The sequence below is a fragment of the Inhella sp. genome (assembly GCF_027532025.1).
Taxonomy (GTDB): domain Bacteria; phylum Pseudomonadota; class Gammaproteobacteria; order Burkholderiales; family Burkholderiaceae_C; genus Inhella.
Genome location: NZ_JAPZSY010000061.1, coordinates 1 through 57,517, shown reverse-complemented (window position 1 = coordinate 57,517; position 57,517 = coordinate 1). Strand labels below are relative to the sequence as shown.

Genomic DNA, 57,517 nt, shown 5'->3' with positions numbered 1-57,517 from the left:
CCGGGCCAGCTCCCGTCAAGCGTGGGCCAGGTCGCCCCAGAAAGGCCCCCATCGCCTCCTGAGCGGGATGAGGTCCCACCGAAACCAGGGTGGGGAAAATTCGTTGGCCCGAAATGGGGAAAAGTTCGGTGCCATTGACACACGTGCACCTCGTCGTGCAGGCGCCGCAGCCAGCGGCGCAGCTCCTTGCGCACCTTGGCGTCCAGCGCGCCAAAGGGCTCGTCGAGCAGCAGCACCTTCGGCTCCACCGCCAAGGCACGGGCCAAGGCGATGCGCTGGCGTTGCCCGCCCGACAACTGGTGCGGGTAGCGGTCGGCCAGCCAATCCAACTGCACCAGTTTGAGCAATTGCATGACCTTGCTCTGGATCTCGGCCTCGCTCGGGCGCTGGGCCTTGGGCTTGACGCGCAGGCCGAAGGCGACGTTCTCGAAGATGCTCATGTGCGCGAACAGCGCGTAGTGCTGGAACACGAAGCCCACGTTGCGCTCGCGCACGTCGGTGCTGGTGGTGTCTTCGCCGTGGAACAGCACGCTGCCGGCATCGGGCACCTCCAGGCCGGCCAGGATGCGCAGCAGCGTGGTCTTGCCCGAGCCCGAGGGGCCCAGCAGGGCGACGAGTTCTCCGGCCGGGATGTCGAGGTTCAGGTGGTCGCACACCACCGTCTTGCCAAAGGCTTTTTGCAGGTTGCGAACTTCGATGCTCATGCCTGCACCCCGTTCGACGACACGGTTGACCGATCCCCCGAGGGGAGGGCGTGGCGGGCGGCGTGGAGCCGTCCATCCACCGCCTGAGCGGACCTGCTCGGGAGCGGCCCGGCGCTCGGCCCGCGTTGCTGCTGATCAGGCATGTTGGGACTCCTTCATTTGGTGCTTCACGCGCTGCTCCACCAGGTACTTCAGCACCAGGGTGACCAGGGCCAGGCCGGCGAGCAGCGAGGCCACGGCAAAGGCGGCGGCGAACTGGTATTCGTTGTAAACAATCTCGATGTGCAGGGGCATGGTGTTGGTTTGCCCGCGGATGTGGCCGCTGACGACGCTCACGGCCCCGAACTCGCCCATGGCGCGGGCGTTGCACAGGATGACGCCGTACAGCAGCGCCCACTTCACGTTGGGCAGGGTCACGCGGCGGAAGATCTGCCAGCCGCCGGCGCCCAGCACGCGGGCGGCTTCTTCTTGCTCGATGCCCTGCGCCTGCATCAGCGGGATCAGCTCCCGCGCCACGAAGGGGAAGGTCACGAACACCGTCGCCAGCACGATGCCGGGCAGCGCGAAGATGACCTTCAGGTCGTGGTCGCGCAGCCACTCGCCGAACCAGCCTTGCAGGCCGAACACCAGCACGTAGATCAAGCCGGCGATGACCGGGCTGACCGAGAACGGCAGGTCGATGAGGGTGAGCAGCACGTTCTTGCCGCGGAACTCGAACTTCGCGATGGACCACGCAGCAGCGACGCCGAACACCAGGTTCAGCGGCACGCTGATGGCGGCGGCCAGCAGCGTGAGCTGGATGGCCGACAGGGCGTCGGGGTCCACCAAGGCGGCCAGGTACACGTCCCAACCCTTTTTCAGCGCCTCGTAGAAAACGGTGCCCAAGGGCACGAACAGGAACAGGGTCATGAACGCCAGCGCCAAGCCGATCAGGCTGCGGCGCACCCAGGGCGGCTCGCTGGTGGCGCCGCGCAGCGAGATGGGCGCTTGCCCGGTGCGCGCCGGGTTGGGCGTTGGCGGGGGAGAACCCACGGCGGGGTCGGGCAAGGGGCGGGCGATCTCGGTCATGCCACGCCTCCCTGGCGACGCCGTGCCCAGGCTTGCAGCAGGTTGATCAGCAGCAGCAGGGCGAAGCTGGTGAGCAACATCACCACCGCGATGGCGGTGGCGCCGGCGTAGTCGTACTGCTCCAGCTTGGTGATGATGAGCAGCGGCGTGATCTCGCTGACCATGGGCATGTTGCCGGCGATGAAGATGACCGAGCCGTATTCGCCCAAGGCGCGAGCGAAGGCCAGCGCGAAGCCCGTCAGCAGGGCCGGGGCCACGATGGGGAAGATCACCTTGGAGAAGGTCTGCAGGCGGCTCGCGCCCAGGGTGGCGGCAGCTTCTTCCAGTTCGCGGTTCACGTCCTCCAACACGGGCTGCACCGTGCGCACCACGAAGGGCAAGCCGATGAACACCAGCGCAACCCACACACCCAGCGGCGTGTAGCTGACCTTGAAGGGCAGGTACTGACCCAGGCTGCCGTTCTGGGCCCAGATGGCCGTGAGCGCGATGCCGGCGACGGCGGTGGGCAAGGCGAAGGGCAGGTCCACCATGGCGTCGACCACGCGCTTGAACGGGAAGCGGTAGCGCACCAGCACCCAGGCCACGATCAACCCGAACACCACGTTCAGCAGCGCGGCCAGGAACGATGCGCCAAAGCTCAGGCGGTACGAGGCCAGCACCCGCGGGGTGGTGGTGGCCTCCAGAAACTGCGCCCAGGTCAAGGTGAAGGTCTTGAGAAAGGCCGCCGACAGCGGAATGAGGACGATCAGGCTCAGGTACAGGAGCGTGAGGCCGAGCGCCAGGTCAAAGCCGGGCAGCACGGTGTGGCGCTTGAGCAGGGCGCGGGACAGCAGCATGGTGGGGTCGGGGGGTCAGCGTTTGGTGGCCAGTACGATCTGGTCGTAAATGCCGCCGTCGTTGAAATGCAGCTTCTGCGCCTGCGTCCAACTGCCGAAGACCTCGTCCACCGTGAAGGTTTCCACCTTGGGGAAGCGCTTGGCGTGCTGCGCCAGCACCTTGGGGTCGCGCGGCCGCAGGTGGTGCTGGGCGGCGATGGTTTGCCCGGCGGGGGAGTAAAGGAACTGGAGGTAGGCCTCGGCCTGCTTGCGCGTGCCCTTTTTGTCGACCACCTTGTCCACCACGCTGACTGGGTTCTCGGCCAGGATGGTGCGGCTGGGATAGATCAGTTCGAACTGGTCGCCGAACTCCCTGACGATCAGCGGCGCTTCGCTTTCGAAGGTCACCAGCGCGTCGCCCAGGTTGCGCTGTGCGAAGGTGGTGGTGGCGCCACGGCCGCCACCATCCAGCACCGGCACGTTGGCAAAGATGCGCGTGACCAGGGCGCGCGCAGCGTCGTGGCTGACGCCGTTTTTCACCGCTGCGCCCCAGGCGGCCAGGTAGGTGTAGCGGCCGTTGCCGCTGGTCTTGGGGTTCGGGATGATGACGCTGACGCCGGGACGGCCCAGGTCGCTCCAGTCGCGGATGTTCTTGGGGTTGCCCTTGCGCACCAGGATGACCGACACCGAGGTGGTGGGGGCGCTGTTGAAGGGCAGGCGCTTGGCCCAGTCCTGCGGCACCAGCCGGCCCCGCTCGAACAGGATGTCGATGTCGTTGGCCTGGTTCATCGTGATCACGTCGGCCTCCAGGCCGTCGGCCACGCTGCGGGCCTGGCGGCTCGAACCGCCGTGGCTCTGGTTCAGGGTCAAGGTTTCCCCCGTCGCCTTCTTCCAGTGCGCCGCGAAGGCCACGTTGAAGTCTTTGTAGAACTCACGGCTGACGTCGTAGCTGACGTTCAACAGCGTCGGTCCCGAAGCCCCAGCGGCGCCAGCCACCATCCCCAAGCCCACGGCGATCCATGCACGCCAAGCCACACGACGATTCATCAACACAAGAACTCCTGGACTGCCCACGATGGGCGGGTGTGAGCAACGGACTCTAGAAAGGCGCCGCCGGGTGCGCCACGAAGCGATTGGCGGCTGCTGATGCGAAAAACAAATGAAAGGGCCGGTCGTGCGACGCAGCGACCGGCCCTGGGCGGCGGCGGGGCTGTTTACTTCTTGGTGAAGATGCGATCGAACACGCCGCCGTCGTTGAAGTGCGTGGTCTGCGCCTTCGTCCAGCCGCCGAACACGTCGTCGATGGTGAACAGGTTCACCTTCAGGTTGAAGGTCTTGGCATGCCTGGCGGCCACCTGCGGGTCGCGCGGGCGGTAGTAGTTCTGCGCGGCCAGCTCCTGGCCTTCGGGCGTGTACAGGTATTCCAGGTAAGCCTGCGCCACGGCGCGGGTTCCCTTGCGGTCCACGTTTTTGTCCACCACGGCCACCGGCGGCTCGGCCAGGATGCTGAGCGACGGCACCACGATCTCGAACTTCTCGGGCCCCAGTTCCTTCACCGCCAGGAAGGCTTCGTTTTCCCAGCTGAGGAAGACGTCGCCCACGCCGCGTTCGGCGAAGGTGGTCAGCGAGCCGCGGGCACCGCTGTCCAACACCGGCACGTTCTTGAACAGGTCGGCGACGAACTTCTCGGCCTTGGCCGCGTCGTTGCCGTTCTTCTTCAGGGCGTAGCCCCAGGCGGCCAGGTAATTCCAGCGCGCGCCGCCGCTGGTTTTGGGGTTGGGGGTCACGACCGCGACGCCGGGCTTGACGAGGTCGTCCCAGTCCTTGATGCCCTTGGGGTTGCCTTTGCGCACCAGGAACACGATGGTGCTGGTGTAAGGGCTCGCGTTGTGCGGCAGGCGCTTTTGCCAATCGGCCGGAATGAGCTTGGCCTTGGCGTGCAGCTCGTCCACGTCGTAGGCCAGGGCCAGGGTGACCACGTCGGCGTCCAGGCCGTCGATGACCGAGCGGGCTTGCTTGCCCGAGCCGCCGTGACTTTGCTTGACGCTGACCTCGGTCCCAGTCTTCTTCTTCCAGTGGGCCGCAAAGGCCTTGTTGAAGTCCACGTAGAACTCGCGCGTTGGGTCGTAGCTGACGTTGAGCAGGGTCACGTCCTTGGCCCACAAGGCGGGGCTGGCCACCAAAGCGGCGGCGGCGCTTAGGGCCACGAGGGTGCGGCGGGTGAGGGTGGTGAGGCGGGGCGTCGGCATGTCGGTCAAGGTCGGGCAGTGAATCGAGCCCTCATGCTGCCCGGGCCCGCCTCGGCCGACTACGAATCAATCCGCAACTGCAGATGCCGAACGTGCGGGCGCCGCACGCCGGGTCATCGGCGCCCAGCGGAGCTCGCCCAGCCGCTGCCATACGCCCGTGAGCACCCCGCAGGCGAGCGCGGCCCACAGGCTGTGGCTGACGAAATGCGCCCCACGCGCCCACTGCCCGAACGACCCAAGCAGGCCGGCCAGCAACACGCCCGCCAGCATCCAACGCTGCACCCCGGGCGTGCGCCACCAAAGCCAGACCAGGGCGAAAAACGCGAAGCTGCCGGCCGAGTGGCCGGAGGGGAAGCAGCGCCCCGGTCCTCCGTCGCCGACGCCCCACTCCCAGTGCGACACCCACTGCGCCACGCTGCCGAATTCGGCCAGGCTCCACGGGCAGCTGGTGCGACTGACGCTCTTGAGCGCCGGCACGACGAGCACCGCCAGCAGCACGCCGGCCAGGGCCCAGGCGCGCTCGCGGCGGCTGGGGCCGTCGGCGGGGCGCCATGGGCGCCAAAGGTCGTACAGCATCCAGGCCAGCACCATCGCGCTGACCCAGCGCAGGCCGTTGTGCAGCACCTGCTCGGCCCAAAACGCGTTGCGGGCCGCGAAGCCTTGCGCGTCCCCGAACCAGCGCGCCACGGCCAGGTCGCCCGAGGTGGCGTCCCAGGCCAAGATGGCCGTCAGCGCCCAGCCCAGCAGCGTCGCCGTCGGCTGCCAAGCCGTTGGCGTTGGGCTCATCCCGGCGCGGCTCATGGGTTTTGGCACGGGCGCATCAGGTCCCACTGCGGGTCGTACAGCTGGGTGCGCACGTCCACCAAGGTGAGCACGGTGTGGAACAGGTGGTCGTGCTGCGGGGCCGTGGTCTTGCTGGGCAGCGAGCGCAGGCAGTCCTGCGTCCAGCCTCGCGCTTGCGCGAAGCCCGGGCTCAGGCCCAGCAGCATCGGTACCTCGGTTTGCTCTCGCGGCGCCACGGCGTAAGGCAGGCCGTGCAAATAGATGCCGCGTTCGCCCAGACTTTCGCCGTGGTCGGGGATGAAGATCAGGGCGGTGTCGACGTTGGAGGCCGATTTCATCGTCTGCCACAGTTGCGCCAGCAGGGCGTCGGTGTGGCGCAGCGCGTTGTCGTAGGCGTTGACGATGTCGACCCGGCTGCAGCGTCCCAGGTCGTCGTGGGCGCAGTACGGCTGGTAAGGCGTGGCGCCGGGCGGCACGCGGCGGTGATAGGCCGGGCCGTGGTTGCCCAGCATGTGCAGCACCCACACCTGGGTGCCCTGGGCTTGGGCCAGGTCTTGCGCCAGGCCGTGCAGCAAGGCCTCGTCCCGGCACTGGCCCTTGGGGCACAGGGCCGGGTCCAACGGCAGCTCCGAGGTGTGCTCGATGGGCAAGCCTTCGCAAACGCCCTTGCAGCCGCTTTGGTTGTTGCGCCACCGAACGCCCACTCCGGCCTGGTGCAGCACGTGCATCAGGGACAGCTGGCGACGGATGCGGTCTTCGTCATAGTCGCGGCGCCCGATCGGGGCGAACATGCAGGGCAGCGAGCTTTCGGTGTGCGTGCCGCAGCTTTGCACCACCGGGAACAGCGCCAGGTCGGGCAGGGCACCGGTCAGCGGGGCCGTGTTGCGGGCGCTGCCATCCAGGCTGGTGTGGGACCCCCAGTTGGCCGAGCGCACGGTTTCGCCCACCACCAGCACCAACACGCGCGGGCGGGTTTGCGCTTGCCAACTGGGCCCGGGTTGGGCGTCTTGGCCGATGGGCTCGCGCACGCGGCGCGCTTCCTTGGCCTCGTTGAACAGGCTGCGCGGGGTGGACCACAGTGGCGCAGCGGGCAAGATCTGGTAACGCAGGGCCTTGTGGTTGCGCATCAGGCTCGACACCGGCTGGTACACGCTGAACAGCAGCACCAAGAACGCCAGCACCGCCAGCAGCCATGTGCCCGAGCGCCGCAGCGGGCTGCGCCACCACGGCCCGCTGGGCGGGGTCATCCGCACCTGGCTCAGGAACCACCACGCCGGCACCGCTTGCACCAGCACGTGCGTCAGCATCGAGAGGTTGAGCAACTCGCGAGACTCCGTCCAATGCGTGCGCAGCACGTTGCGCAGCATGTCGGGGTCGATCACCGCCCCCACCGATTGCACGAAGTGGCTGCTGACCGCCGCCACCAGCACCATCACCGCCAACACCAGGCGGCCACCGTACCGGGTGACCAGGGGCGCGACCAACACGAAGTGCAGCAGCGCCAGCATCAGCCCCAGCACCAACATCAGGCTCAGCGAGGCGCCCTCCATCGCGTTGCGAGCCCCCACCAAGAAGCTGCGGTTGGCGGTGAGCGACCAGTACAGGCACAACAGGCCGATGACCGCCTCAGGGGGCAAAGAGATCGGCGGCGCCCAGCGCGATGCGCGGGCGGTGGTGGTGGGCAGAGCAGACATGCGGCATTCTGAAAACCCAGCCTGAAGCGATCCTGAAGCGATCCTGAAGCCGGCCTGAGGCGCTCCCTGCCCGCCACGTCGGCTCCAGCTCGGCTTCAGCCGACCGGGGCATGATGGCGGGATGCGTGTCTTGTTGATCGAAGACGACCGGATCTTGGGCGAAGGCCTGCGCGACTTCCTGCGCGCCGATGACCAGGTCGTCGACTGGTGCACCCGCCTGGACGAAGCCCAGGCGGCGGTGCAGGGCGAGCCCTTCGACGCCTGGCTGGTGGATTGGCAACTGCCCGACGGCTCGGGCTTGCAGTGGCTGGGGCGCCAGCGCGCGGCGGGTGCCACCACCCCGGCCCTCATGCTCACCGCCCGCGATGCGGTGGCCGACCGCATCCAGGGGCTCGAGGGCGGGGCCGACGACTACATCGTCAAGCCCTTCGCCCCCGAAGAATTGGCTGCGCGCTTGCGCGCCTGCGTGCGCCGCCACCAGCCGCGCCGGTTGGCGCTGGCCGGCGGTGTGGCCTTGGATTGGGATGCGCGCCAGCCTCGCGTGCATGGGCAGCCCGTGGCCTTGACCGCCCGCGAGTGGGCGGTGTTGGAGGCCCTGGCGCGGCGGGCTGGACGCTGGGTGGCCAAAACCGACCTGGAGGGCTTGGTACTCGGCTTCGATGGGGCGCAGGCCACCAGCAACGCCCTGGAGGTGCACGTGTCCAACCTGCGCCGCAAACTGGGTCGAGACTGGATCGAGTCGCAGCGCGGTCTGGGCTACCGCGCGGTGCTGGCATGAAGCGCCTGCCGAGCATCGTCGGCGAGCTGGCTTGGATCGTCGGCGCTGGTGCCCTGGCCGGCGCCCTGGCCCTGGGCGTGGCAGCCCTCAGCACCGTGCACGACGAGGTGGATGAGTTGCTGGATGACGCCCTGCGCGCCAGCGCCGAGGGCCTGGCTCCGTTGGTGGCTCGCTTGCCCCGGCCATCGCAGGACGAGCCGCCCACCGTGCACCAAGCCGGTCATTTCGCCTGGGTGCTGTTGGACGCCCGCGGTGCCGTGCGCCAGCACTCGGCCGATGTGGACGCCAGCCCCCTGTTGCTGCAGGCGCCTCGAGCGGGCTTCAGCGACTTGGCGCATTGGCGTGTGTATGGTCAGGCCGTGGGCAGCCAGGGCGATTTGCTGCTGGTGGCCCAGGCCCGCGAGGAGCGTCACGAGGCCCGCAATGAGGTGTTCATCAACGTAGGCATGACCTACTTGGCTGTGGCCTTGGTGGTGCTGCCCCTGCTGGTGCTGCGCACGCGGCGGGCTCTGCGGCCGCTGGAGCTCATGTCGGAGCGGCTCCACCGCGTCGCCCCCGAAGACCTGCAGCAAGACTGGGGGCTGGGCCCTCCTGAGCGCCGCGAGTTGGCGCCGGTGCACCAGGCGCTCGAGGGCCTGGGCCAGCGCCTAGCGCAACGATTGCAGTTCGAGCGCGCCTTCGCCGCGCAGGCGGCACACCTGCTGCGAACCCCGTTGGCAGGCATCGACGCCCAGTTGGCCGTGGCCCTCAAGGAGCACCCCGAACTGCACCGTTTGGCCCAAGTCCGCTCGGCCACCACGCGATTGCAGCGACTGGTCCTGGCGCTGCTGCGCCTGTTCCGCACCCAGCCCGAGGTGCAGGCAGCGCCACTGGACGCGCGAGCCCTGCTGTGCGAACTGCTGCCGCCGGGCCTGGAGTTGCTCGACGGCCCGCCGGTCTGCGTGCGCGCCGACGCCGAGCTCTTGGCTGCGGCCTTGCTCAACCTGGTGGACAACGCTCAACGCCACGGCGGTGCGCTGCTGCGCCTGCAACCCAGCGGCCCCAACGGCCTGCTCTTGCAGGACGACGGCCTGGGCGTGAGCGATGCCGAGCGTCAAGCCATCTTGCTCGCCCTGCAGAGCAACACCGACCAAGAGCACCGGCTGGGTTTGCGCCTGGCCGACTTGGTGGCTCGCGCCCACGGCGGGCGCCTGCTGCTGCCCCCCACCCTGCCTGGGCAGGGCTTCACCGTCCAACTGGAACTGTCGGAACCATCCGCATGAGCTTGCACGCCCCCCAAAAGAGTCGTGGCGGTATCGCCCGCGTCTTCAAAGCTTTTCGTTACTCCCGTCAAGGCCTTCAACAGGCGGTGACGCACGAGGCCGCCTTCCGTCAGGAGTTGGCCCTGTGCGCCGTCTTGTTGCTGGCCGTGCCTTTCGTGGCCACCACGGCTTGGCACGCGTTGGCCTTGGTGGCCGTGATGCTGTTGGTGCTGGTGGTGGAGCTCATCAACTCCGCCGTCGAGGCCCTGGCCGACGCGCTGAGCACCGAGCTGCACCCGTTGCTGGGCCGCGCCAAGGACTTGGGCAGCGCGGCCGTGCTCCTCAGTCTGTTGCTGGCGGCCGCGACTTGGGGCGTGGCCCTTTGGGAGCGGTTCGGGCGCTGATCAAAAGTGGATGCCGCGCATCATCTGCTGCAGCGCGACGGCCTCGGCGCTGAGTTGCGGTTTGCCGCCCTTGCCCCCGCCTGAACCCTGCGCCGCGTCGCTGTCCGGGAACATGCGGAAGCTGGTGTTCATCACCACCTGCGCCAGCCGTGGTGCCAGCGCGTGCAGCATCTGGCCCGTGATGCCCAGCCGGGTGGCGATGCGCACCGGCTTGGCGATGCAGGCCTGGGCCACCAAGTCGGCGGCGTCTTCGGGGCTCAGCGTGGGCACGTTGTTGTAGAGCTGGGTGGGCGCGATCATCGGCGTGCGCACCAGCGGCATGTTGATGGTGGTGAAGCTCACACCGGTGTCGGCGTACTCGCTGGCTGCGCAACGCGTCCAGGCGTCCAGTGCTGCCTTGCTGGCCACGTAGGCACTGAAGCGCGGTGCGTTGGTCAGCACGCCGATGGAGCTGATGTTCACCACATGCCCCTGGCGCTTGGCCGCCATGCCGGGCAGCAGGCCCAGGGTGACCCGCAGGCAGCCGAAGTAGTTCAGCTGCATCGTGCGCTCGAAGTCGTGGAATCGCTCGTAGCTGTTCTCGATGGCGCGGCGGATGGATCGACCGGCGTTGTTGATGAGGAAGTCCACCCCGCCCAGGCTCTCGTTCAGCCAGGCCACCAGAGCGGCGCACGACTCCGGGTCGGCGATGTCGGCGCTGCGGGCATGCACCTGCGCGTCGGCTGCGGCCACGGCTCGGATCTCCTCGGCGGCTTCAGCCAGCTTGGCCTCGTCGCGGGCGCAAATCACCGTGATGGCTCCAGCCTCGGCGAACTTCTTGGCCGCGGCCAGGCCAATCCCGGAACTGCCGCCCGTGATCAGCACCACCTTGCCGCCCACGGCGCCGCGCAGCGAGCGGTCGATGTGCAGGTCGGGGTCGAGATGGCGCTCCCAGTAGTCCCAAATGCGCCAGGCGTAGTCGTGCAGGTCTGGGCAAGCGATGCCGCTGCCCTTGAGGGCCGCCGTGGCTTCGCGGCAGTCGAAGCGCGTCGGGTAATTGATGAACTGCAGCACGTCCTCGGGCAGGCCGATGTCTTTCATCAGCGCGTTCTTCACCCGGCGCACCGGCGCCAGGGCCATCAGGCTCTTGGTCACGCTCTTGGGGATGAAGCCCAGCAGCGCCGCGTTGATGAACACATTCATCTTGGGCGCGTGCGCGGCGCGGCCAAAGATGTCGAGCACATCGCCCACGCGGTAGCCCTTGGGGTCCACGAGGTGGTAACAGGCGCCCTTGCGCGCCGCGTGGTGGCTCAGGTGGTCCAGCGCGTCCACCACGAAGTCCACCGGCACGATGTTGATCCGCCCACCCTCCAGGCCCACGGCCGGGAACCAGGGGGGCAGGATCTGCCGCAGGCGTTGCAGTGGCTTGAAGAAGTAGTACGGGCCGTCTGCCTTGTCGGTTTCGCCGGTTTGCGAATCGCCCACGACCATCGCCGGGCGGTACACCGTCCAGGGCCGCTTGCACTGCGTGCGCACCACCTTCTCGGCGGCGTGCTTGGTGGAAAAGTAGGGGTGATCGAGGTTCTCGGCTTCGTCGAACATGTCCTCGCGGAACACGCCCTCGTACAGGCCGGCGGCGGCGATCGACGACACATGATGCACATGCCCCACCGACAGCGCTTGGCACAGTGCGACGAAGTGCTGCGTGCCGTCGATGTTGGCGCGCACCTGCGAGTCTTCATCGGCCTCCAGGTCGTACACCGCGGCCAGGTGGTAAGCGTGGTCGATCAGGCCCTTCAGGGCCTTTTGATCGGCGGCCGACACGCCGAGCTTGGGCGCGGTCAGGTCGCCCCACACGGGGATGGCGCGTTGGGTGCTCACGCCCCAAAAATCCAGCAGACCCGGCAGCTTGTCCTGGCTGCTCTCGCGCATCAGGAAGAACACCTTGCTCCCGCGCCGGGCCAAAAGCTTCTTGACCAAGCGTTTGCCGATGAAACCCGTGGCCCCGGTGACGAAGTAGTGCATGAGCGGCTCCTGTGCGTGCTGTCGAGGGCCATTCTTCTGCACCCCCACGTCACCCCAAGCCCGTGGGAACCCGCAGGCCCAACCCAGCATCCGACCCGGCGGAAACCCCCGTTTTTCATAGAGGTGAACCACTAGGAATCGATGCGCGCAGTGCGGGGTGACTTCCTATAGTGCCAACACCGTCGCAGGGGTCTGCGGCGTTTCAACCCCTGTGAGGAGAGATTCCATGGTCAAGAAGCTGCAGAAGATGGCCGCGAAGAAGGCCGCTCCGGCCGCTGCGTTCAACCCCGCCGCCCTGTTGGACGGCAACGTGGCCGCCAACGTGCGCGACCAAGCCCAACAAATCTGGGCCGCCGGTCTGGGCGCGTTCAGCAAGGCCCAGGGCGAAGGCGCCAAGGTCTTCGACACCCTGGTGAAGGAAGGCATGACCTTGCAAAAGAAGACCCAATCCATCGCCGAGCAAAAGTTCGGTTCCGTGGCCAACAAGATGACCGGCATGGCTGGTGAAGTCGGCGCCAAGGCCGGCCAACAGTGGGATAAGCTCGAGTCCATCTTCGAAGAGCGCGTTGCCCGCGCCCTCAAGAGCCTGGGCGTGCCCAGCGGCACCGACATCAGCGCCTTGATTTCGCGCATCGACGGCCTGGCCGCCAGCATCGGCTTTGCCCCCAAGAAGAAGGCTTCGCCGGCCACCAAGGCCAAGGCCACCGTGAAGAAGGCCGTTGCCCCTGTGGCCAAGGCAGTGGCGCCCGCCAAGAAGGCGGCGGTCAAGAAGGTCGCCGCGGTGAAGAAGGCCGCTGCCCCGGTCGCCAAGAAGGCGACGGCTCCCGCCAAGAAGGCCGCCACGGAAGCCAAGGCGGTTGTCAAGCGCGCTGCCAAGAAGGTCTCGCCCCCGGCCGAGAAGGCCGTCGAGGCCGCCAAGGAAGCCGCGCAGGCTTGAGGCATTCGGGCCGCATCCGCGGCCTGGTCCCAAGCGCCAACGCCGTGATCGCCCTCGCACCCGCTGCGAACGGCCTCACGGCGTTGTTTCGTTTCACGGGGTAAGTCCGCGCCAGACGGACCGTCCCGACTGCCTACAGTCCAGCCCCCATGCCTCAGCGCTCGCCCCGTCGTTCTACCGCGTCCTCATCTGCTGCACGCCCCCCTCGCATCGGCCTGGCCTTGGCCGGCGGCGGTCCCTTGGGGGCCATTTACGAAGTGGGTGCGCTGTGCGCGCTGGAAGAGAGCATCGAGGGTCTGGACATCACCCAGTGCGAGGGCTTCATCGGCGTCAGCGCCGGCGGCATCATCGCGGCCTGTTTGGCCAATGGCCTCACCCCGCGTGAGCTGGTGGCGGGTTTCATCGAGAACAGCTCGGCCCCGCCCGACCACTTCGATCCCCGCGTGCTGTTGCACCCGCATTGGCGCGAGATTCGCAGCCGCTTGCGTCGCTTGCCCAAGCTCTTGGGCGAGGCTGCGTGGCGGGTGCTGGTGGAGCGTCGCTCCTTGCTGGGCGCCATCGAATTGCTGGGTCAGGCCTTGCCCTCGGGCTTCCTGACCAGCGACCCTCTGGCCGCGCAGCTCAAGGCCATGTTCAGCCTGCCCGGCCGCAGCGACGATTTCCGCCAATTGCAGCGCCGCTTGCTGCTGGTGGCCTCCGACCTCGACAGCGGCGAGGCGGTGGCCTTTGGCACGCCCGGTTGGGACCATGTGCCCATCAGCCGCGCGGTGCAGGCCAGCGCCGCTTTGCCCGGGCTCTACCCGCCGGTGTTGATCGACGGCCGCTACCTCGTGGATGGCGCGCTCAAGAAGACGATGCACGGCAGCTTGTTGCTCGACCAGGGCATCGACTTGCTCTTCATGCTGAACCCGCTGGTGCCCTACCAAGTCAGCCCCAAGGAGCGCCAACTGAGGGCCAAGCCCGGCATCCCCAAGCTGGTGGAGGGTGGGCTGCCTGTGGTGTTGAGCCAAATGCTGCGCAGCCTGATCCATTCGCGGCTGGAGCTGGGCATGCGCAACTACGCGCACAGCCACCCCGACACCGACATCGTCTTCTTCGAACCCGACCACCGGGACGGAGAGCTGTTCTTGGCCAACACCTTCAGCTACCGGCACCGCCGTGAGCTGGCCGAGCACGCCTACCAGAGCACCCGTGCCGACCTGCTGCGTCGCGCGCCCACCTTGGCGTCGCAGTTGGCCAAGCACGGCCTGCGTCTGGACATGGAACACCTGCTCGACCCCACCCGTCGCCTGCTCGATGCTTGGGACACGCCCAGCCGCAGCCCGGCCGAGCGGGCCTTGTTGAAGCTCGACGAAATCCTCACGCTGCTGGAGGCGCGGGCCGAGCAGGCCGCAGCGGCGATGGAGGCCGAGGACAGCTGGGCCGCTGAGGCCGCCTGACCGAAGGGCGCTGCGCCGTCAGCGCTTTTCCAGCTCGATGGCAGCGGCCAGCGGGCAGTGGTCCGACAGGCCCAATTGGGCCTCGCGGCCGTCCTGCGCGGCGAGCGTGTGCGCCAGACGACCCAGCGCATGCTTGGCGGCGCCTGCTGGCGCACGCAGCGGGCCGGCGATCACGATGTGGTCCAAGCCCAAGGGATTGCGGCAGCCCAAGGATTGCGCGCTGCGCAGGGGGTTCAAGGCGTCGCGGCCCAGGTTTTGCGCCTTGTTGAGCCGGCACAGGCCGCCGGCATCCACGTCGCTGCCGCATTGGGCTTCCAGCAGCGTCAGGGCACGGGGCTGTCCGTCGTTGAGTTCGCGCCACAGGCTGCGCACCTTCACGCCCGGGCTGTGTGGGTCCGTGGCGCTGCCGCCGGCGCTGCGCACCGCGGCATCGGCGGGCTCGTGGGCCTCGTGCGAGAGGTTGCGGTTGAAGTCGCCCAGCACCACCATCGCGCTGCCGTCGGCGGCTTCGCGGTCAACCCAGGCCTCCAGCGGCGCCACCTGCTGCTGCAGCGATACGCAGTTGCTCTCCTGGCCGTCCAACCGCCCCCGGCCCTCGCTGGCGCGCTCGTCCAGCGGCGACACGCAGGACGACTTCAGGTGCACGGTCAGCAGCTTGAGGCGCTGGCCGTCCACCTTCAGGGTGAGCGACAACCCTGGCCGCACCTGTTCGCGCAGGGCGCGCTGCGGCAGGCTCAATGGCCATTCGACGGCACAGGTGCCACTGCCCAGGCTCTTCTTCCAGGCGAAGGCCAAACGCTGCACCTTGTGGCCCTCGTAGCTGCAAACCTCGTAGCCCTGGCCCAGGATCTCTCGCGCCGCGGCGGCGCCGCTGATTTCTTGGAAGGCGATCACATCCGCCTGCAATTGATCGCGCAGCACGCTGCCGATGCGGGCCACGCGCGTGGCGTGAGCCGCTTCCGTCACGGGCACGACCGCGCGGTTGGCTTGGTACACATCACAGGGCGGAAGAACGCCGATGTCCCATTGCACCGGGGCGTTGCGCCCCCAGGGCAGCTCCCAGCCGGGCTTGGTGTCGGCCGTGGCGTTGGTCGCTGGCTTCCAAGTGCCGTTGTCCAGCGCGAAGGGGGAGCTGCAGGCGGCGATCCAATCGCGAGTCTCGGCTTGGCTCAGGTGCCAGCCCAGGTTCCAGGTGACGACCTTGAGTGGGGCGGCGTGAGCGCACACCGCCAGCGCGGCGATGGATCCGAAGGTGGCAAGGGCTTTCATCGTCAAACGCTCAGGGGTTCGGGTTGGGGACTGCTGGCGCGGTAGCGGCCGAGCATGTCGTTCCATTGTTGGCGCACGGTCTGCACGTTGGCGTGCTTGACGTGTCCGTAGCCTCGGATGCGCTCGGGCAGGCGCGCCAGTTGCAGCGCGAGCTCCAGCTTTTCGGGCGTCAAGTCGGCGATGAGCTCGCGCACCAGGGCTTCGTAGTCGGCCAGCAGTTGCCGTTCCATGCGGCGCTCTTCGGTGTGGCCGAAGACGTCCAGCGCGGTGCCGCGCAGGCCCTTGAACCGCGCCAGCACGCCAAAGGCCTTCCACATCCAACCGCCGTAGGTGAGCTTCTTGACGCGGCCGTCGCTGCCCGGCTTGGCCAGGAGGGGCGGCGCCAGGTGGAAGCGCAGGCCGTCCCAGCGCTCGAACTGGGCCTTGAGCGAGGCCTCGAACTGGCCGTCGGTGTACAGGCGCGCGACCTCGTACTCGTCCTTGATGGCCATGAGCTTGGCCAGGTAGCGGGCCACGGCCTTGCTCAGGCGCTCGGCCTTGCCGGCCTCGCCCAGTTGGCTTTCAGCCGCGCGCACCTGAGCGACAAGCGCTTGGTAGCGCTCGGCGTAGGCGGTGTTTTGGTACTGGGTCAGGAAGCGCACGCGGCGGGCGATCAAGCCCTCGTCGCCATCCAGCTTGTCGCTGCTCAGGTTCAGCAGCACCTGTTGCTCGCCGCTGGATGTGCCCCCTAAGCGCCCAATCGCCGCCGGCGCCGCGTAGGCCAGGCGGCCCAGCGCAAACGCCGTTTTGTTGGCCTCCACCGCCACGTTGTTCAGCTCGATGGCGCGCATCAGGGCGGCGTGGCTCACCGGCACCAGGCCGGCCTGCCAGCAAGCCCCCAGCATGACGATGTTGCTCGGCATGGTGTCGCCCAGCAGGCGCTGCGCGATGCCTTGGGCGTCCAGCGTTTTTAGCGTGCCCTGGGGCCCCACGGCGAACTTCATCTTCTCCAACAGCTCGCTCGCGTGCAGGCTGGCGTCGGGGTTGCGCACGAAGGCGGCGGTGGGCAGCTCGTGCGTGTTGGCCAGGATGACGGTGCGGCCGGGCTTCACCGTTTGCAGCGCGTCCTGGCTGGCGCCCACCACCAGGTCGCAGGCCAGCAGCACGTCGGCCTGCTGGGTGTCGATGCGCACCTGGTTCAGCAGGTCGGCCGTGGGGGCCACGCGCACGAAGCTCAGCACGCTGCCGCCCTTTTGCGCAAAGCCCATGAAGTCCAGCACCGAGGCCTGCTTGCGCTCCAGGTGCGCGGCCATGGTGATCAGCGCGCCCACGGTCACCACGCCGGTGCCGCCCACGCCGGTGACCAGCAGGTCGAAGGGGCCGGTCCACTGCCAGGCGGGTGGCTCGCCGATGGCGGCCAGCTCGCGCTGCACGTCGGCCGGCGTGAAGCTGGCGCCGACCTTCTTCTTCAGCACGGCGCCGTCCACGCTGACGAAGCTGGGGCAGAAGCCGTTGACGCAGCTGAAGTCCTTGTTGCAGCTGGTTTGCTCGATGGCGCGCTTGCGGCCGAAGTCGGTCTCCACCGGCACCACGCTCAGGCAGTTGCTGGCTTGGCCGCAGTCGCCGCAGCCCTCGCACACCTGCTCGTTGATGAAGATGCGGCGCGGCGGGTCAACGAACTCCTTCTTCTTGCGGCGGCGACGCTTTTCGGCGGCGCAGGTCTGGTCGTAGATCAGCACGCTCACGCCTTTGACCTCGCGCAGCTCGCGCTGCACGGCGTCCAGGTCGCCACGGTCGTGGAACGTGGTGCCCGGCGGGAACAGCGCGCGGTGCGCGTCGTACTTCTCGATCTCGTCGGACACGATGGCCAGGCGCTTCACGCCCTCGGCCTCCACCTGGCGGGCGATCTGCGGCACGCTGGTCTGGCCGTCCACCGGCTGGCCGCCGGTCATGGCCACGGCGTCGTTGTAGAGGATCTTGTAGGTGATGTTGGTGCGCGCGGCGATGGCCTGGCGGATGGCCAGGTAGCCCGAGTGGTAGTAGGTGCCGTCGCCCAGGTTCTGGAAGACGTGCGGCGCGTCGGTGAAGCGGCTCATCGCCGCCCAGTCCACGCCCTCGGCGCCCATTTGCACCAGGCCCGAGGTGCTGCGCTCCATCCAGTTGGCCATGAAGTGGCAACCGATGCCGGCCAGCGCGCGCGAGCCTTCGGGCAGCTTGGTGCTGGTGTTGTGCGGGCAGCCCGAGCAGAAGTAGGGCAGGCGGCGCGTGGCGTCGGCGGCGTTGCTCAGCACGCAGGGCGCGGTGAAGTCCACCACGAGGTGGCGGCGGTCCAGCGCGGGGTTCAAGCGGGCCAGCCATTCGGCCACCACGGCCATGATGCGGCTCGGGCGCAGCTCGCCCAACTCGCTGAGCAGCGGGGCGCCGTGCTCGTCGGTCTTGCCCACCACGCGCGGGCGCTGGAAGGCCGGGCGATGGAACAGCATCTCTTTGATCTGCCGCTCGACGACCGGGGCCTTCTCCTCGATCACCAGCACGTCGGTCAGGCCCTGCGTGAAGGCATCGATGCGCGTGGGCTCCAGCGGGTACACCAAGCCCACCTTGTAGACGCGCACGCCGGCAGCGGCCAGGGCGTTGGGGTCCAGGTCCAGGCGGCGCAGCACCTCCATGAAGTCGAAGTGCGCCTTGCCCACGGTGACGATGCCTAGGGTGGCGGCCGGGCTGGACACGATGTGCTTGTCGACCGAGTTCAGCTTGCTGAACGCCTTCACCGCGGCCAGCTTGTGCGCCAGGCGGCTTTCCAGGTCGAGGCTGGGCAGGTCGGTCTGGCGGATGTGCAGGTTGGTGGCCGGCGTGAAGTCCGAATTTGGCAAACCCGGGTGCTCGAAGTCCAGCGGCACCGCGTCCAGGTCCACCGTCATGCCCGACTCGACCACCTCGCTGATGGCCTTGAAGCCCACCCAGTTGCCGCTGAATCGGCTCAGGGCCCAGCCGTACAGGCCGAACTCCAGGTACTCGGCCACGTTGCCCGGGTGCAGCACGGGCATGAACCAGGCCTGCATGGCCAGGTCGCTCTGGTGCGGCATCGACGAGGACACGCAGCCATGGTCGTCCCCCGCCACCACCAGAACGCCGCCCTGCGACGACGAGCCGTAGACGTTGCCGTGCTTCAGCGCGTCGCCGCTGCGGTCCACGCCCGGGCCCTTGCCGTACCACATGGCGTACACGCCCTCGACGCGACGCTGCGGGTCCAGCGCCACGCGCTGGGTGCCCAGCACGGCGGTGGCGGCCAGGTCCTCGTTGATGGCGGGCAGGAACTCGACCTGCGCCTTGCCCAAGAACTTCTTCGCCTTCCACAACTGCTGGTCGACCATGCCCAGGGGCGAGCCGCGGTAGCCGGAGACAAAGCCTGCGGTCTTCAGGCCGGCGCGCTCGTCCACGCGCTTTTGCATGATCAGCAGGCGCACCAGCGCTTGGGTGCCGGTCAGGAAGACGGAGCCGCTGTCGGCGGCCAGGTTGTCGCTCAGCTGGTAGCTGCGCAAGGGCAAAGCGTCGCTCATGGCGAGGTCTCGCAAATGAAGTGGAGGCGGGGGGAGCCGGCGCCCCCCTCGTGAGCGGGGCCGGGTCGTGAGATTGTGCCGGGTCGCCCCTGGCGCTCTGCGGGCTCAGGCCAGCACGGCTCCTAGCATCGGCCTCCGAACAGGAGGCGGCACATGGCTGACGGCCAAACAAGCGGGTTGACGCAGGAGGCGCTGGGTGTCATTCAGGTGGCCGCGCACGAACTGCCCGATGCCTGCGAGCGACTGCTCTACGTCAAGCAAATGACCGAGCAAGCCTCCCACAAGGTGTTCGCTTTGGTCGACCAACTGCAGGCCGACATCCAAGCCCTGCGCGGCTTGGCGGGTGCGCCCGACCCGGCCGCCCTCGTCGCTTTGGCCGATCGGCAGCAGGCGCTGAGCACCGAACTCATGCTGACGCAAGAGTTTCAAGACCTGTCGGGCCAAGTCATCAACAAGGTCGTCAAACTGCTGGAAAGCGTCGAGCGGCCGCTGCAGCAGGTGCTCGACCACGCGGGCGACGCTGTGTCCCCCAATCTGCCGCGGCAGGGCAACGAATTGGCTGGCGTCCAAACCCCCGACAAAGCGCTCAAGCAAGACGACGTTGACGATTTGTTGGCGTCGATGGGGTTCTGAGCCTCCTCGGGGTGCTGTCCAGGGCTTCGCCCGGCCCAGCCCCAGGCGCGTTTCGCGGCGAAATCGCCACAGTGTTGCGAAAAAGTGCCAGAGCCCCTGAAGAAGCCCCCCTGAAGCCATCGCCTGTCACCCAAGCGTCAAAGAGCCCACCCAGAATCGACGCCTTTCGTTTCTCGTGCCGGCTTGTTCACCTCAGTCGATACGTCGCTCCCGCGATGCCCCTGAGGTCCGCAAGCCGGCTTCTCCTTTGATTTCCCAGGAGTTTTCCCCATGAACCCGCTTGGTTCCTTGTTCACCCGCCACGCCTTGGCCGCCGCTGTGGCCATCGTGGCTGCCGCGCCCGCTCTGGCGCAAAACACCTCCGCCGCTATCGGTGGCCGCGTCCTGACGCCCGATGGCAAGCCGGTGGCGGGTGCCACGGTGGTGGTGGTTCACCAAGAGTCAGGCGCGTCCAACACCCTGACGACCGACGCCGACGGCCGCTACAGCGCCCGTGGTCTGCGCGTGGGCGGCCCGTACACCGTCACCGTGAGCAAGGGCGCCGACAAGTCGGTGACCAACGATGTCTACCTGGTGCTGGCTGAGACCACCCAAGTGGACCTGAGCCTGGGCACCGCCGCTCAAACGCTGGAGCGCGTGGTGGTCACCGCCGCGGCAGCGACCAAGTTCGGTTCCAGCAACATGGGCTCGGGCACGCAAATCGGTCGCGCTGAACTGGATGCTTACGCGTCCATCGGTCGCAACCTGCAGGACTACGCCCGCAACGACCCGCGCCTGTCGCAAACCGACAAAGAGCGTGGCGAAATCTCGGCCGGCGGCCAGAACACCCGTTTCAACTCCATCACCATCGACGGCGTTCGCATCAACGACACCTTCGGCTTGGAGTCGAACAACCTGCCCATGCTCAAGCAGCCGATCTCGATCGACGCGATCCAGGCCGTGCAGGTCAACCTGAGCAACTACGACGTCACCCAGACGGGTTACACCGGCGCCAACATCAACGCCGTGACCCGCTCGGGCACCAACGACTTGAAGGGCAGCGTGTACTACGTGTACCGCGACGCCAACATGGCCGGCGACCGCTACAACCGCAACAACGACACGTACTTTGCGCCGCCCGCTTTCAAGGAAGACACCAAAGGCTTCACCTTGGGCGGCCCGATCATCAAGGACAAGCTGTTCTTCTTTGCCAGCTACGAAGACCTGCGCAGCACGCGCAACGGCCCGCAATGGGGCCCCATCGGGGGCAGCCTGCCGGCCGTGGGCATCACCCAGGCGCAAGTGGACGCGGCCGTGGCTGCCGGCAAAACCTATGGCATGGACATTGGCAACCTCAACGCGGTCAGCGGCGTGGAGTTGGTCGCCAAAGACACCTTGCTGAAGCTGGACTGGAACATCAGCGAGAAGCACAAGGCCAACCTGCGCTACACCAAGTCGGAAGAAGCCAACCCCATCTTCCCGAGCACGACCAGCAACACCACGCTGTCGATGAGCTCGCATTGGTACGTGCAGCAAAAGACCTTGGAAACCCTGGTGGGCCAGGTCTTCTCCAACTGGACCGACGACTTCTCCACCGAACTGAAGATCTCGCAGCGCGACTACGCCAGCGAGCCGCTGAACAACAGCAACTTGCCCATGGTCAGTCTGATCTGGACGACCGCGGCGCCGGCCGGCACCGCAACGGGCAACCGCACGCTGCGTTTCGGCACTGAAAACAGCCGTCACTTCAACCAGTTGTCGACCAAGACGCTCAACACCTTCTTCGCGGGCACTTACTTCCTGGGCGACCACGAAATCAAGGGCGGCTTTGACCTCGAGAAGAACGAGATCTTCAATGCGTTCTTGCAGAACACCAAGGGCGTTTACGTCTTCCAGGGCACTGACCCCGTCGCCCTGTGGCAGACCGGTCGCCCGACCAGCTACAACGTGCAGCTCCCTCTGGCTGGCAAGACCTTGCGGGACGGTGCCGCCAATTGGACGCTGAACAACCTGGGCCTGTTCCTGCAGGATACCTGGACCCTCAGCAACCAGCTCACCCTGACCGGCGGCTTGCGCGTGGACAGCATCAGCACCAGCGACCGTCCTATCGCCAACACCGTGGCCTCGGGCGCTGTCGTGGCCGGCAATGCCGCCACCAATGTGCGGCAGACCGGTGGCTTTGGTTTCGACAACGCCCGCACGCTGGATGGCACCAAGTTGTGGCAGCCGCGCATTGGCTTCAACTACGCCTTCGAGCCGGTCGACAAGCGCAAGTCCCAACTGCGCGGTGGTTTGGGTCTGTTCCAGGGCGCTGCGGCCAACGTCTGGATGACCAACCCCTTCCAGAACAACGGCAGCGCCACGGCCAACTTCAGCTGCTCGGGCACCGGCGGCTCGGCCTGCCCGGCCTCGCTGGTGTTCGTGACCAACCCCGATGCGCAACCGGTCATCACCGGAACCCCGCCGGCGGCCAACATCGACATCATTTCGCCCAACGTCAAGCAGCCTTCGGTGTTGAAGGCCAATCTGGCTTTCGACACCGAGTTGCCCTGGTACGGCCTGACTGTCGGCGCCGAATGGCTGCATACCGACGTCCAAGACGGCCTGTACTACCAATATCTCAACCTGGGCACGGTCACCGCCACGTCCCCAGATGGTCGTCAGTTGTTCTGGAACGCTGCCGGTCGCAACCCCAATTGCTGGACTGCGGGCGGCGCAACGCCGACCACCGGTTGCGGATCGCTCGTCAAAGCTTTGAACAACGTCAGTTTCAACAACGTGACCCTGGTGGAACGCACGAAGCTGGGCGGCGGTGATCAGGTCACGCTGTCGGTTTCGCAGCGCCCGATGCCCGGCCTGCAATGGACGGCGGCCTACACCTGGACCACGGCTAAGGAGGTCAGCCCGCTGACCTCGTCGACGGCCAACTCGAACTGGGTCAACCGCGCCAGCTACAACCCGAACGAAGAGGTGGTGGCGAATTCGGCTTACCTGATCCGTCAGCGTGTCAATGCCAATCTGAGCTACAGCAAGGCGTTTTTCGGCAAGTACCGCACCACCCTGGGCGTGACCTACGAAGGCCGCACCGGCAAGCCCTACAGCTGGACCTTCAACAACGACATGAACGGCGACGGCGTGTCGGGCAACGACCTGTTGTACGTGCCCAAGGGCCAAGGCTCTGGCGAGGTCCTGTTCAAGCTGCCGGGTTCGACGAACACGGTGGCCAACTCGGGTGCCGCGGCCGAGGCCAAGTTCTGGTCGGTGGTCGACGCCAACAAGGCCCTGCGGGATGCCAAGGGCGGCGTGGTGGGGCGCAATGCAGCCTTCTCGAAATTCACCAACAGCTTCGACTTGCGCGTGAGCCAGGAAATCCCTGGCCTGTTCGCCGGCCACAAGGGCACGGTGACGCTGGACCTGCAGAACTTCGGCAACATGCTGAATCGTCGCTGGGGCCGTATCGACGAAGTCGGCTTCGGCACTGGTGGCAACGTTCGCAACTTCGTGAACTTCGCGGGCATCGATCCGTCGACGGGCAAGATGGTGTACTCGGTCAACGACCCGAGCGACTTCACCACCCGCCAAAACCGCGGCGAATCGCAGTGGGCGCTTCAGGTCACGGTCCGCTACTCGTTCTGAGCCTTACCGGCTCCCCCCGCCAAGGCCCGCGCAAGCGGGCCTTTTTTCTGGCGGTTCAGACCTCGGGGGTTCGCGGCCCGAACACCGCCGTGCCCACGCGCACCCAGGTGGCGCCGGCCGCAATGGCCGCCTCCAGGTCTTCGCTCATGCCCATGCTGAGCGTGTCCATCCCAGGTTGCAGCAGCCGCGCCAGGCGTGCATGGGCGCCCGTGTCGCCCGGTGCGGGGATGCTCATGAGGCCGCGCAGCCTCAGCCGGGGCAGGGCGGCCACGGCCTGGGCCAAGGCGGGCACCTCGTCCGGGGTCAGGCCGTGTTTGCTGGACTCGGCGCTGATGTTGACCTGCAGGCACACCTGCAGTGGCGGCAGGTCGGCCGGGCGTTGGTCGGACAGGCGCCGGGCCAGCTTCAGGCTGTCGACGCTGTGCACCCAGTCGAACGCCTCGGCCACGAGGCGGCTCTTGTTGCTTTGCAGCGGGCCGATGAAATGCCAGGTCAGGTGGCGGCGGATGTCGGCCAAGGAGGCGATTTTGTCCAGGGCTTCTTGCACGTAGTTTTCGCCAAAGTCGCATTCGCCTTCGGCGTGGGCAGCGCGCAACGCCTCGGCAGGCTGCGTCTTGCTGACGCACAGCAAGCGCACGCTGCCGAGGGGGCGTTGGGCGGCGCGCGTGGCCGTGTCAATCCGGATGTGGACGGCGGTGATTCGGTCGTGGAGCGTGGCCATAATGGCTCGCAGACTACCCGCTTCGCGCCGCCACCATGGACATCACGCAACTGCTCGCGTTTTCGGTCAAGAACAAGGCCTCGGACTTGCACCTCTCGGCCGGCCTGCCGCCCATGATCCGCGTGCACGGCGACGTGCGACGGATCAACGTCGAGCCGCTGGACCACCGTGGGGTGCACGACATGGTGTACGACATCATGAACGACGCCCAGCGCAAGGTCTACGAGGACACGCTGGAGGTGGACTTCTCGTTCGAGATCCAGGGCCTGGCGCGCTTTCGCGTCAACGCCTTCAACCAGAACCGCGGCGCGGGCGCCGTGTTCCGGACGATTCCGAGCAAGATCCTGACGCTGGAGCAGCTCAACGCGCCCAAGGTGTTTGCCGAGCTGGCCCTGAAGCCGCGTGGCTTGGTTCTGGTGACCGGGCCCACGGGCTCGGGCAAGAGCACCACCTTGGCGGGGATGGTGAACCACCTGAACGAGACGGAGTACGGCCACATCCTGACCATCGAAGACCCGATCGAGTTCGTGCACGAAAGCAAGAAGTGCCTGATCAACCAGCGCGAGGTGGGGCCCCACACCCTGAGCTTTGCCAACGCCTTGCGCAGCGCCTTGCGCGAAGACCCGGACGCGGTGCTGGTGGGTGAACTGCGCGACTTGGAAACCATCCGTCTGGCGCTGACGGCGGCCGAAACCGGCCACTTGGTGTTCGGCACTTTGCACACCAGCAGCGCGGCCAAAACGGTGGACCGCGTGGTGGACGTGTTCCCTGCGGCCGAAAAAGAAATGGTGCGCGCGATGCTGTCGGAGTCGCTGGTGGCCGTCATTTCGCAGACCTTGTGCAAGCTCAAGGACGGCAGCGGCCGGGTGGCGGCGCACGAAATCATGATCGGCAATTCGGCGATCCGGAACCTCATTCGCGAGAACAAGATCGCACAGATGTATTCAGCCATCCAGACAGGGCAGGGCCAGGGCATGCAAACGCTGGACCAAAATCTGATGGACTTGGTCAAGCGCAACGTCATCAGCGCGGCCGAAGCCCGCAGCCGCGCCAAGACGCCAGAGAACTTCCCGGGCTGAGTCGGACCCCAGCCGGGCCCCGAGGGCCGGGCGATGCCGAGCGAGGGCGGCAAGCAAAGGAATCACCATGGAACGCGATCAAGCCTCAAAGTTCATCAACGACCTGCTTCGCCTCATGGTGTCGCGCAAGGGCTCGGACTTGTTTCTGACGGCCGAGTTCCCGCCGGCCATCAAGGTGGACGGCAAGATCACGAAGGTGTCGCCCCAGCCGCTGGCGGGCCAGCACACCATCCAGCTGGCGCGGGCCATCATGAACGACAAGCAGACGGCGGAGTTCGAGAAGACGAAGGAGTGCAACTTCGCCATCGCGCCGCAGGGCATCGGTCGTTTCCGGGTCAACGCCTTCATCCAGCAAGGCCATGTGGGCATGGTGCTGCGCACCATTCCGGCCCAGTTGCCCACGGTGGCCAGCATGGACCTGCCGACCATCCTGAAGCCGCTGGCCGAAACCAAGCGCGGTCTCATCATCTTGGTGGGAGGCACCGGCTCGGGCAAGAGCACCACGCTGGCGGCCATGGTCGACCACCGCAACGAGTCGACCTACGGCCACATCATCACCATCGAAGACCCGGTGGAGTTCGTGCACCCGCACAAAAACTGCATCGTCACCCAGCGTGAAGTGGGCATCGACACCGATGGCTGGGAGATGGCGCTGAAGAACACGCTGCGCCAGGCGCCGGACGTGATCTTGATGGGCGAAATCCGCGACCGCGAGGCCATGGATCACGCGGTGGCCTTTGCCGAAACCGGCCACTTGTGCATGGCCACCCTGCACGCCAACAGCGCCAACCAGGCGCTGGACCGGATCATCAACTTCTTCCCGGAAGAACGGCGTCAGCAACTGCTGATGGACCTGTCGCTCAACCTCAAGGCCTTGGTGTCGCAGCGGCTGTTGCCGCGGCGCGAGGGCAAGGGTCGGGTGGCGGCGGTGGAGATCATGATCAACACACCGCTGATCCAAGAATTGATCTTCAAGGGCGAAGTGGGCGAGATCAAGGACGTGATGAAGCGCTCGCGCGAGCTGGGGATGCAAACCTTCGACCAGGCCCTGTTCGACCTCTACGAAGCCGGCAAGGTGACTTACGAGGACGCGCTGCGCAACGCCGATTCGGTGAACGATTTGCGGCTGAACATCAAGCTCAACAGCGCCCGCGCCCGTGCCGGCGACATCGGCGCCGGCACCGAGCACCTTACCATCGTCTGACCAGCGCGAGCAGGCGAGGGCGGCCCCTCAGCGGGCCATGAGCATCGCCGCGATGCGGCGGTCTTTCTCGGTCCAGATCTCACCCAGCCAAGCCTGGAACTCGGCACGGAAGGCGGCATCGCCGCCGTAGTCGCCGTCGACGAGGTGCGTGGGAATGGGGCGCTCCATCACGTGCAGGGCCACGCGGCCCATGCGGCCGCAGGCCAGATCCCAGTAGCTAGGGGTGCCGTCCAGGTAGACGACGGTCACGTCCAGCAGCGCCTGAAACTGGTGCCCCATCGCGTTCAGGGCGAGCGCCAGCGCGCCCGCTTTGGGCTTGAGCAGGTGCTCGTAGGGCGACTGCTGCGCCGCGTGCTTGGCGTCGGTGAGGCGTGTGCCCTCGGCGAAGTTCATGACGCTGGTGGGCACCAAGGCAAAGCGCTCGCAGCTGCGCCGGGTGGTTTGCCGGTCTTGCTCGCGCAGCGCGGGGTTCTTCTTCAACTGCGCCTCCGAGTGCCGGCGCATGAAGGGGAAGTCCAGGGCCCACCAGGCCAGGCCGATGACGGGCACCCAGATCAGCTGTTGCTTCAGGAAGAACTTCAGCATGGGGATGCGGCGGTTGAACACCTTTTGCAGCACAAAGATGTCCACCCACGAGCGGTGGTTGCAGTTCACCAGGTACCAGCCCCCGGGGCGCAGCGTGCCCTCGATGTCGACCCGCCACGGGTGATGGCGTTGCAGCCAACCGATCCAGGCGCTGTTGCAGGCGATCCACTGGGCGGCGATGGTGTTGAGCACCGGGTCGATGCGCCGGCGCAGGGCGGCCACGGGCAGCAGCAGCTTGAGCACCGAGAGTGTCAACAGCGGCGTGCACCAGAACACGGTGTTCAGCGTGAGAAGCACCGAGCTGAGGGTGCCGAGCAGGAAGTCAAAGGGGCGTTGCGTCATGGCCGGGGTGCAGAAGTAGGGGTCATGAAGGTGGTGAATCGGTCCAGTTCCTGTTGCAGGGCATCGGCGTAGCCGGGCTCGCGGGGCGCGTGGCCGCTGGCATACCCCAGCTCGGCGCGCAGAGCGCCGTCGCGCCACTTCAAATTGCCCCAGCCGATGACGCGGTCGCGCCACAGCAAGGGCAGGGCGTAATGGCCGCGCACGCGTTTCGCGGCGGGGGTGTAGGCCTCGAAGCGGTAAGCCCAGCCCCACAGCCGTTCGAAGCGCCGTCGGTCCCACACCACGGGGTCGAAAGGGGCGAGCAGGCGGACTCGGCTGGGGATGCGCCAGCCCTCGGCCGGCGATTCATGGTCAGGCCAGAACCAGTCGGTGCCGTCCACGCGGGCCTGTGCCAGGCGCTGTTTGGCGCGGGTCAGCGTCGCCTTGCGCAGGTCCACCCACTGGTAGGCGGCGGCGTAAAGCATGAAGATCAACTGCGACAGCGTGGCGGCGGGCAAGGGCGCGTACTTTTGCACCAGGGCATCGGCCAGCGCGTCCATCGCCGCCTGCGGGTCCGCGGGCGGTGTCCAAGGCGCGGCCAGCGCGTAAACGCGGGTGCCCTGGTCGCGGCGCACCACGTCGAGCTGGCCGCGGTAATGCAGGTCATCCAGCAGTTCGGTGGACAAGCGGCTGTCGCCGCCGAACCAGTTCTTGACCTTGCCGTGCCCCAGCGCAGCGTCCACCGCAGCCGGATGGGCTTCGCCCAACGCGGCGACGACCGCCAGCACCTCCTCCGCCTGGCGCTGGCGGGTGCGGTCCCACGTGCGCCGGGCGCGGCGCGGGTGCATCAGCGCCCGCAGGCCCGGCGTGACGAAGCCGTAGTTGACGAAGAAGTCTTCTTGCAAGCCACTGCGCGGGTAGCGGCGCTCCAGGTCGCCCACGCGGTAGCTGCGCACGCGGTGACGCAGGGTGAGGTCTTGCGCCCGCGCGGGGGCGCGCAGGGGGTCGGCCTGCACGAAACCGCCCAGGCGCTGCACGGCCTCGTCCAGGGACGTGGGCGCGAACAGGCTGCGGGCCACCGCGTGGCGGCGCAGGTCGTTGAGGCTGAGGCTGGGCATGGGCGCGAACGGGTGCAGCGCGATTCTCGGGCGCCTGAAACGCCGAACCCCGGCCTGGGCCGGGGTTCGAGTGGGCGCCTGAAGGGCGGACTTGACGCGAACGTGGTGGATTACAGACCCGCCGCCGCCCGAAGGGCTCCGGCCTTGTCCACGCGCTCCCACGTGAACTCGGGTTCTTCGCGACCGAAATGGCCGTAGGCGGCGGTCTTCTCGTAGATCGGGCGGCGCAGGTTCAGCATCTCGATGATGCCGCGCGGGCGCAGGTCGAAGTGCTCGTTGACCAAGGCGGCGATTTGGTCGTCGCTGATGACGCCCGTGCCTTCGGTGTAGACCGTGACGTTCATCGGGCGGGCCACGCCGATGGCGTAGGCCACCTGGATCTGGCACTGGCGCGCCAGGCCGGCGGCCACGATGTTCTTGGCCACGTAACGCGCGGCGTAGGCGGCCGAGCGGTCGACCTTCGTCGGGTCCTTGCCCGAGAAGGCGCCCCCGCCGTGCGGGCAGGCGCCGCCGTAGGTGTCCACGATGATCTTGCGCCCCGTGAGACCGCAGTCGCCCTGCGGGCCGCCGATGACGAAGCGGCCGGTGGGGTTCACCAGGTACTTCGTGTCCTGCAGCCACTCCTTGGGCAGCACGGGCTTGATGATTTCTTCGATGACGGCCTCGATGAACTCGGGCTTCATCTTGTCGCCCAGGCTCATTTCGGGCGCGTGCTGGCTGCTCAGCACCACGGTGTCGATGCTGTGGGGCTTGCCGTCCACGTAGCGCATGGTCACCTGGCTCTTGGCGTCGGGGCGCAGGAAGGGCAGGCGGCCGTCTTTGCGCAACTGGGCTTGGCGCTCGACCAGGCGGTGCGCGTAGTAAATCGGCGCGGGCATCAGCTCGGGCGTCTCGTCGCAGGCGTAGCCGAACATCAGGCCTTGGTCGCCGGCGCCGATGTTCAGGTAGTCGTCGCTGGCGCGGTCCACGCCCTGGGCGATGTCGTTGCTCTGCTTGTCGTAGGCCACGAGCACGGCGCAGCCTTTGTAGTCGATGCCGTACTCGGTGTTGTCGTAGCCGATGCGCTTGATGGTGTCGCGGGCGACCTGGATGTAATCGACGTGCGCGTTGGTGGTGATCTCACCGGCCAGCACCACGAGGCCCGTGTTGCACAGGGTCTCGGCCGCGACGCGGCTCAGGGGGTCTTGGGTGTAGATCGCGTCCAGGATGGCGTCGGAAATCTGGTCGGCCACCTTGTCGGGGTGCCCTTCCGAGACCGATTCGGACGTGAAGAGGAAATCGCTGGATGCCACTGCATAAACTCCTGTGAACGTTGCAACCGGCGTTGCCGTACCAGGGAGGTGGCGGCGACGCTTTAGCGGCATTTGGTGGAGCCCGAAGCTCCGTCGCCCCGCAAGTTGTCTGGTTAACTCGGCGACCGCCGCATTATCTGCCCATGTTTTTCTTGCGTTGGATGTCTCGCTGGCCCCTGTGGCTTTTGCACGGCTTGGGCGCCGCAGCCGGCTGGTGGGCCTTTGCGCTATCGCCCAGCTACCGCCAGCGGCTGTGCGCGAACGCTCGGCGGGCCGGGGTGCCCTGGGTCGGGGCGGTGGCGTCGGCCGGGCGCATGCTGTTCGAGATCCCCTGGCTGTGGCTGCGGCCGCGCACGCGGCCCCTGGGCGATTGGGTGCGCTGGGACGGGGTCGAGAAGGTGCAAGCCGCCCTGGCGCAGGGGCGCGGCTTGATGATCCTGACGCCGCACATGGGCTGTTTCGAGGCCGCCGCGCAGGCCTATGCCGAGCGGTTTGGCGCCGCCCACCCCATCACCGTCATGTTCCGCCCGGCGCGCAAGCCTTGGCTGCGCGACCTGGTCGCGGCCTCGCGCGACCGCGATCACCTCACGGCGGCCCCGGCGGCGGTGGCCGGCATCCGGCAGATGCTGCGCGCCCTGAAAAAAGGCGAGGCCGTGGGCGTGTTGCCCGACCAAGTGCCTCCCGAGGGCATGGGCCAGTGGCAGCCGTTCTTTGGGCAGCCCGCGTACACGATGACCCTGGCGGCTCGGTTGATGCAGCAAACCGGCTGCGTGCCTGTCTTGTTCTGGTGCGAACGGTTGCGCTGGGGGCGGGGCTTCGTGCTGCACGTGCGCGACTTCCCCTTCCCACCTGGTGAGCCCAGCTTGGATGTCCTCACCGAGGCCACCAACCGCGCGATGGAGTTGTTGATTCGCGAAATGCCCAGCCAGTACCTGTGGGGCTACAACCGCTACAAGGCACCGCGGGGTGTGGAGGGGGTGGCATGAAGCGGCTGCTGTCTCGCGGCGGCGCGCACCTGGGCATCGGGCTGATGTGGTTGTTGCACTGGCTGCCGATGCCGGTGCTGGCCGCTTTGGGGCGCGGCTTGGGGGCTGTGCTGTGGCGGCTGGCTGGCTCTCGCCGGCGGATTGCGCGTCGCAACCTGGCGCTGTGCTTTCCTGAACGGAGCGAGGCCGAGCGCGAGGCCCTGGCGCGCGAGCATTTTGGGTGGGTGGGGCGCTCCATCCTGGAGCGCAGCTTGCTCATGTTTGCCTCGCGCCGGCGCTTGCTGCGCCTGATGCAGATCGAAGGCGACTTGACGCTGGCCGAGCGCAGCGACCGGCCGGTGATGTGGCTGGTGCCGCATTTCGTGGCCCTGGAGTGGGTGGGCCCGGCCTTGATGCTGCGGCAAAGCCGCCCAGCGCTGGACGTGTACCAGCGGCAAAGCAACCCCGTCATCGACGCGGCCCTGCTGCGCGCGCGCGGACGCTTCGGCACCAACGCGCTGGTGGACCGGCACGAGGGCGCCCGGCCCGTGATCAAGTGGATCCGCCAGGGCTATGGCTTCGTGAACGCGCCCGACATGGACTTTGGTCGTGATGGCTCAGCCTTTGTCCCCTTCTTTGGCGTGCCCGCCTGCACGCTGCTGGCGCCGGCCAAGATGGCCCAGAGCCTGGACATGCTGGTGTTGCCGCTCATCGTCCACATCCGGCCCGGTGGTCTGGGCTACAGCATCAAGGCGCTGCCGCCCTTGGAGGGCTTCCCCACGGGCGATGCCTTGGCCGACACCGCCTTGCTCAACCGCTGGGTGGAGGCCCAGGTGCGCGAGCAACCCGCCCAGTACCTGTGGGTGCACAAGCGTTTCAAGACGCGGCCTGAGGGCGAGCCCCCCCTCTACTGACCGGCGTCGCCCGCGACAATCGCTCCATGCACCTGCCCTTCACCAAGATGCAGGGCGCCGGCAACGACTTCGTCGTGATCGACGCCACCCGCCAGCCCTTCGCCTTGAGCCCCACGCAATTGCGTCGTTTGGGCGACCGCCGCTTCGGCGTGGGCTGCGACCAGATTCTGGTGGTGGAGGCGAGCACCGAGCCCGGCATCGACTTCCGTTACCGCATCTTCAATGGCGCCGATGGCGCCGAGGTGGAGCACTGCGGCAATGGCGCGCGCTGCTTCGTGCGTTTCGTGCGCGACAAGGGCCTGACCGAGCGCGACACGGTGCGCGTGCGCACCGTCAATGCCGTGTTGGAGTTGCGCCTGATGGCGGACGGGCGTGTGCGTGTGGACATGGGGCCGCCGGTGTTTGAGTCCGCGCGGGTCCCCTTCGTGCCCGGCGACGAGCCCTTGCTGCAGGGCGTGGCCGTGCTGTCCATGGGCAATCCGCACGCCGTGCTGCGCGTGGACGATGTGGATGCTGCGCCCGTCGGCACCTTGGGCCCGCGCATCCAGGCGCTGCCGGCGTTTCCGCAGGGCGTGAACGTGGGCTTCCTCCAGGTGCTGGACCGCGGCCACGCCCGCATCCGCGTCTACGAGCGCGGTGCTGGCGAAACCCTGGCCTGTGGCACCGGCACCTGCGCGGCGGTGGTCGCGGGCATCCGTGCCGGGTGGTTCGACCCCGCGGTGGAAGTGCAAGCGCGTGGCGGGCTGCTGCGCATCGAATGGGATGGCCAGGGCAGCGTCTTCATGACGGGCCCGGCTGAGACGGTTTTTGATGGAGAGATCGAGCTGTGAGCACCCCCGACATTCAAGGCATCACCGAGCAGGACTTGGCCAACTACCTGGCCGCCAACCCCAGTTTTTTCGAGCGCTACGCCGACCTGCTGGCGGCCATCCAGTTGAGCCACCCGCTGGGCCACCGCACGGTGAGCCTGCAAGAGCGCCAGGCCGACATGCTGCGTCAGCGCATCAAGGGCCTGGAGCAGCGCATCATCGAGATGATCCGGGCCGGCACCGAAAACCTCGGCCACTTTGAAAAACTGCAGCGCTGGACCCTGGCCCAGATGCAGGACGGTGCCACGCCGCAAAGCCTGTTGGAGGGCCTGCGCGAGCAGTTCCTGATCCCCCAAGCGGCCTTGCGTGTGTGGGGCGTGAAGCCCGAGCAGGCGCAGGCCGACTGGGCGGCGCCCGTGGCCGACGACGTGAAGGCCCTGGCCGCCGAACTGGCCGAGCCCCGCTGCACGCTGAACGACGGCAGCGCGCCCTCGCGCTGGGTGGCCGGGCCCGTGGGCTCGATGGCCCTGATCCCCCTGCGCCGTCCGGGTCAGGCGGCCGATGGGGCGCCGTTCGGCTTGATCGTGCTGGCCTCGCCCGACGCCACCCGCTACGCGCCCGACAAGGGCAACGAGTTCCTGCTGCGCGTGGCTGAAGTGGCGGGCACCGCGCTCGCCAAGCACCTTGCCTGACGCGCTCCACCCCTTCGACGATTACCTGACGACGCTGCGCGTGCAGCGCCGCTTGGCCGAACGCACGCTGCGCCTTTACGCCGACGCGCTGGCCCGCCTGCAAGCCGGTTGCCAGAGCCTGGGCCTGGCCTTGGACGAACTGCGCCCCAGCACGGCCCGCGGCTTGGTGGCCGAGCTGCATGCGGCGCGTTTGGGTCCGCGCAGCTTGGCGTTGATCTTGTCGGCCTGGCGGGGCTACTACCAGTGGCTGGCGCAGCAGCGCCGCATCGACCACGACCCGCTGGCCGGCGTCAAGGCCCCCAAGGCCGCTCGGCCACTGCCCAAAGCCCTGGCGGTGGACGATGCCGTCGCCCTGGCCGACCACGCACAGGGGGACGATGTGGCGAGCCGGCGCGATCGCTGCCTCATCGAACTGCTCTACGGCGCTGGATTGCGCCTGAGCGAGGTGCTGGGCCTGGACGTGCAGCCCGGTGGCGCGGGGCACGTCGACCTGGCCAACACCGAGGCCCACGTGCTGGGCAAGGGCGCCAAGCGCCGTGCCGTGCCCCTGGGCGAACCGGCCCTGCGCGCCTTGCGCGACTGGCTGGCCGTGCGCGGCCAATGGGCGCGCTCCGACGAGCCTGCCCTGCTGCTGGGCGAACGCGGCGCCCGCCTGAGCCCCAGCCAAGCCCGCGTGCGCCTGGCCCAGGTGGCGGTGCAAGCCGGACTGCCGGCGCACGTGCACCCGCACATGCTGCGCCACAGCTACGCCAGCCACTTGCTGCAAAGCAGCGGCGACCTGCGCGCCGTGCAGGAACTGCTGGGCCACGCCAACATCCGCACCACCCAGGTCTACACCCGGCTGGACTGGCAGCACCTGGCCCAGGTGTACGACGCCGCGCACCCGCGCGCCAAGGGCCGCAAATGATGGCCCGCCGGCGGCAAGCCGCCACAATGCCGCCCCTATGAAAACCATCCAACTGCGTCCGGGCAAGGAGCGCTCGCTGCTGCGCCGCCACCCCTGGGGGTTCGAAGGCTCCATCGCCAAGGGCAAGGCCGACTTCGGCGAGACGGTGCGCGTGGTGGGCAGCGACGGTGGCTTTTTGTGCTGGGCGGCGTACAGCCCGAGCTCGTCGATCAAGGTGCGCGCTTGGAGCTTTGACGAGGCCGAGCGCATCGACGCCGAGTTCTTCGAGCGCCGCATCCTCGCCGCGCTGGCCGTGCGCGAGCGCTTGGGCATCGAGAGCAACGGCGTGCGCCTCATCCACGGCGAGGCCGACGGCCTGCCGGGCCTGATCGTCGATCGCTACGCCGACACGCTCGTCGCGCAGTTCCTCGCCGCTGGCACCGAGCAGTGGAAGGGCGTGATCGCCGATGCCCTGCTGGCCGCGACTGGCCTCGCAAAGTTGTACGAGCGCAGCGACAGCGGCGTGCGCCAGCTCGAGGGCCTGCCGCCCGTCACCGGCTGGCTGCGCGGCGAAGGCCCCACCACCGTGGAGCTGCTGGAGAGCAGCTGGCGCCTGACCCTGGACGTGGCCGAGGGCCACAAGACCGGCTACTACCTGGACCAGCGCGACAACCGACGCGACTTTGCCGTGTGGGTGCGCCGCCTGAAGGCGCAGCGCGTGCTCAATTGCTACAGCTACACGGGCGGCTTTTCGGTCGCGGCGCTGGCGGGTGGTGCCACCGAGGTCACCAGCGTCGACTCCTCGGCCCCGGCTTTGGCGCGCGCCACCGCGCATGTGGTGCTGAACGGCTTCGACCCCGCGCACCACACGGCGCTCGATGCCGATGTGAACGCCACGCTGCGCCAGTTCCTGAAGGAAGGGCGGCAGTTCGACGCCATCGTGCTCGACCCGCCCAAGTTCGCCCCCAGCGCCGCGCATGCCGAACGGGCCAGCCGCGCGTACAAAGACATCAACCGCCTGGGCCTGAAGCTGCTGGCGCCCGGCGGCCTGCTGGCCACCTACAGCTGCAGCGGTGGCGTGGGCCCCGAGCTGTTCCACAAGATCGTGGCGAGTGCTGGCACGGACTCCGGCGTGGACGGCGCCATCGTCGCGCGCGTGGGCGCCGCCCCCGATCACCCCCAAACCCTGTGCTTCCCGGAGGGCGAGTACCTCAAGGGCTTGCTCGTGCTGAAGCGTTGACGATGAAGACCGTGTCTTTGTTGCTCGGCTGCGCCCTGGTGGCTCCGGTTTGGGCCGACGAAAACCCCGTGCCGCTGGCGGCGCCCCGCGACACCCGCCCGGCCACCGCCGAGCTGTCGGCCCAGCCGCTGCGCTTGCCCAACGGGCAGTCGGCTGGTTTGCTGGCGGGCAGCTGGCTGGTGGCGGTGGACGACGACTGGGGCTTCGGGCCCACGGTTCTGGGCACCGCCAAGGGCAATTTGGGTGGGGTGTTTGTGTTTGGCGTCACCGGCCAGCGCCGCTGGCGGCTGGGCAGCCACACCCACCTGGCCGCCAACCTGACCTTGGGCGCCGGCGGCGGGCTCAGCAGCCCGGCGCTGCGCTTCGGTGGTGGCTTCATGGTGCGGCCCGAACTGCAGGTGCGCCAGGAATGGGGGCCGTGGTACCTGGGGGCGGGCTTGGCGCACACGCGCTTTCCCAGCGGCAACGTGCGCGACACCACCTGGACCCTGACCCTGGGCCGCATGGACGACTTCCGCGCCTTCGCGCCGAGCGACGTGGGGCGCCCTGGGCGCACCCACGCGCGCGGTGGGGTGGGCTTTGACGAGATGGCGCTCAGCGGCGGCTACTACACGACCCGGGGCGGCAGCCGCAACCGCGAGGGTCAGCCGCTGCGCGAGCGTCTGGGCCGCGCCGGGGCCGATGCCCGTCAGTACATCGCGCCCGATGCCTGGTGGGGCGTTGAAGCCGCGGGTGCGGCCAAAGGCGGCATCGACGGCTACATGGAGGTCTTGCTCAACGCCGGCACCGACTGGGCCCTGTTCCACCCCCAACTGCGCCTGGGCGTCCAAGGGGGCGTGGGCCTGGGCGGTGGCGGCGGGGTGGACACCGGCAGCGGCCGCCTGTGGCGGGTGGGGCCCACGCTGCGCTGGATCACCCCCTGGGGCCCGGCCCTGCGCTTGGACGCGAACCGCACCCAGTCGATGAACGGCCGCTTCTCGGCGCAGGAGACGCGCTTGAGCTTGGTGCTGCCGCTCGAGGGGCGACGCAGCACGGACGAGCTCGGACGCGATCGCGAAGACGGCATCGTGCGCCAACAAATCCTGTGGGGCGGCGTGCAGCACCACAACAGCGTGCGCTTCAAGGATGGCAGCCAGCAAGCCGTCACCAAGGCCCTGCTCGGTGTGAATCGCGAGTTGGGCCCGCACCTGTACGGCGCTGCCCAGGGCAACGCGGCCGCGAGTGGCAAAGCCGGGGCGTATGCCATCGGTCTGTTCGGCGTCGGCCTGCAGTCGTCGCCCCGGGGTTCGGGGGCCTGGCGCTGGCGTGCGGGCGTGGAGGGACTGGTGGGGGCTGCCGGCGGCGGCGGGGTGGCCGTGGGCGGTGGCGCCGTGGGCCAGACCGAGGCCTGGGTGCAGTGGGAGGGCACCGGCCCCCACGAACGCCTGCGCGTGCGCCTGGGTGCGGGGCAGTGGGGCACCTTGCGCGGCAACACGCAGCGCGCGCCCTTTGTGGGGCTGAGCATCGGGTACGCCTACGGGGTGTTGGGTTCCTGAGCTCTCGGGCGGGCCGCGGCCAACGCCGACCGGTGGCGGAGGCATGGCCGGGAACCGTGGCGTCTGTCACACTGCAACCGAGCGCTTGACCCGGTGATGCCGGCGTCGGGCAGGTGCAGAGGGCTATCTTCAGACGACTTGTCCGCCACGGGGCATCGCGCACGGGATGTTCCCCCAGGCTGAACCGAGGAGTTGCCATGGGAAGTACCGCTCAATCGGACGCAGCTGCCCGCTTGCAGGCCATTGCCCTGTGGGCCCAGCGTCGGTCGGCCGACGAAGTCAACCGGGCCAAAGGGGCCTACCGCAATCCCTACGCGCGGGATCGCGCCCGATTGCTGCACTGCTCGGGCTTCCGGCGCTTGCAGGGCAAGTACGTGTTGCCGGGGCTCGATCAAGGCGACTTGATGCGCACGCGATTGACGCAATCGCTGGAAGTGGCGCAGTTGTCGCGGGGTTTGTTGCGGGCCCTGGATGCCCTGCATTCCCCCGATGCCCCTTGGCGGGCCGTGTTGCCCGATCCCAACCTGGTCGAGGCCATCGCCTTCGCCCGCTTTCTTGGCAGCACGCCTCTGGGTCATGGTGGCGAGTTGGCCCTCCAGACCTGGATGGCCGACTGGGGCGGATTTCAGGTCGACGCCCAAGCCTTGCGGGCCGTGTGTGCGCTGGAAAGCTACTCGGAGTCCCATGGGTTGGATCTGTCGCGGCGCGTGTTGATCGGCTGCCTGACGCACCCCGCCGCCTGGCCATCGGTGGTGCCGCCCCACAGCGTCCAGCCGCCGGGGGCCTACTACGAGGAGGAGGCTGCGGCGGTGGCTTGGATGGTGGAGGGCGTGTCCTCGTCGGACGCCGAGCGCTTCCTGCGCCCGGCCGTGCGCGCGGATGCGCAGCGCGCGGGTCGGGCCGGACCGCCCTCATGGGACTGCAGCATCGTCAAGCTGGCGTGGGAGATCGCGCACGGCGTGCATGAATTGGAGGATGGCATCGCCCTGGGGCGCATCGGGCACGACGACTGGCGCAAGGTGGTGCCGGACGCAGGCTGGGCCAGTGCCGTCGAGGTGGACGACCATGCTGCGTTGGCGGACTCGCTGTTCGGTGCGTCCGAGGCGCGGCGCCGGCGGGCCATCGGCACCCTCATCAACGCCTTCGTCGTGTCGGTGGAGGTCGACGAATGGCCCGAGTTCGAGAGCCCGCTGTTGCGCTACCAAGCCAGTTTGATGCCTCAGGCCAGGGCCTGGCTGAAGCAACTGGGGGAGTTGGTGGACCGCAAGGTCTTCCACGCGCCCGAGTTGGCGCCCACGCTGTCGCGTGGCCTCAGCGCCATGCAGGGGCTGTTGGAAACGTGCTGGGCCGACCCGGAGCGCTGCTTGCCGGGCCCGGTGTTGCAGCGCCTGCGGGTGGCTTCGGGCGAACGCGCGCGACGACGTTGCGTGGCCGATTGGTTGGCCGGCTTGCCCGATTTTCAGTGCGTGCGGCTGCAGCAGCAGTGGCGCCTTTGACGGGTTCTCCCGGCGTTGGCGGCCACCCTCGATGGGTGTGACATCGGGCACGCCCTGAGCCTTTGCCGGCGGTCGTGGCCGTTGGCGTTGATGGGCTGCGGCACCTATCCTTGAACGCGGGCAATCCGCCCCCGAAACCCCGCAAGGATGCACGGCATGAGCTGGAATCAGGCGCTCGCGATGTTTCCCCTGGTCGCCGAGTCGACCTTGCCGTCCGACCTCCTGAGCGCCAGCGCCTTGCCCCTGCCCGAACAGGCCCTGTGCGCCTGGGCCTTGCGCCAGCGCAACACCACGCTGGCTGGGCAAATGGCGCAGCAGGTGCTGTCGCGGTTGGGACCGCCCGAAGGCCGCGAGGGCTTGAGCCTGTGGGCACGCATGCAGTTGGTCCTCGCCGAAGAGTGTTTGCTGCACTTGCGGCTGGACGAGGCCGACACCTGGATGCGGCAGGCGGCCGAGGCCTTCGAGCGGGCGGACGATCACCACGGCCTGTGCGACGTGCATTGGCTGCGGCACCACGAAGCCGCCGATCGCGGTTGGGTGGAGCCGCAGCGGCACCACCTGCAACAGGCCCTGCAGCATGCCGAGCGGGTGCAGGATGCCGACCGGCAATGCATGGTTCAAAGCACCATGGGTCGGGCCGACCTGTTTCGCGACCAAACCCTGGCCTTCGAGGCCTGGGATCAGAAGCTGCCCAAGCGCCTAGACGGTTTGAGTGACGCGGTGGCGGCGGCGGTGGCCGATTTCCGGGGCCTGCAAGACGGCTTGTCCTCGGAGCTCCAGCCCGCCGTGGTCTGGTTCCTCGAGGCCTTCGAGCGCTCCTTGCGCACGGGGCAATGGCGGCGGGCCATGGCGGTGGCGTCCAACCTGGGCTACACCTACACCCACATGTCGGATTACTCGCGGGCCATCGAGTGGCTACAGCGCGGTCTGGGTCTGGCGCGCGACGCCGGTTGGCCCGGGGCCTTGGCCGGCGCGTTGGCGCAGACCGGCTCTGCCATGCGGCGCATGGGCCAACTGGATGCCGCGCGCGACGTTTTGTTGGAGTGCCAGAGCCTGCTGGCCGCGCACCCCAGCAACCGAAGCGCCATGTTGGCCCTGAAGTACCTGGCGGAAATCGAGTTGGACCTGAAGGAGCACGAGGCCGCGCTGCGCAGCTACAACGAGTTGGCCCAGCGCGCGGCTGAAGTCGACTCCAAGGACATGCACACAGACGCCACCTTGGGGCAGGCCCGGGCCTTGATGCACCTGGGGCGCTTGCCCCAGGCCCGCGAGGCCGCCCTGCATGCGCGTGCCGTGGCCAAGGACCAGCGCGAGCGTTGCACCCTGGTGGACGTTTGCCAAACGCTGGCGGAGATCGAATCGGCCGAAGGGGCGGGTCCCGATTCCATCTTGGTCTGGTTGAACGAAGCGATGGACGAGGCATCGGCCCTGCCAGGCTACCGCCCGACACCGACCCTGCTGGAGATGAAGGCTCGGGCCCATGCCGCCCGAGACAACCACCAACGGGCCTACGAGCTCATCCAGCGCGCGAGCGAGCTTCGGCAGCAAACCATCACCGAAGAGTCCGCCAAGCAGGCGGCGGTGTTGCATGTGCAGCATCAGGTGGAGCGGGCCAAGGCCGAGCGGGAGCATTTGCGGCAATTGGCGCAGTCCGAGGTCGAGCGCTCCGAGGCCCTGCAAAACCTGCACGACGTTCTGCTGCAGTTGGCCGACATCGGCCAAGAGATCACCGCGCAGTTGGATGCCGACCGCGTGCTGGCCGTGTTGCGTGGCCATGTGAACCAGCTCTTGAAGACCCGCAGCCTGGCCGTCTACCTGCTGGACGAAGCTGGCGAGCACTTGGTCTGCGCCGTGGGCTGCGGCGAGGCCGCGCCCGCCCGCACCACCATCTCCGTCGACGACCCCAAGGACCACCTGGTCCGCGCCCTGCGCGAGCGCACCGAAATGCTGTTGGGGGCAGGCACCGGGCAGAGCCTTCAGCGCGGGCACACCATGATCGCGCCCTTGCAGGTGGCCGAGCGAGCCGTGGGGGTGGTGCGGGTGCGGGGCGACGACGCCAACAGCTATGGCGAACGCGAGCAGCTCATCTTCCGCAACCTGTGCGCCTACACCGCCGTGGCCATGGACAACGCCCGAGCCTACGAAAAGCTCGGCGAGTTGCAGCGTCAAGTGGCCGCACAGGAAAAGATGGCGTCCATCGGTCAGTTGGCGGCCGGCGTGGCACACGAGATCAACAACCCCATCGGCTTCGTCAGCAGCAACCTCAACTCCCTGTCGCGCGAAGTGGGCAGCTTGCTGGCGCTGTTGCAGGGCTACCAGGCCGTGCCCCGGGAGGGGTGGGACGAGGCCCTACGGCAGCGCATCGAGGCTTTGGAAGGCCAAATGGACCTGTCGTTGGCGGTGGAAGACCTCCCGGCCATGATCAGCGAAAGCATGGAGGGCTTGCACCGCGTTAAGCGCATCGTGCAGGACTTGCGCAACTTCTCTCGCATCGACGCCTCGGACTGGTTGGATGCCGATCTCAATGCCGGCATCGAGTCCACGCTGAACATGCTGATGCACGAGATCAAGTACAAGGCCCAGGTTCACACCGAGCTGGGGCCGCTGCCACCGGTGCACTGCCTGGCGGCCCAGGTCAACCAGGTGCTGATGAACCTGCTCGTCAACGCCAGCCATGCCATCGAGCACGAAGGCCGGATCGACATCCGATCCTGGCAAGAGCAGGACCAGGCGTGCATCTCCATCCGCGACAACGGCTGCGGCATGAGCCCAGAGGTCAAGGCCCGCATCTTCGAGCCCTTCTTCACCACCAAGCCGGTGGGCAAAGGCACGGGCTTGGGGCTGTCCCTGTCGTTTTCCATCATCAAGAAGCACCAGGGCTCGATCGACGTGGAGTCGACCCCGGGTCAAGGAACGTGCTTCACCCTGCGCTTGCCCATCCAGGGGCCGAGTCCAGCGGCTTGATGCGCCAACAGCGCCGCGGCGGGCCCTACACCGGCACCCGCGGGTGAAACTTCGCCCGCTTGGTGGCGAAGAAGGCCTTCACGTTGCGCACGTTGGCCTGCTGCGTGAACAGGCGCTGGCTCAGGGCCTGGTAGGTCGGCATGTCGAGCGCATGCAGCACCAGCACGAAGTCCGGCCCGGGCGACACCCGGTAGCACTGCTGCACCTCGGCGAAGCCCACGGCGTGGGCCTCGAAGGCGTCCAGGTGCTCGGCGCCTTGGCGGTCCAAGGTCACCTCGGCCAGCACGGTCAGGCCGGTGTTCAGGTGCTGGGGGCTCAGGATGGCCACCTGCCGCTCCACCACGCCCGCCTCCACCAGGGCCTTCACGCGGCGCAGCGCCGTGGCCGGCGACACGTGCGCCCGCTCGGCCAAGGCCTGGTTGGTCAGCGAGCAATCGTCCTGCAGCAAGGCCAGCAGGCGGCGATCCACCGGATCCAGGGGGAGTGGGGATGTCATGAAATTGCGCGAAAAATATCAAACTGCAATTTTGAAGCAAAGTGAAGTGGTAGAAATTGAAAATTGCAGAAAGGCACGAATGCTGCAAGCTCATTTCGAACTGGACTGCCTAGCATGCGCGCCTCGTTCAACGGCCACTGGCCTCGGAGACCCCCATGTGCGGCATCGTCGGCGCGGTCAGCGCGCGCAACATCGTTCCCATCCTGGTTGAAGGCCTGAAGCGCCTGGAGTACCGCGGCTACGACAGCTGCGGCGTGGCCGTGCACCAAGACGGCGCCCTGCGCCGCGCCCGCTCCACCAGCCGCGTGGCCGAGCTGCAAGCCCAGGCCGGCGAGGACGGCATCGCCTCGGGCACCGGCATCGCCCACACCCGCTGGGCCACGCACGGCGTGCCCGCGGTGCGCAACGCGCACCCGCACTTCAGCCACGGCCCCAACGCGGCCGACGGCGCCCCCGGCCGCGTGGCCCTGGTGCACAACGGCATCATCGAGAACCACGACGAGCTGCGCGCCGAACTCCAAGCCCGCGGCTACGTGTTCCACAGCCAGACCGACACCGAGGTGATCTGCCACCTCGTCGACTCGCTGTACGACGGCGACTTGCTCGACGCCGTGCAACAGGCCGTGGGTCGCCTGCACGGCGCTTACGCCATCGCCGTGTTCCACCGCGACGAGCCGCAGCGCGTGGTCGGCGCCCGCGAGGGCTCGCCCCTGGTGCTGGGCGTCGGTGAAGGCGAGGCCTTCTTGGCCAGCGACGCCATGGCCCTGGCCGGCGTGACCGACCAGATCTGCTACCTGGAAGAGGGCGACGTCGTCGACCTGCAACTGGGCAAGCACTGGATCACCCACAAGAGCGAGGCCGGCCGCTTCGAGCAGGTGGTGCGCGAGGTCAAGACCGTGCACGCCCACAGCGGCGCCGCCGAGCTGGGCCCCTACCGCCACTACATGCAGAAGGAAATCTTCGAGCAGCCCAAGGCCATCGCCGACACCCTGGACAACGTCGACGACGTCTCCGCCATCGAACCGAGCCTCTTCGGCGCGCGCGCCGCCGAGGTCTTCGGCCAGATCGACCGCATCCTCATCCTGGCCTGCGGCACCAGCTACTACAGCGGCAGCACCGCCAAGTACTGGCTGGAAAGCATCGCCAAGATCCCCACCAGCGTGGAGATCGCCAGTGAGTACCGCTACCGCGACAGCGTGCCCGACCCGCGCACCCTGGTCGTCACCATCAGCCAAAGCGGCGAAACCGCCGACACCCTGGCCGCGCTGAAGCACGCCCGCTCACTGGGCATGCCGCACTCGCTGACCATCTGCAACGTCAGCACCAGCGCCATGGTGCGCGAGTGCGCGCTGGCCTACATCACCCGTGCCGGCGCCGAAATCGGCGTGGCCTCCACCAAGGCCTTCACCACCCAGCTCGTTGGCCTGTTCCTGCTCACGCTGACGCTGGCCAAGCTGCGCGGCCACCTCAGCGCCGAGTCCGAGGCCGAGCACCTCAAGGCCCTGCGCCACCTGCCCGTGGCCGTGCAAGCCGTGCTGGCCCTGGAGCCCCAGGTCGTCGCCTGGGCCGAGGCCTTCGCCCGCAAAGAGAACGCCCTGTTCCTGGGCCGCGGCCTGCACTACCCCATCGCCCTGGAAGGCGCACTCAAGCTCAAAGAGATCAGCTACATCCACGCCGAGGCCTACCCGGCCGGCGAGCTGAAGCACGGCCCCCTCGCCCTGGTGACGGCCGAGATGCCCGTGGTCACTGTGGCCCCGAACGACGCCCTGCTGGAAAAGCTCAAGAGCAACCTGCAAGAGGTGCGTGCCCGCGGCGGCGAGCTCTTCGTGTTCGCCGACGCCGACAGCCACATCGCCAGCGGCGAGGGCCTGCACGTCATCCGCATGCCCGAGCACTACGGCGCCCTGAGCCCCATCCTGCACGTGGTGCCACTGCAACTGCTGGCGTACCACACGGCCTGCGCCCGCGGCACGGACGTGGATAAACCAAGGAACTTGGCGAAGTCGGTCACGGTCGAATGACCGTGGCCGGCGAAGCCAAGTCGGTCGATGCGAGGCATCGTCCGCCGGGCGGAGCCCGGGCCTTGGTTTGACGGGGCGCGTAGCGGCCCGGCACAAGCCCCGCAACCTGGCGAAGTCGGTCACGGTGGAGTGACCCTGCCGGGACTGCTCCGCTGTTGTTCCTGACCAATCAAGTCGAAAACGGAGTTTGAACCTCAACGGCCCGCCGGCGACCCTGGCGGGCCGTTTCATTTGACAGAGGGTGCGCGTTCGACGCGGTGGGCGCCGGCAGGACCACGAAGCGGAACCCGTGGCCGTCGGAGACCGTCGCCAGGCGCGCCATGCTCAGGTGGCGTGGCAGGGGATCGGGACCAGCATGAAAAAAGCGGCTCGAGCGAGCCGCTTTTGGGATCAAGCCGTAGCCCTGGCTGGGCTGAGTCAGCGCTGGCGACGGCGCATCGTGGCACCCAGCACCAAACCCAGGGCCAGCAGCGCGTAGGTTTGGGGTTCGGGAATGGCTGCCACCTTGACGTTGTCCAGCAGCATGCCCATGTTGTCGCCACCGGTGCCAGCAAAGCTCAAGCCGTAGGCGCCGCTGATGGTCGGCGTGAAGCTGAGGCTGAAGTTGGTGAAACCGACCTTCTGGCCCAAGCTATAGCTGCCCGTGGTGCTGCCAAACGAGACGTTGACCTGCTCCTTGGCGGCGTTGCGCCAATTGCCGGCGAGGTCGAAAGTCAGCAGGTAGGACGTGCCGGCCACGAGGTTCAGGTTGCGCGAGAGGGTGCCGGCTTGGCTCCTGGAGCCGTCCATGTCGATGTACTTGCCGTTGCCCGGCAGGAAGTCGAAGTAGCCGGTGCCGATGATGTCCACCCAACCCGAGGTGAGCGTCCAGCCCGCCGGGGTGGCATTCAGGCCCAAGGCGTTGCTGTCGAAGTTGTCCGAAAAGATGACCGCGGCGTTGGCGGTGCCGGCCACCAAGAGAGCGGCTGCGGCGGAAAGGCGGGTGAGCTGGTTCATGCTGGAGGTTGCGGCGTGGGCCGAAGCAAAAGTAGCAAATGCTTACAAGTCTAACGACGGCCAATCCCTCGTGGGCGATTCCAACCCCCTCACTCAGGGGCTGTGGTTCTCCAGCCGAAGGTCGACTCTGTCCCTTGGCATGGCCGCGGCCTCTGGCCAGGGCCTGGGCCTGGGCCTCAGTAAAGCGTCTTCGGCCCGGCGGTGTACGCGCTGGCGCAGTCCAGCCCGGTGCAGTTCGTGAGCAGCATGCGCTGCACGATGGCGCCGGTGTTGGACTTGGCCCGGAAGTGGCCCACGCCGTTGGAGCCGTCGCCACCGCCGACGTTCAGCGGGCTGCCATCGGCCCAGTTCCAGTCCACTTGGGTGGCGTTACTGCCCGCGCCGACTTGGATTTGCGCCCTGACGTTGCTGGCGGGGGTGAACTTGGCCGTTTGGTCGCATCCGACCACGAAGCTGGCCGTGGCGCAGCTCACTTCGTCCTTGAAGCCGGCGGACAGGGTGTAGAAGGCCACGGTGGGGCGGTTGGCCGGCATGTTGCGCAAGGATTGCGAGGTGCCGCTGCCGGTCCAGCGGTTGGTGACCCAAACGCCGTAGTACCAGCCTTCAGGGAAGAAACCGAAGCGGGTGGTGTCGTACAGGTTTTGCGAGCCGCAGGTGGTCGCCAGGGGGTTGGCGTAACCCGTGTAGTAACAAGTGGCCAGGCCACGCAGCCCGCCGGAGATGTTGATGAACCGGCGCACGCTGCCCCAGGAGCCGCTGTACTGCAGCGTGGCGAGGGCCATGCTCGAGCCCAGGGAGTGCGCCACGATGTCGACTTGGGACTTGCCGGTGTAGGCCTTCACTTGGTCGATGAAGGTTTTCAAGATGGCGTACTTGCCGCTGTGGTGCTGGTTGTACTGCAGGGCGACGCGCTCGCTGCTGGACAAGTAGGTGACGCCGAACAGCTCGCAGTCGTTGTAGCCGCGGGCCTTGAGCTCGGCATAGATCGACAGGGTGGGTTTGCTGTAGCCGCTGACGGTGCCGGGCGGCATGTCGAAGCTGATGGCGCTGTCGCCGTTGCCGTGAACGAAGACGACCGGGGTCTTGGTGGCGGTGCACTTGCCGCCGCCGAAACCGCCGAAGCCCACGCTGGGGTTGAAGCCTGGGCCGTACTGCTGGGCTTCGCCCAGGCACCTCAGGCCGTCGTTGTTGCCGCAACTGAGGGCGAAGGCCGAGCTGGCCAGCAGCATCCAGGCCGCACCGAGCAGCGGACGAAACCGAGCGGTCATGGGGGTCTCCGTGCGGCATCGGGGTCGGCCGCAGGGCTGAATTCGACGCCTGTAAGCCGCGCGTCGGTATTGCGGACTTCCCGGGTCACGGCTGCGGCCGGGGCGGGCCGAGGGTGTTGCTTGCAAACGGCAACATCGTCTTCGTCAAGTCCACCCCGATGATTTCCTGAGACTTTTGTCACGGGTATCGGGTTAGCCTTCGGGCCCTCATCCCTCCCACCGAGTCGCCGCATGAGTTTGGCGCAGCGCGTTGTCCTGGCGCTGGACGACGATCCGCTCTATCTGGACATCCTCGTCGAGCAGTTGCAAGCCATTGGGGTGGGGCGCGTGCTCGTCCATACGCGAGCCGAAGCGGCGCTGCTGGAGCTGAAGCAGCGCGCGGTGGACGTGGTGGTGAGCGACCTGGACATGCCCGAGGTGGACGGCCCGCGCTTTTTGCACCAGTTGGCCGATTTGCGCTTGCCCATCCAGGTGTTGCTCGTCAGTGGCACGCGGCCGGATTTGTTGGCCAGCGTGGTGGAGTTCGGGCGCACTTTGGGTTTGCAGATGATCGGTGGGCTGCCCAAGCCGGCTGAGTTGGACGCCTTGGAGGCTTTGCTGCAGCGCTGCGAGGGGCCCCAAGCGGTTTGGACCGAGCCCCCGCGCGCCCAAGACGAACCGCTGGCCTTGGATCGGGCGGATTTGGAGCGTGCGCTCGCCGATGGAACGATCCGCCCCTGGTACCAGCCGAAGGTGGACGCGTACTCCCTGCGGGTGATGGGGGTGGAAGCCCTGGCGCGCTGGATGCCTCCCCAGGGTCCGGCCATCAGCCCAGCGCGCTTTGTGCCCGCCATGGAGGCCGCGGGTCTGTCGTGGCCGCTGTTCGTGTGCATCTTCGAGCAGGTGCTGAAAGACTTGGCGGCTTGGCATGCGCTGGGATGGCCATTGCGCGCGGCGGTCAACCTTTCCATGGATTGCACCGACCGGCTCGACCTGCCCGAGCAGGTCAGCGATCGGGCGCGGGCGGCCGGCGTGGCGCTGGAGGACTTGACGCTGGAGATCACCGAGTCGCGCCTGATGGCGAATCGGTCGGCCTCGCTGGAGACTTTGAACCGCTTGGCGCTCATGCGCGTCAAGCTGTCGATCGACGACTTCGGCACCGGCTATTCCAGCTTGGCTCAGTTGGCCGACTTGCCGTTCAGCGAATTGAAGATCGACGGCGGCTTCGTGCGTCGCATCGGGCGCGACCACAAGGTCGATCGCATCGTGCAGGCCACGGTGGCCTTCGGCACGGGTTTGGGCATGGAGCTGGTGGCCGAGGGGGTCGAAGAGTTGGGGCAATGGCGCGCGTTGCGCCATCAAGGCGTTCATCAGGTGCAGGGCTACCTGTGGGCCCGCCCGATGCCGGAGGCGGACTTTCGGGCCTGGTTGCAGCGCTGGCGGCCGGGGCACGAGGGCGGCAGCCTGAACCAGGCGCCCTTGGCGCTGCTGGCGCTGGGTCCCTCCGTCGGCGATTTGCAAGCTTGGGCCCAGACCTTGCGGCGCCACATCCCGGGCTTGCGGTCGTCATGCACCCCGCTGGAGGCAGAGGCCTTGAGCTCTATCGCAGCCGTGCCGCCCGACCTGCTGCTGGTGGATGCGCGGGAATCGCCCCAAGACGCTTGGTCGCTGGCCGAACGGCTGCACCAGCGCAGCCCCACGGCGCGCTTGGTCGTGGTGGTCAGCAACCTGGATGAAGCCCGGCTCCAGTCGGCCAGGGTGGCCGACGCGTGGCTGGTCACCCACCCGCTGGGCGACGCCCAGGTCGAACACTGGGTGCATCGTTTGCTGCAAGGGTGGTCGGATGCCCCACGCTGAACGCCTGAGGGCCGTTTGGGGCCGCCACGTTCGGAGCTTCACCGCCGATTACCGCAACGCGATCCTGGCTTCGCTGGCGGTGGTGCTGGTGGCCGGGTGGGGCGCTTGGCAGGCCCTGAAGCACGCCGAGCGCCAGGCTGGCGAACAGTTGATGACGGAGCAGGCCGCACGGGCTGCCCAGATCGAGGGCTGGTTGGTCGAGCGTCAAGTGGACTTGCGCAACCTGGCTGCGGTTCTCGAGAGCCAGCAGGATACCGATGAGCGCTGCCAACGCCGTGATTCGGTTTGCGACGCCCACGTGGCGCGAACGTTGGCCGCGTTTCGCGACAACGGGGGTTTTCAAGGCATCGTCTGGCTCAGCGGCGGCCACGAAGGGACGCGGCGCCTGGGAACGCTGGGCAGCGAGGCGGTGGGGCAGCAGGCGATGGCGCGTGGTCAGAGCCTGGCTCCGGGCGACTCGGCGATGCTGGGTTTTGACGCCAGCGACGGTCGGCCGACGCTGGTGTTTCTGCACCGTCTGGATCGACCCGAGGGCGGTGTGTTGGCGGCCGAGGTCGATCCATCGCCCGCGTTGCATGGGATGCTGGGGCTGGCCCCCGTGCGCAAAGTGGGCACCGAGGTCGTGCTTGTGCGTTGGGAGGGCGAACACGCCATCCGGTTGGAGGCCGATGGATCGGGACGGTTGCAGCTGCAGCGGCACCTGCCGAGCCCGCGCTCGGTGGCGGCGCTGCTGCGCAGCGGCATGGCGCGGGTTGATGTGCCGTTCACTGCCCTGGACGCTCAAGACCGAGAGGTGATCGCGGTGGGCAACACCGTGCCGCGTACCGATTGGTGGGCCCTGGCCCAGCGCGACCGCATGGAAGTCCTTCGCGACGCCCTGCCCACGCTGATGCAGTTGTTGCTGGCCGCCATCCTGACCCTGGTGGGCATCTGGGCCTTGACGCTGCTGCAGCGCCAGGGATTGAGGTTGCAGGCGTCGGTTGATCTGGCGCAAGAGCGCCAGGAACGCTTGCGGGCGATGGACTTGCTCACGGGCATGGCCGCCCATTCGGCCGACCTCATCTTTGTCAAAGACTTGGAGCACCGCTACCTGCTTTTCAATCCGGCGGCGCAACGCCACATCGGCATGAGCTTGGAGCAGGTGCTGGGGCGGCGTGACGAGGATTTGCTGCCGCCCGAGCAGGCGCGCGTGTTCAGCGCGCAAGACGACGAGGTCTTGCGCCGGGGGCAGTCTCTGCGGTGGGACGTCGAGGTGCAGCAAGGCGGCAAGCGCCACTTGTCGGTGGTGAAGTCGCCGCTGCGTGACGCCCAGGGCCAGGTGTACGGGCTGGTGGGCATCGCGCGCGACAACACCGAGGCCAAAGAGGCCGAAGAACGCTTGCGGGGCAGCGAGGCTCGGTTCAGGGCCTTGTTCGAGGCCTCGGGCGTGGCCTTCTTCATCCAAGATTTGATGACGGGCGACTTGCTCGAGGCCAACCTCCAAGCCTTGGTGGATGCCCGCTGCACCACCCTGGACGAGCTGGCGTCCTCGCAGTTTGGCGAGCCGCCTTACTCGGCTGCCGACATGAGGGCGGCCACCACCCGGCTGCGGGACGCTTGGCTTCGTGGAGACCGTGGCGCCAGCCTGCGCCTGGAGTGGTTGGCGCAGCGGCGCGATGGCAGCCGTTATTGGCAGGACCTCCAACTCAAGGTCGTAGAACTGCAAGGGCGCCCCTGCTTGCTGGGCGCGGCCATGAACATCGACGAGCGCAAGCGCATCGAGTCCGAGCTGTACAAGCTGTCCCTGGCCTTGGATCAAAGCCCGGTGAGTGTGCTGATCACCGACCCCAGCGGCGTGATCGAGTACGCCAACGCGTCGTTCATGAACTCCAGCGGCTACAGCCCGCGCGAGGTCATCGGGTCCAAGGCGAACATGCTGTCGTCGGGGCAGACCCCGCGCGAAACCTACGCCGCCATGTGGAGTGCCCTGGCGCGGGGCGAATCGTGGCGCGGGCAGGTCAAGAACCGACGCAAGAACGGCGAGGTGTACACCGACGACATCGCCATCTACCCCTTGCGGCAGGAGGATGGGCGCATCAGTCACTACGTGGGCTTGCAGCAAGACATCAGCCAGCGTTTGGCGATGGAGGGCGAGCTGGAGCAACATCGACACCACCTGGAAGACCTGATTTCCCAGCGCACGGCGCAGTTGCTGGAGGCCACCCGGCGCGCCGAAGAGGCCAACGCCAGCAAGAGCGCATTCCTGGCCAACATGAGCCACGAGATCCGCACGCCGATGAACGCCGTGCTTGGCTCCACCCGGCTGATCCAGCGCGATCTGGAGGCCTTGCGCGAGGTCGCGCCGGAGTCCGCCGTGGCGGTGTTGACGGGCCGTGTCGCGCAGGTCGAGCACGCGGCCCGGCACTTGTTGGGTTTGCTGAACGACCTGCTGGACTTGTCGAAGATCGAGGCCAACAAGCTCCAACTGCTGCGGGAAGACTTTGCGCTGGCCCCCTTGGTCGACCACTTGCTGCACATGGTGCGCGAGCGCGCCAACGCCAATCGGGTGGAGTTGGTGGTGGACCTGGAAGGGGTGCCGGCCACGTTGCACGGCGATGGCATGCGCGTGAGCCAAATGCTGCTCAACTTGCTGGCCAACGCGGTTCGGTTCACCCAGGATGGCAAGGTCACGCTGCGCGCCCGCGCCCGCCGGGCCGAGGATGCAGTGATGTGGGTTCGCTTCGAGGTGCAGGACGAAGGCATCGGCATCGACGAGGAACAACAGGCGCGCCTGTTCCAGGCCTTCGAGCAGGCCGAGCGTGACACCGCGCGCCGCTACGGGGGAACGGGGCTGGGGCTGGCGATCACCAAGCGCTTGGCGGAGCTGATGGCCGGGCAGGTGGGTGTAAGCAGCCGTTTGGGTGAAGGCAGTTGTTTCTGGCTGGACTTGCCGCTGGACGCTGGGCACGCCGCTGCGCCGCCACCGGCCCCCGCGCAGCGCTGCGACGAGGCGATTCAAGCGCTGCGCCGCTTGGGCCCTCGCCACGTTTTGTTGGTGGACGACATGGCCATCAACCAAGACATCGCGCGCGACCTGCTGGAAGACGCCGGTCTGCAGGTCACGGTTGCGGGCGATGGCGATGAGGCCGTGGCCTTGGCGCAGCGTCAGTCGTTCGACCTGGTGCTGATGGACTTGCGCATGCCGCGCATGGGCGGGATGGAGGCCACGCGCTTGATTCGCGCCCTGCCCGGACACGCTCAAACCCCGGTGATCGCCCTCACCGCGCAGGCCTTCGACGAGGACCGTGAAGCCTGCCGAAAGGCGGGCATGAACGACCACCTCGGCAAGCCCGTGTTGCCCGAGCGGCTGTACGCCTGCCTGCTGCGCTGGCTCCAGCCGGCTGTTGCAACTGGCGTTGCGCCGACCTTGGCGTCAACGGTCGCCCCGGAGGTCGGTCGGCCGACGCCCGAACCGTCCACTGCGCAAGGCGTTTCGTCCGAGTTGCCGCCCGATCTTGTGCAGCGATTGGGCGAGATCGACGGGCTGGATCTGGCCGTGGCGCGCAGGCTCCTGGGTCGGCGATTGGCGCGTTTGCCGGCTTTGCTGGCGCGGTTTGGGCGCGAGCAAGCCGACGCCGCCGATCGCCTCCAAGCGGCCCTGGCCGGCGGGGACCGGGAGTCGGCGGCACGCCTGGCGCATTCGCTCAAGGGCACGTCTGCGTCTTTGGGTTTGCACCCCATCAGTGAACGCGCCGGTGAGGTTGAGCGCGCATTGCGGGAAGGTCAACCGGTCGACCTGGAGCGCCTGCGATCCCGCTTGGAGCGCGATGCGCCTCGATTGGCCGCGCTGGACCCACCAGCGCCGGCGAGCTGAGCGCTCGGGGTCCAACGGGAGCGCCGTGTGGGGCGTGGCCCTCAGCCGAGCCAGGACGCGGGCAGCGACTCCCGGGTCGCGGTGAGGTCGGGGTCTTGGGCCAGGGCGCCAAGCAAGGCGTCGACGACGACCCGAACCCGCGGGGCCAGGTACTGCCGGTGCGGGTAGTGCATGACGATTTCGCGCTGCCCGGGGTCGTGCTGCTGCGTGAGCACGGCCTTGAGTCGCCCGGAGCGCAAAAAGGGCATGGCGTGGTGCAGGCCCAACTGGGCGATGCCCGCGTGGGCGAGGGCCGGGTCGAGCAGCGCCTCGGGGTCCGACAGCCACAGCGGGGCGTTCACGGGCCGCTCCACGCTGCCGCGCCCGCTCGGTTTTCGAAAGCGCCACGGGATCTCCTGCCCACTGGACAGCCGAACGCCGAGCAGCCGGTGTTGTGTCAAGTCGTCCGGGGTGTTGGGCGCGCCATGCCGGCGCAGGTAGCTGGGCGAGGCCACCAGCACGAGGGGCAGCTTGGCGATGCGACGGGCCACGAGCCCGGAGTCGGGGATGACCCCGCCGCGGATGCCGATGTCGAAGCCTTCGGCCAGCAGGTCCACGGTACGGTTGTCCAGGCTCAGTTCGATTTGCAGCTGGGGGTGGGCCGTGGTGAGGTCGGGCAGCAGTGGCAGCACGTAGCGCCGCCCAAAGGACACCCCGACCGAAATGCGCACGCGGCCGACGGGCGCGCCCCGGGTGCGGCCCACCTCGGCCAGGGCTTCGTCCAGCATGCGCAAAGCCGCGGCGGCCCGTTGCCGGAAGGTGTCGCCCTCGGCCGTGAGCCGCAATTGACGCGTGGAGCGGTTGAACAGACGCACCCCCAATTCGGCCTCCAGCCGAGCGACGTTCTTGCTGACGGCGGCGGGCGTCAGGTCCAGCCGAGCGGCCGCGGCGGTGAAGGTGCCGGCTTCGGCCGCGGCGGTGAAGGAGGCCAACAGTGCGAGGTTGGTCATTCAACTGCGGGTTGAAGATGATTGATCCTGCATTGTCTTCCGGTTGTTGTGATCGGTTCCTACAGTGTGGTTCATCGCAACCCCCACCGAAAGGAACTTGTCATGAGCAACCGCATCTTGGTCACCGGCGCCAGCGGCAACATCGGCCGCGCTCTCGTGGCCGCATTGGGCGCCCGAGGCGCCGACTTCCAGGTCATGAGCAGCCGCCCCGGCACGGCGCCGGCGGGCCTGCGCGAAGTGCAGGGCGACTTCACCCAGCTCGACTCGCTGCAGGCGGCGTTCGCCGGCGTGGACACGCTGTTCTTGCTGCTGCCGCTGGTGCCAGGCATCGAGGAGATGGCACGCAACGCTGTGGACGCGGCGAAGGCGGCGGGCGTCAAGCACATCGTCCGCTCGTCCGGCGCCGGCGCCGACGCCCACAGCCCGGCCTCGCTGGCCCGGGTGCATGGGGAGATCGACGATCGGGTCATGGCCAGTGGCATCCCCTTCACCCTGCTGCGGCCGAGCAGCTTCATGCAGAACCACCTGAACTTCTATGCCGGTTCCATCCAAGCGGCGAGTGCGGTGTACGCGCCGCGCGGGGAGGGGGCCGTAGGCCTCATCGATGTGCGCGACATCGCGGAGGTGGCGGCCCTGGTGCTGGCCGATCCAGCGGCGCATGTCGGCGCGGTCTACACCTTGACCGGCGGCGAGGCCTTGACCGATGCGCAGAGCGTGGCGGCCATTTCCCGGGCGGTGGGTCGCGAGATCCGCTACGTGGATGTGCCCGAGGCCGCAGCCGTCGAGGCGATGACGCAGATGGGCTTCGCGCCGACCTTGATCGACTGGCTGATGAGCCTGAACCACGTCATCAAGCAAGGGTGGGCCGCTGGCTTGAGCGACGACGTGAAGCGCTTGACGGGCCACGCGCCCCGCACGTTCGACGCCTTTGCTCGCGAGCACGCGGCCGCCTGGCGCTGAGCCGATGCGGGCGCCGCCTTGCTGGCGCCGGGTCGGAGGCGGTTGGGTGGGCCGGGTGCGCAGGGTGCGTGTCGGACCTGGCGCCGCGAAAGCGGGCATCGACCCCCCAGCGCGGACCCTTCTTGCCAGTTTGGCTGCCCCATGGCCGAGTGGTGGGGCAACGAGACGGGAAGCAGTGGAGCGCTGCGGTCGATGGGCGGACTGCTAGGAGTTCGTGTCCACAAGAAGGAGCGACAACGCATGCGCCGGATCCAGGGGCCACCCTTGGGGCCGAGCTCCGTGGGCGGCCTGGGCCTCTGCCGCGCAGACTCCTAGGTCGACGCCGGGGTGCGGGCGCTCAGCCAGGCCGCCGCAAAGATCAGGGCACCGCCACCCAGCATCGCCAGCGTGGGTTGGCTGCCACCCAGCACCACCGCCGATGCGGCCGCGAACACGATCTCGCTGAGCATCGTGACCGACGTGGTGTTGGCCGGCAGACGGGTGGCGCCGTATTGCAAAGCACAGTTCCCCAGCAGGAACCACAGCGACAGCAGCGCGGTGATGCCCAGCCACCCCGGTGCGACAGGCGGCATGCCTGGCAGTTGCCCGGCGGCATGCAGGGCCAAGGCCACGGTGCCGGCCACCCCCATACCGCCGAGGAACATGGCCAACACCTGGGCCGGCTGCGGCTGCTCGGCGTGGCGGCGCAGCAGCACGTTGTTCAAGGCGAAGGCCGCACCGCCCAGCAAGGCGAGCCCGTCGGCGGGCTCGCGCGGCCAGGGCAGGCTGCGCCAGCCCTCCCAGGCGCGGTCGGACGGCCACAGCACCCAGGCGGCGCCGGCCAGCGCCAGCGCCACGCCCAAGCCGCTGCGCCGCGTGGGGCGTTCGCCCAGCAGCCACCACGCCAACAGCGCGGCCCACAGGGGCATCAGGTTGAACAGCAGCACGGCCCGGATCACGTCGCCGATGGACACCGACCAGAAGAACGCGGCATTCATCGTGCCGAAGGCGGCCCCCAGCGCCCACAGCGGGGGGCTGGAGAGCACCTGCTGCAGGGGCGAGCGTCCGCCCAGGGGGCCCGGTCGCAGGGCGCTGGGGCCGAGGGCCAGCACGGCGACGGCATAGACGAGCCCCAGCGTCCACAAGGGATGCAGCCCGCGCTCCTGCAGCGCGCGGAACGGCCACCAACCGGTGCCGCCCACGAAGGCGCACAGCAGCAGGGCACCGAGGGCGTGGGTGCGCGTCATGGTCCGGGGTCCGGCTACTTCAATCCGTCACGGGCAGCGTCCAGTCCGGCCTGTGCGCACACTTCGTCCTGGTCCTCGCTGGCCCCGCTGACCCCGATGCCGCCGATGTGCATGCCTTGGGCCATGACCGGCAGGCCACCGGCCACCGTGCTGGCGCCTGGAGTGAGTTCGAGGCCGAGCGCGTTACCGCGCGCGATCTCGCGGAACTTGCGGGTCGACACCGGCACGCTGGCCGACGTGCGGGCCTTGGCCTGGGCCAGCCCGATGCTGATCCCGATCGTGTCGTCGGCGCGGCTGAAGTACTTGAGCTGCCCACCGGCATCAACCACGGCGATGCTCATGGTCCAGCCCTCCTTCCGGGCCCGCTCTTCGCAGCCCACCGCCATCTTCCGGGCCGTGTCGAGCGTCAGGGTGGGGCGCATGGCCTGTGCGGCCGCGGTGGCGGCGAGGCCTGCCAGGGCCCCGGCCAGGATGAGTCGAGGCAGGTGTTGACGGATGGTCATGGGCGGTCCTTGAATCGATGGGTGGGTGGGGATGGGGGTTCTCGTCATCAGGCGGCGTGGCGCTTCGGCTCGGACAGCGCGCTGAGCACCAGGTCGGCCACGGCCTTGGACGAGGCCGGGTTCTGACCCGTGATCAGCGACCCGTCTCGAAGGGCAAAGGGCTGCCACAAGGGTCCGGCTTCGAAGCGCGCGCCCAGCTCGCGCAACCGGGTCTCCAGCAGGAAGGGCACCACCTGGTCCAACCCCACCGCGGCTTCTTCTGCGTTGGTGAAGGCATTGATGCGCCGCCCTGCAACGATGGAGCGGCCATCGGGTCCCTTCGCGCTCACCAGCCCCGCAGCGCCGTGGCACACCGAGGCGATGAGCCGGCCGGCGGCGAAGGCGCGCTCCACGGCTTGGGTGACGCCGGCATCGAGGGGCAGGTCCCACAAGGTGCCGTGGCCGCCGGGGAAGAAGATGGCGTCGAAGTCGGCGCCGCCGTGGTCGGCCGCGCGAGCCGTGGCGGCGATGCGCGCCTGCAAAGCGCCGTCGTCCAGGAAGCGCTCGACCACCGCCTCGTTGTCCCCCCGAGGCTTGATGCTGCCGGGGTCGATGGGGGCGGCGCCGCCCGCCGCAGAGGCCAAGGTGACCTGGGCCCCGGCATCGGCCAGGGCGTAGTAGGGCGCGGCCAATTCTTCGGCCCACAGGCCAGTGGGGCGGCCGCTGTCGCCCATGCGGGCGTTGGAGGTGACGATCATCAGGATGCGGGTTGCCATCGGGTGCTTTCGGCAGAGGTCGGGGTTGGGCGCCATGGGCTGCGCAGCGATGGCCGCACTGTAGGCATCCATGAATGGCAAATAAACTGCGCCGATGGAAGGTCTTTCATTACCTGGATGAACAAATGAGCCGCACCTTCGACCCGGTTCAATTGGGCAGCATCGAAGTGTTCTGCAAAGCCGCCGAATTGGGCGGCTTCACCACGGCGGCCGAGAGCCTGGGGCTGACACCGGCCTCGGTGAGTCGCTCCATCGCCCGCTTGGAGGCGCGGCTGGGGGTTCGCTTGTTCGTGCGCACCACGCGCAGCGTGCGGCTGACCAGCGACGGCGAGCTCTACCGCCTGCAATGCCAACAGGCCTTGGATCAGATCGCCGAAGCCGAACGCGCGCTCACCGGGCAGCAAAGCGCTCCGCAGGGTTTGCTGCGCGTCAGCGTGGGCACGGTGTACGGCCACCACCGCTTGATGCCGCTGCTGCCCGGGTTCAGCGCCGCGTTTCCCGGCGTGGAGCTGGAGGTCAGCGTGTCGAACCGAAACGTTGACTTTGTCGAGGACGGTCACGACATCGCCATCCGGCTGGGTGAGCCGCCGGACTCCCGCTTGGTGGCGCGCAAGCTGGAGGACGCCAGCGTGGGCGTGTTCGCATCCCCGCAGTACCTGGCGCAGCGCGGCGTGCCCCGCACGGTGGACGAGCTTCGCGGTCACGAGCTCATCCAGTTCGTGCTGCCCAGCACCGGCCGTCCGATGCCGTGGCTGTTTCGGAGCCCCGAGGGGCAGGATGTCGACCTCAGCTTCAAGAGCCGGCGTCGGGTCCACGAGGACGTGTTGGCCGGCCTGGGCTGGGCGGCGGCGGGCGGCGGCTTGTTCCAGATCTACCACTTCGTGGCCCAAGACCTCGTTCACGCGGGACGGTTGGTCGAGGTCTTGCCGGCGGCGGCGGGTCGGTCGCGTCCGTTCTATGTGCTGTACCCGCAAAACCGCCACCTGTCCGCCCGCGTGCGCGCTTTTGTCGACCACCTGACCGCCGCCGTGGGGGCCGGTCCCGGCTTGGCCGCGCTGCGCCCGGAGTCGGCTGACCCAGCAGGCCGCACCGCCGCTTGACGCAGCCCGAGGTGGCTGAGAGCAGCCGTTCGCGCTCGGACCGGCTTAGGGCGGTACTCCCCCCGCAAGCGGACCGCCCCGCATGTGAGCCATCTTTCCTCTTCAAAAAGGACCGCGTAGCGGCTCGCTCAACTTGGGCACCCTTCAATGCCGCCTGGCGACACCGCGAGGTCCTGGGGCAAACTCGGCCTCGCGGCCGTGAGGGGCTTGCAGCATGATCGCCTCCTGGCATCGGCGCCTTGCCTGCAGAGCACCTGCAGGGCTGGCCGATTTAGGGCGCAGTTTGATACTGGATGAAACAACAGTCAAATGGGCATAAAAGCATGACAGATCAAGCACTTGCGGTGGCTCGAGCCGACGTTTTTATGCAGCAGCGCCCGGTCTTATGCAGTCTCCCTAAAACACGTTGAACTAAACCGCTGACGCGGTGACCGGCGCACACCGTTGGTCACCGCGTTTTGCATGGCGTCTGTGCAGCCGAGCACTTGCGCGAAGCGTCGGTGAGGTCAAGCCTTCAGCCTGGG

At 68.0% G+C, this 57,517-nt stretch carries 44 protein-coding genes; 23 read left to right on the top strand and 21 right to left on the bottom strand.

The features are described from left to right. The 7 genes from O9335_RS09620 to O9335_RS09590 form a co-directional block, all read right to left on the bottom strand. Positions 1-704: sulfate/molybdate ABC transporter ATP-binding protein (locus O9335_RS09620; protein ID WP_298387131.1), on the bottom strand; the 704-nt coding region annotated here is incomplete at its 3' end. Positions 705-839: 135 nt separating this feature from the next. Beyond that, on the bottom strand, positions 840-1,772 hold the full coding sequence (cysW, locus tag O9335_RS09615) for a sulfate ABC transporter permease subunit CysW (protein ID WP_298387128.1): 933 nt from the start codon (positions 1,770-1,772) through the stop codon (positions 840-842). After that, the gene (cysT, locus tag O9335_RS09610) at positions 1,769-2,608 is read right to left on the bottom strand and encodes a sulfate ABC transporter permease subunit CysT (protein WP_298387126.1); all 840 of its coding nucleotides are present in this window, start codon (positions 2,606-2,608) and stop codon (positions 1,769-1,771) included. The genes cysW and cysT overlap by 4 nt, the downstream gene beginning before the upstream one ends. A 15-nt stretch (positions 2,609-2,623) precedes the next feature. Further along, a complete protein-coding gene (locus O9335_RS09605) occupies positions 2,624-3,634 on the bottom strand; it encodes a sulfate ABC transporter substrate-binding protein (RefSeq protein WP_298387123.1) in 1,011 nt (336 codons plus the stop codon). 167 nt (positions 3,635-3,801) lie between these two features. Next, complete coding sequence (locus O9335_RS09600; protein WP_298387122.1) at positions 3,802-4,836, bottom strand: sulfate ABC transporter substrate-binding protein; 1,035 nt, start codon at positions 4,834-4,836, stop codon at positions 3,802-3,804. Between the two features lie 66 nt (positions 4,837-4,902). Beyond that, complete coding sequence (locus tag O9335_RS09595) at positions 4,903-5,622, bottom strand: phosphatase PAP2 family protein (RefSeq protein WP_298387120.1); 720 nt, start codon at positions 5,620-5,622, stop codon at positions 4,903-4,905. Between the two features lie 11 nt (positions 5,623-5,633). Then, on the bottom strand, positions 5,634-7,313 hold the full coding sequence (locus O9335_RS09590; RefSeq protein ID WP_298387118.1) for a sulfatase-like hydrolase/transferase: 1,680 nt from the start codon (positions 7,311-7,313) through the stop codon (positions 5,634-5,636). Between the two features lie 121 nt (positions 7,314-7,434). On the opposite strand from O9335_RS09590, the gene O9335_RS09585 reads away from it, so the two are divergent. The 3 genes from O9335_RS09585 to O9335_RS09575 are packed head-to-tail and all read left to right on the top strand — an operon-like array spanning position 7,435 to position 9,736. Next, on the top strand, positions 7,435-8,091 hold the full coding sequence (locus O9335_RS09585; protein WP_298387116.1) for a response regulator transcription factor: 657 nt from the start codon (positions 7,435-7,437) through the stop codon (positions 8,089-8,091). Next, positions 8,088-9,353, top strand: a complete 1,266-nt coding sequence (locus tag O9335_RS09580; RefSeq protein ID WP_298387114.1) for an ATP-binding protein — start codon at positions 8,088-8,090, stop codon at positions 9,351-9,353. Before O9335_RS09585 ends, O9335_RS09580 begins: the two co-directional genes overlap by 4 nt. After that, the gene (locus O9335_RS09575) at positions 9,350-9,736 is read left to right on the top strand and encodes a diacylglycerol kinase (protein WP_298387112.1); all 387 of its coding nucleotides are present in this window, start codon (positions 9,350-9,352) and stop codon (positions 9,734-9,736) included. Before O9335_RS09580 ends, O9335_RS09575 begins: the two co-directional genes overlap by 4 nt. Here the strand turns inward: O9335_RS09575 and O9335_RS09570 are convergent, their stop codons facing one another. Next, positions 9,737-11,740, bottom strand: a complete 2,004-nt coding sequence (locus tag O9335_RS09570; RefSeq protein ID WP_298387109.1) for an SDR family oxidoreductase — start codon at positions 11,738-11,740, stop codon at positions 9,737-9,739. It abuts the gene before it with no gap. 226 nt (positions 11,741-11,966) lie between these two features. On the opposite strand from O9335_RS09570, the gene O9335_RS09565 reads away from it, so the two are divergent. Then, positions 11,967-12,677 carry a phasin family protein gene (locus O9335_RS09565; protein ID WP_298387107.1) on the top strand — a complete coding sequence of 237 codons (711 nt, stop codon included), beginning with the start codon at positions 11,967-11,969 and terminating at the stop codon, positions 12,675-12,677. Between the two features lie 221 nt (positions 12,678-12,898). Beyond that, complete coding sequence (locus tag O9335_RS09560; RefSeq protein ID WP_298387105.1) at positions 12,899-14,116, top strand: patatin-like phospholipase family protein; 1,218 nt, start codon at positions 12,899-12,901, stop codon at positions 14,114-14,116. An 18-nt stretch (positions 14,117-14,134) separates the two neighbouring features. Here the strand turns inward: O9335_RS09560 and O9335_RS09555 are convergent, their stop codons facing one another. Together O9335_RS09555 and O9335_RS09550 are read right to left on the bottom strand one after the other, a co-directional pair. Beyond that, positions 14,135-15,385 carry a hypothetical protein gene (locus O9335_RS09555; RefSeq protein ID WP_298387103.1) on the bottom strand — a complete coding sequence of 417 codons (1,251 nt, stop codon included), beginning with the start codon at positions 15,383-15,385 and terminating at the stop codon, positions 14,135-14,137. A gap of 2 nt (positions 15,386-15,387) precedes the next feature. After that, entirely contained in the window at positions 15,388-18,921 is a 3,534-nt protein-coding gene (locus tag O9335_RS09550; RefSeq protein WP_298387101.1) for an indolepyruvate ferredoxin oxidoreductase family protein, read from the bottom strand. Positions 18,922-19,074: 153 nt separating this feature from the next. Between O9335_RS09550 and O9335_RS09545 the strand changes: the two genes are divergently transcribed. After that, complete coding sequence (locus O9335_RS09545) at positions 19,075-19,554, top strand: protein phosphatase CheZ (protein ID WP_298387099.1); 480 nt, start codon at positions 19,075-19,077, stop codon at positions 19,552-19,554. A 270-nt stretch (positions 19,555-19,824) separates the two neighbouring features. Next, a complete protein-coding gene (locus tag O9335_RS09540) occupies positions 19,825-23,169 on the top strand; it encodes a carboxypeptidase regulatory-like domain-containing protein (RefSeq protein WP_298387097.1) in 3,345 nt (1,114 codons plus the stop codon). A 55-nt stretch (positions 23,170-23,224) separates the two neighbouring features. Here O9335_RS09540 and O9335_RS09535 read toward each other — a convergent pair whose 3' ends face one another. Continuing rightward, entirely contained in the window at positions 23,225-23,890 is a 666-nt protein-coding gene (locus tag O9335_RS09535; RefSeq protein ID WP_298387095.1) for a YggS family pyridoxal phosphate-dependent enzyme, read from the bottom strand. A gap of 35 nt (positions 23,891-23,925) precedes the next feature. On the opposite strand from O9335_RS09535, the gene O9335_RS09530 reads away from it, so the two are divergent. Together O9335_RS09530 and O9335_RS09525 are read left to right on the top strand one after the other, a co-directional pair. Continuing rightward, a complete protein-coding gene (locus tag O9335_RS09530; protein WP_298387093.1) occupies positions 23,926-24,969 on the top strand; it encodes a type IV pilus twitching motility protein PilT in 1,044 nt (347 codons plus the stop codon). Positions 24,970-25,036: 67 nt separating this feature from the next. Continuing rightward, positions 25,037-26,173 carry a PilT/PilU family type 4a pilus ATPase gene (locus tag O9335_RS09525; RefSeq protein ID WP_298387091.1) on the top strand — a complete coding sequence of 379 codons (1,137 nt, stop codon included), beginning with the start codon at positions 25,037-25,039 and terminating at the stop codon, positions 26,171-26,173. A 27-nt stretch (positions 26,174-26,200) separates the two neighbouring features. On the opposite strand, the gene O9335_RS09520 is transcribed toward O9335_RS09525, so the two are convergent. From O9335_RS09520 to metK, 3 genes are all read right to left on the bottom strand, one after another. Next, positions 26,201-27,100 (bottom strand): acyltransferase, encoded by a 900-nt coding sequence (locus tag O9335_RS09520; protein ID WP_298387090.1) that lies wholly within the window; start codon positions 27,098-27,100, stop codon positions 26,201-26,203. Beyond that, complete coding sequence (locus tag O9335_RS09515; RefSeq protein WP_298387087.1) at positions 27,097-28,197, bottom strand: crosslink repair DNA glycosylase YcaQ family protein; 1,101 nt, start codon at positions 28,195-28,197, stop codon at positions 27,097-27,099. The genes O9335_RS09520 and O9335_RS09515 overlap by 4 nt, the downstream gene beginning before the upstream one ends. Positions 28,198-28,307: 110 nt before the next feature. Then, entirely contained in the window at positions 28,308-29,489 is a 1,182-nt protein-coding gene (gene metK, locus O9335_RS09510; protein ID WP_298387085.1) for a methionine adenosyltransferase, read from the bottom strand. Positions 29,490-29,632: 143 nt separating this feature from the next. Between metK and O9335_RS09505 the strand changes: the two genes are divergently transcribed. From O9335_RS09505 to O9335_RS09465, 9 genes are all read left to right on the top strand, one after another. Next, positions 29,633-30,475 carry a lysophospholipid acyltransferase family protein gene (locus O9335_RS09505; protein ID WP_298387083.1) on the top strand — a complete coding sequence of 281 codons (843 nt, stop codon included), beginning with the start codon at positions 29,633-29,635 and terminating at the stop codon, positions 30,473-30,475. Then, positions 30,472-31,368: a lipid A biosynthesis acyltransferase gene (locus O9335_RS09500; RefSeq protein ID WP_298387081.1), complete on the top strand. Its 897-nt coding sequence runs from the start codon at positions 30,472-30,474 to the stop codon at positions 31,366-31,368. The genes O9335_RS09505 and O9335_RS09500 overlap by 4 nt, the downstream gene beginning before the upstream one ends. Positions 31,369-31,394: 26 nt before the next feature. Further along, complete coding sequence (dapF, locus tag O9335_RS09495; RefSeq protein ID WP_298387079.1) at positions 31,395-32,198, top strand: diaminopimelate epimerase; 804 nt, start codon at positions 31,395-31,397, stop codon at positions 32,196-32,198. Further along, positions 32,195-32,869 (top strand): DUF484 family protein, encoded by a 675-nt coding sequence (locus O9335_RS09490; RefSeq protein ID WP_298387077.1) that lies wholly within the window; start codon positions 32,195-32,197, stop codon positions 32,867-32,869. The genes dapF and O9335_RS09490 overlap by 4 nt, the downstream gene beginning before the upstream one ends. After that, positions 32,862-33,776: a tyrosine recombinase XerC gene (locus O9335_RS09485; RefSeq protein WP_298387075.1), complete on the top strand. Its 915-nt coding sequence runs from the start codon at positions 32,862-32,864 to the stop codon at positions 33,774-33,776. The genes O9335_RS09490 and O9335_RS09485 overlap by 8 nt, the downstream gene beginning before the upstream one ends. A 37-nt stretch (positions 33,777-33,813) precedes the next feature. Beyond that, on the top strand, positions 33,814-34,995 hold the full coding sequence (locus tag O9335_RS09480) for a class I SAM-dependent rRNA methyltransferase (RefSeq protein WP_298387073.1): 1,182 nt from the start codon (positions 33,814-33,816) through the stop codon (positions 34,993-34,995). Positions 34,996-34,997: 2 nt separating this feature from the next. Beyond that, positions 34,998-36,530, top strand: coding sequence for a hypothetical protein (locus O9335_RS09475; protein WP_298387071.1), 1,533 nt, complete (start codon positions 34,998-35,000; stop codon positions 36,528-36,530). Positions 36,531-36,727: 197 nt separating this feature from the next. Then, positions 36,728-38,026, top strand: a complete 1,299-nt coding sequence (gene dgt / locus O9335_RS09470; RefSeq protein ID WP_298387069.1) for a dGTP triphosphohydrolase — start codon at positions 36,728-36,730, stop codon at positions 38,024-38,026. A 156-nt stretch (positions 38,027-38,182) separates the two neighbouring features. Further along, on the top strand, positions 38,183-40,990 hold the full coding sequence (locus O9335_RS09465; protein WP_298387066.1) for an ATP-binding protein: 2,808 nt from the start codon (positions 38,183-38,185) through the stop codon (positions 40,988-40,990). Between the two features lie 25 nt (positions 40,991-41,015). Here the strand turns inward: O9335_RS09465 and O9335_RS09460 are convergent, their stop codons facing one another. Continuing rightward, positions 41,016-41,486 (bottom strand): Lrp/AsnC family transcriptional regulator, encoded by a 471-nt coding sequence (locus tag O9335_RS09460; protein WP_298387064.1) that lies wholly within the window; start codon positions 41,484-41,486, stop codon positions 41,016-41,018. Positions 41,487-41,641: 155 nt separating this feature from the next. On the opposite strand from O9335_RS09460, the gene glmS reads away from it, so the two are divergent. Then, positions 41,642-43,507 (top strand): glutamine--fructose-6-phosphate transaminase (isomerizing), encoded by a 1,866-nt coding sequence (gene glmS, locus O9335_RS09455; protein ID WP_298387062.1) that lies wholly within the window; start codon positions 41,642-41,644, stop codon positions 43,505-43,507. Between the two features lie 417 nt (positions 43,508-43,924). Here glmS and O9335_RS09450 read toward each other — a convergent pair whose 3' ends face one another. Continuing rightward, the gene (locus O9335_RS09450; protein WP_298387060.1) at positions 43,925-44,503 is read right to left on the bottom strand and encodes a DUF642 domain-containing protein; all 579 of its coding nucleotides are present in this window, start codon (positions 44,501-44,503) and stop codon (positions 43,925-43,927) included. Positions 44,504-44,679: 176 nt separating this feature from the next. Then, the gene (locus tag O9335_RS09445; RefSeq protein WP_298387058.1) at positions 44,680-45,771 is read right to left on the bottom strand and encodes a hypothetical protein; all 1,092 of its coding nucleotides are present in this window, start codon (positions 45,769-45,771) and stop codon (positions 44,680-44,682) included. A 231-nt stretch (positions 45,772-46,002) separates the two neighbouring features. Between O9335_RS09445 and O9335_RS09440 the strand changes: the two genes are divergently transcribed. Together O9335_RS09440 and O9335_RS09435 are read left to right on the top strand one after the other, a co-directional pair. Then, positions 46,003-47,607 carry an EAL domain-containing response regulator gene (locus tag O9335_RS09440; protein WP_298387056.1) on the top strand — a complete coding sequence of 535 codons (1,605 nt, stop codon included), beginning with the start codon at positions 46,003-46,005 and terminating at the stop codon, positions 47,605-47,607. Continuing rightward, the gene (locus O9335_RS09435) at positions 47,594-51,460 is read left to right on the top strand and encodes a PAS domain S-box protein (RefSeq protein WP_298387053.1); all 3,867 of its coding nucleotides are present in this window, start codon (positions 47,594-47,596) and stop codon (positions 51,458-51,460) included. Before O9335_RS09440 ends, O9335_RS09435 begins: the two co-directional genes overlap by 14 nt. Positions 51,461-51,501: 41 nt before the next feature. Here the strand turns inward: O9335_RS09435 and O9335_RS09430 are convergent, their stop codons facing one another. Next, positions 51,502-52,449, bottom strand: a complete 948-nt coding sequence (locus tag O9335_RS09430) for a LysR family transcriptional regulator (protein ID WP_298387051.1) — start codon at positions 52,447-52,449, stop codon at positions 51,502-51,504. A 102-nt stretch (positions 52,450-52,551) separates the two neighbouring features. Between O9335_RS09430 and O9335_RS09425 the strand changes: the two genes are divergently transcribed. Continuing rightward, the gene (locus tag O9335_RS09425; protein ID WP_298387048.1) at positions 52,552-53,409 is read left to right on the top strand and encodes an SDR family oxidoreductase; all 858 of its coding nucleotides are present in this window, start codon (positions 52,552-52,554) and stop codon (positions 53,407-53,409) included. Positions 53,410-53,720: 311 nt separating this feature from the next. Here O9335_RS09425 and O9335_RS09420 read toward each other — a convergent pair whose 3' ends face one another. The 3 genes from O9335_RS09420 to O9335_RS09410 are packed head-to-tail and all read right to left on the bottom strand — an operon-like array spanning position 53,721 to position 55,893. Then, entirely contained in the window at positions 53,721-54,635 is a 915-nt protein-coding gene (locus O9335_RS09420; protein ID WP_298387045.1) for a DMT family transporter, read from the bottom strand. A gap of 14 nt (positions 54,636-54,649) precedes the next feature. After that, positions 54,650-55,138 carry a heme-binding protein gene (locus O9335_RS09415; protein ID WP_298387042.1) on the bottom strand — a complete coding sequence of 163 codons (489 nt, stop codon included), beginning with the start codon at positions 55,136-55,138 and terminating at the stop codon, positions 54,650-54,652. Positions 55,139-55,185: 47 nt separating this feature from the next. After that, positions 55,186-55,893 (bottom strand): type 1 glutamine amidotransferase domain-containing protein, encoded by a 708-nt coding sequence (locus tag O9335_RS09410; RefSeq protein ID WP_298387038.1) that lies wholly within the window; start codon positions 55,891-55,893, stop codon positions 55,186-55,188. A gap of 125 nt (positions 55,894-56,018) precedes the next feature. Between O9335_RS09410 and O9335_RS09405 the strand changes: the two genes are divergently transcribed. Further along, positions 56,019-56,993, top strand: coding sequence for a LysR family transcriptional regulator (locus O9335_RS09405; protein WP_298387034.1), 975 nt, complete (start codon positions 56,019-56,021; stop codon positions 56,991-56,993). The last annotated feature ends 524 nt before the right edge of the window (positions 56,994-57,517 follow it).

Excerpts from the sequence above, each read along its gene's own strand:
- O9335_RS09425 (WP_298387048.1), top strand. The coding sequence starts at position 52,552 with ATGAGCAACCGCATCTTGGTCACCGGCGCCAGCGGCAACATCGGCCGC.
- O9335_RS09555 (WP_298387103.1), bottom strand. The coding sequence starts at position 15,385 with ATGAAAGCCCTTGCCACCTTCGGATCCATCGCCGCGCTGGCGGTGTGC.
- O9335_RS09405 (WP_298387034.1), top strand. The coding sequence starts at position 56,019 with ATGAGCCGCACCTTCGACCCGGTTCAATTGGGCAGCATCGAAGTGTTC.
- O9335_RS09535 (WP_298387095.1), bottom strand. The coding sequence starts at position 23,890 with ATGGCCACGCTCCACGACCGAATCACCGCCGTCCACATCCGGATTGAC.
- O9335_RS09550 (WP_298387101.1), bottom strand. The coding sequence starts at position 18,921 with ATGAGCGACGCTTTGCCCTTGCGCAGCTACCAGCTGAGCGACAACCTG.
- O9335_RS09575 (WP_298387112.1), top strand. The coding sequence starts at position 9,350 with ATGAGCTTGCACGCCCCCCAAAAGAGTCGTGGCGGTATCGCCCGCGTC.
- O9335_RS09465 (WP_298387066.1), top strand. The coding sequence starts at position 38,183 with ATGAGCTGGAATCAGGCGCTCGCGATGTTTCCCCTGGTCGCCGAGTCG.
- O9335_RS09515 (WP_298387087.1), bottom strand. The coding sequence starts at position 28,197 with ATGCCCAGCCTCAGCCTCAACGACCTGCGCCGCCACGCGGTGGCCCGC.
- O9335_RS09520 (WP_298387090.1), bottom strand. The coding sequence starts at position 27,100 with ATGACGCAACGCCCCTTTGACTTCCTGCTCGGCACCCTCAGCTCGGTG.
- O9335_RS09590 (WP_298387118.1), bottom strand. The coding sequence starts at position 7,313 with ATGTCTGCTCTGCCCACCACCACCGCCCGCGCATCGCGCTGGGCGCCG.
- O9335_RS09525 (WP_298387091.1), top strand. The coding sequence starts at position 25,037 with ATGGAACGCGATCAAGCCTCAAAGTTCATCAACGACCTGCTTCGCCTC.
- O9335_RS09545 (WP_298387099.1), top strand. The coding sequence starts at position 19,075 with ATGGCTGACGGCCAAACAAGCGGGTTGACGCAGGAGGCGCTGGGTGTC.
- O9335_RS09460 (WP_298387064.1), bottom strand. The coding sequence starts at position 41,486 with ATGACATCCCCACTCCCCCTGGATCCGGTGGATCGCCGCCTGCTGGCC.
- O9335_RS09420 (WP_298387045.1), bottom strand. The coding sequence starts at position 54,635 with ATGACGCGCACCCACGCCCTCGGTGCCCTGCTGCTGTGCGCCTTCGTG.
- O9335_RS09585 (WP_298387116.1), top strand. The coding sequence starts at position 7,435 with ATGCGTGTCTTGTTGATCGAAGACGACCGGATCTTGGGCGAAGGCCTG.
- O9335_RS09530 (WP_298387093.1), top strand. The coding sequence starts at position 23,926 with ATGGACATCACGCAACTGCTCGCGTTTTCGGTCAAGAACAAGGCCTCG.
- O9335_RS09440 (WP_298387056.1), top strand. The coding sequence starts at position 46,003 with ATGAGTTTGGCGCAGCGCGTTGTCCTGGCGCTGGACGACGATCCGCTC.
- O9335_RS09450 (WP_298387060.1), bottom strand. The coding sequence starts at position 44,503 with ATGAACCAGCTCACCCGCCTTTCCGCCGCAGCCGCTCTCTTGGTGGCC.
- O9335_RS09505 (WP_298387083.1), top strand. The coding sequence starts at position 29,633 with ATGTTTTTCTTGCGTTGGATGTCTCGCTGGCCCCTGTGGCTTTTGCAC.
- O9335_RS09435 (WP_298387053.1), top strand. The coding sequence starts at position 47,594 with ATGCCCCACGCTGAACGCCTGAGGGCCGTTTGGGGCCGCCACGTTCGG.
- cysW (WP_298387128.1), bottom strand. The coding sequence starts at position 1,772 with ATGACCGAGATCGCCCGCCCCTTGCCCGACCCCGCCGTGGGTTCTCCC.
- O9335_RS09595 (WP_298387120.1), bottom strand. The coding sequence starts at position 5,622 with ATGAGCCCAACGCCAACGGCTTGGCAGCCGACGGCGACGCTGCTGGGC.
- O9335_RS09475 (WP_298387071.1), top strand. The coding sequence starts at position 34,998 with ATGAAGACCGTGTCTTTGTTGCTCGGCTGCGCCCTGGTGGCTCCGGTT.
- O9335_RS09415 (WP_298387042.1), bottom strand. The coding sequence starts at position 55,138 with ATGACCATCCGTCAACACCTGCCTCGACTCATCCTGGCCGGGGCCCTG.
- O9335_RS09570 (WP_298387109.1), bottom strand. The coding sequence starts at position 11,740 with ATGCACTACTTCGTCACCGGGGCCACGGGTTTCATCGGCAAACGCTTG.
- glmS (WP_298387062.1), top strand. The coding sequence starts at position 41,642 with ATGTGCGGCATCGTCGGCGCGGTCAGCGCGCGCAACATCGTTCCCATC.
- O9335_RS09600 (WP_298387122.1), bottom strand. The coding sequence starts at position 4,836 with ATGCCGACGCCCCGCCTCACCACCCTCACCCGCCGCACCCTCGTGGCC.
- dapF (WP_298387079.1), top strand. The coding sequence starts at position 31,395 with ATGCACCTGCCCTTCACCAAGATGCAGGGCGCCGGCAACGACTTCGTC.
- O9335_RS09605 (WP_298387123.1), bottom strand. The coding sequence starts at position 3,634 with ATGAATCGTCGTGTGGCTTGGCGTGCATGGATCGCCGTGGGCTTGGGG.
- O9335_RS09445 (WP_298387058.1), bottom strand. The coding sequence starts at position 45,771 with ATGACCGCTCGGTTTCGTCCGCTGCTCGGTGCGGCCTGGATGCTGCTG.
- O9335_RS09565 (WP_298387107.1), top strand. The coding sequence starts at position 11,967 with ATGGTCAAGAAGCTGCAGAAGATGGCCGCGAAGAAGGCCGCTCCGGCC.
- O9335_RS09430 (WP_298387051.1), bottom strand. The coding sequence starts at position 52,449 with ATGACCAACCTCGCACTGTTGGCCTCCTTCACCGCCGCGGCCGAAGCC.
- O9335_RS09410 (WP_298387038.1), bottom strand. The coding sequence starts at position 55,893 with ATGGCAACCCGCATCCTGATGATCGTCACCTCCAACGCCCGCATGGGC.
- O9335_RS09540 (WP_298387097.1), top strand. The coding sequence starts at position 19,825 with ATGAACCCGCTTGGTTCCTTGTTCACCCGCCACGCCTTGGCCGCCGCT.
- O9335_RS09480 (WP_298387073.1), top strand. The coding sequence starts at position 33,814 with ATGAAAACCATCCAACTGCGTCCGGGCAAGGAGCGCTCGCTGCTGCGC.
- cysT (WP_298387126.1), bottom strand. The coding sequence starts at position 2,608 with ATGCTGCTGTCCCGCGCCCTGCTCAAGCGCCACACCGTGCTGCCCGGC.
- dgt (WP_298387069.1), top strand. The coding sequence starts at position 36,728 with ATGGGAAGTACCGCTCAATCGGACGCAGCTGCCCGCTTGCAGGCCATT.
- O9335_RS09580 (WP_298387114.1), top strand. The coding sequence starts at position 8,088 with ATGAAGCGCCTGCCGAGCATCGTCGGCGAGCTGGCTTGGATCGTCGGC.
- O9335_RS09500 (WP_298387081.1), top strand. The coding sequence starts at position 30,472 with ATGAAGCGGCTGCTGTCTCGCGGCGGCGCGCACCTGGGCATCGGGCTG.